Genomic DNA, 57671 nt, shown 5'->3' with positions numbered 1-57671 from the left:
ACCGCCGACGGCGAGGACGCGGCGCTCGCCGACGAGGTCGCCGAGTCGGTCGTCGAGTACGAGCTCGTCGAGAGCGCCGAGCTGGAGGACATCTCGGCGTTCACCGGTCCGCAGCTCAGCTTCGAGTTCGCGGTCCCCCAGGCCGTCGAGGACGCCGTCGCGGGCCACATCACGACCACCGGCGTCCCGTGGGAGCAGCCGCGCTACGAGAACCCTGCGCTCGACGTCACCGCCGGGAACCACCGCTCCGAACTGGCGGCCCGGTACGACGCGATCGCCGACGACCCCTCGTTCGGCGACGACGCGGCCGGGGCGCTCGACGGCGTCGTCGCGCGCGTCACGCGGGCGACGGAGACCGACGAGGCGCCCAACGGCGAGGGGCTGACGACGACCGACGCGGGCGTCGAGTCGTTCGTCCTGATCGAGAGCGACCCCGAGGCGGTCCCGACGTTCGCCGGCGGCGTCGCCGTCGCGAACGGTGTCCCCGAGGGCGACCACCGGCTCACGGTGAACGGCGCCGGGCGGACGCCCCACAGCGAGACCCTGACCGTCTCGGCGGACGAGCCGGTGACGAGGGCGGGCGCCGACGGCGAGATCCCGCTCGTCGCCCGCGAGGACGCGCGGAAGGTGGAACTCGACGACGCGGAGAGCGACGCCGACCTGACCCGGACCGCGGTCGAGGACGACTTCGCGGGCCGGATCTACGACTCCGCGATCGACGGGAGCGACGCGGTCTACGTCCACGCCGGCGGCGCGTACACGACCGAGGTCCGCGACGCCGACGACGAGGTCGGCGCGTACCGAGTTAACCCCGCCGCGGACGAGGCCGCGGCCGAGGAACCGATCCGGATCGAGCGCCCGGAGACGGGGGCTGCCCCGCTCGCCGGCTACGTCGCGGACGTGGCCGAGGAGACGCGCGCCGCGGTCGCGGCCGCGGCGGCCGAGAGCGACGACGGCGACGATGACGACGGCTCGGGCGGCGGAGGCGACGGCGGCGGTCCGTCGAACGCGGTCAACGGGCTCGAAAAGGCACTCGCGGCCGCGGTCGAGGCCGCGGAGCGGGCCGAGGAGCGCGCCCGCGAGGGCGACCGCGAGGGGACGAACCGCCAGCTGGAGAACGTCGTCGACCGGATCGCCCGGATCGAAGAGCGGCTCGCCGCCGCGCGCGAGGGGCTCCCGCCGGGGCTGGCGANGCCATCAGAGATGTGTATAAGAGACAGCCGAGAAGCTGTAGGACGGTCCGCGCCCAGCGCCAGTCCGTGTCACCGCGCACCAACGGATGGAAAGCTATACGACGCCGACCCGACCACGAGTATATAAGCAGATGTCTCAGGAGGGATACGACCACGCGACGGTCGAGGAACGCTGGCAGGAGGCGTGGGACGACGCCGCCGTCTACCACGTCCCGGACGAGGCCTCGGACCCGACGTACGTCCTCGGGATGTACCCGTACCCGTCCGGGAAGCTCCACATGGGCCACGTCCGCAACTACACCATCACGGACGCGTACGCCCGCTACCGACGGATGCGGGGCGACGACGTGCTCCACCCGATGGGGTGGGACGCCTTCGGGCTGCCGGCCGAGAACGCCGCCAAGGAGCGCGACACCAACCCCCGCGACTGGACGTTCGACTGCATCGACACGATGCGAGGCCAGATGAAGTCGATGGGGTTCGGCTACGACTGGGACCGCGAGGTCACCACCTGTACCCCCGAGTACTACCGGTGGAACCAGTGGCTGTTCCGCCGCTTCCACGAGGCCGGCCTCGTGGAGCGCCGCGACGCCGAGGTGAACTGGTGTCCCTCCTGTGAGACCGTCCTCGCCGACGAGCAGGTCGAGGGCGACGCGGAGCTGTGCTGGCGCTGTGACACCCCCGTCGAGACCCGCGAGCTCGACCAGTGGTTCCTGAAGATAACCGAGTACGCCGACGATCTGCTGGAGGCGATAGACGAGCTTGAGGGGTGGCCGAACTCGGTCCGACAGATGCAGCGCAACTGGATCGGGCGGCAGTACGGGACGACGCTGGACTTTCACGTCGACGGTCACGGCCCCGTCGAGGCGTTCACGACCCGCGTCGACACGATCCACGGGGCGACGTTCTTCGCGGTCGCGCCGGACCACCCGATCAGCGAGGAACTGGCCGAGGAGGACGACGACGTCCGGCGGTTCATCGAGGAGGAGGCAGACCCCGACGGCGACGAGCCGAACGGCGTCGCCACCGGACTCTCCGCCACCAACCCCGCCACCGGCGAGGAGATTCCCGTCTTCGTCGCCGACTTCGTCCTCTCGGACGTGGGGACGGGCGCGCTGATGGCCGTTCCCGGCCACGACGAGCGCGACCACGCGTTCGCGGAGAAGATGGGCGTCGAGATCCGGCCCGTCGTCGCACCGGAGCCGGACGGGTGGGACGGCGAGACCGTCCCGGAGGCCCCGGACGTGAGCGAGGCGGCGTTCACCGACGACGGCGTCCTCATCAACTCCGGCGAGTACAGCGGGCTCGACAGCGAGACGGCCCGCGAACGGCTCACCGAAGCGATCGACAGCGCCGCGGAGAGCACCCAGTACCAGCTGCGCGACTGGGGGATCTCCCGCCAGCGCTACTGGGGGACGCCGATCCCGATGGTGCACTGCGACGACTGCGGCGCCGTGCCGGTGCCCGACGAGGACCTGCCGGTCGAGCTGCCGGAGTTCATCAACACGACCGGGAACCCGCTGGACGCCGCCGACGAGTGGCAGGAGACGACCTGTCCGGAGTGCGGCGGGGCCGCGACCCGCGAGACCGACACGATGGACACGTTCGTCGACTCCTCGTGGTACTTCCTGCGGTACGTCTCGCCGGACCTGGAGGACGCCCCCTTCGACCTCGACCGCGCGAACGACTGGATGCCGGTCGACCAGTACGTCGGCGGCATCGAACACGCCGTGATGCACCTGCTGTACTCGCGGTTCTTCACGAAGGTGCTGGCCGACGAGGAGGGGCTGGAGCACCGCGAGCCGTTCACGAACCTGCTGGCGCAGGGGATGGTCCAGCTGGAGGGCGAGAAGATGTCGAAGTCGAAAGGGAACGTCGTCTCGCCCCAGCGCATCGTCGACGAGTACGGCGCCGACACGGCGCGGCTGTTCATGATGCAGGCCGCCCAGCCCGAGCGCGACTTCGACTGGTCCGAGGAGGGCGTCAAGTCCACCCACCGCTTTTTGACCCGACTGAACGACCTCGTCGAGGCGTACGCCGCGGGCGACGTGGCGACCGCCGGCGACGGCGACGCCGAGGCCGCCGACCGCGACGAGATCGACGACTACGTCGCCGACGAGACGGACGCCGCGGTCGCCATCGCGGGCGCGGAGTACGACGATCTCACCTTCAACGTCGCGCTCCGCGAGGCGCAGGACCTCGTGGGGACGCTCCGGAGCTACCGCGAACACGCCGACCCGCACCCCGACGTCTTCGAGCGCGGCGTCGACGTCGCGGTCCGCCTGCTCGCGCCGGTCGCGCCCCACCTCGCCGAGGAGCTGTGGGAGACGCTCGGCCGCGACGGCTTCGTCGCCGAGGCCGAGTGGCCGACCGCGAGCGTCGACCGCGACACCGTCGAGCGCCGGCGCCGGCTGGTCGCCAACACCCGCGAGGACGTGCGCGACATCGTCGAGGTCGCGGGCATCGACGACCCCGAGCGGATCGACGTCGTCGTCGCGCCCGACTGGAAGTACGACGCGCTGGAGATCGCGATCGACAGCGACGCCGACAACCTCATCTCGGAGCTGATGGGCGAGAGCCACATCCGCGAGCAGGGGGACGCCGCCGCCTCGTACGGGCAGGACCTCCAGGCGAACCGCGAGGCGCTCCGCGAGACGCTCGACGGCGACGCCGAGTACGACGCCTTACGCGCGGCCGCGTGGCTGATCGAGCGGGAGTTCGACGCGCCGGTCCGCGTCGAGCGCGCCGCGGACGCCGACGAGAGCGTGGTCAGCAAGGCCGAGCCCGGCCGCCCCGCCATCGACATCGTCGAGTAGCGCTCGGTCGGCCCTTTTAAACCGCCGCCCGGCCCCGGAAACGCTTAGTCGCCGGCGCGGCGCCCTCGTGTATGGACGACCCGTACGCCCCCGCGCGAGACGCGCTCGCGGGCGAGGGGCTCGGCTCCGCGGACGACGCCGACCCCGTCGTGCTCGCCGCGCGCCTCGACGATAACGACCCGCTCGCCTCGTTCGCAGACCGGTACCGGATCCCGGACGACCTGCTCTACATGGACGGCAACTCGCTCGGCCCCGCGAGCGACGCCGCCCTCGCGAGCCTCGACCGCGTCGTCGACGAGTGGCGCTGTCTCTTATACACATCTCTNCGCCATCAGAGATGTGTATAAGAGACAGCCGCTGGTGGGCGCGGAGCCCGAGGAGGTGGTCGTCGGCAACTCGATCACGGTGAACATTCACACGCTCGTCGGCACCTTCCTCGACGAACTGCTGGCCGGGAACGGCCCCGATCGCGAGGGCGTCCCGGCCGCCGACGGAGAGTGGACGCCGGACGGGGACCCCGAGGCCGACCCCGCGGTCCTCGTCAACGAGCTCGACTTCCCCTCCGACCACTACGCGATCCGGGCGCAGCTCCGGCAGCGCGGGATCGACCCCGACGAGAAGCTCCGGGTCGTTCCGAGCCGGGACGGGCGCACGATCGACCCGCGGGACATCGAGGCCGCCCTGGCCGAACACGACGACGTCGGGATCGTCTTCATGCCGACCGCGCTGTACCGCTCGGGACAGCTGTTCGACGTGCCGCGGATCGCCAAGGCGGCCCACGAGGCGGGCGCGTACGCCGGCTTCGACGCGGCCCACTCCGCGGGCGCCGTCCCCCACGAGTTCGACGAGGCGGGCGTCGACTTCGCGGTCTGGTGCACCTACAAGTACCTCAACGCCGGGCCGGGGTCGATCGGCGCGCTGTTCGTCGCGGAGCGCCACCACGGGCTCGCGCCCGCGCTGGCCGGGTGGTGGGGTCACGAGAAGGCGACGCAGTTCGAGATGAACATGACCTACACCCCGGCCGACTCCGCGGGCGCGTGGCAGATCGGCACGCCGCCGCTGCTGTCGGCCGCGCCGCTGGAGGGCGCCGCGGAACTCCTCCGGGAGGCCGGGATCCGGCGCGTTCGGAAGAAGTCGCTCGCCCTGACCGACTTCCTGATCGCGCTCGTCGACGAGCGACTCCCGGCGGTGTCGGTCGGCACGCCCCGCGGTCACGCGTCCCGCGGCGGTCACGTCGCCTTAGAGCATCCCGAGGCCGAGCGGCTGAGCGAGGCCCTGAGGGACCGCGGCGTCGTCGTCGACTTCCGGCCGCCGAACGTGGTTCGCGTCTGTCCGGCCGCACCGTACACCTCCTTCGCCGACGTGCTGGAAGTCGTCGACGAGATCGAAGCGATCCTCGACAGCGGCGCGCACGAGGCGTACGCGACGAGCGAGGGCGGGGTGACCTAGCGGGCGCGGAACGTGGGAGTCCGCGGCCGGGGTCGACCGACGAGATGGTTCTGCCGTTGACATCCGCAGTATTATCAGTCGAGGTGGCGTAGATAGCATAAGAGAACCAATGGGAAAGGAGTCACACGCAACCGACGGAGCCGGTCGGTCCGGGACGGACGGTGACCGGGTGACCAACGCCTACGAGGCGATGTTCCGAGCGGCGGACGACGCGATATTTCTCGTTGACGTGGTGCGAAGGGACGGCGAATACGAGTTCACGTTCAAGCAGAACAACACCGCGTACCAGCAGCAGACCGGGCTGACCGAGGACGCGATGTTCGGGCAGACGCCGCGGGAGCTCCTCGGGGACGAACAGGGGATCGCGGTCGAAGCGAACTACCGCCGGTGCGTCGAGGAGGGGACGACGATCGAGTACGAAGAGCGGCTCGATTTCCCGGCCGGGACAACGGACTGGCAGACGAAGCTGACGCCGGTCACGGAGGACGGAACGGTGACGCAGATCATCGGCATCGCTCGCGACATCACGGAGCAGAAGGAACGCGAGCGGGAACTCCGGCAGACGTACCGCCGGTTCCAGACCGTGTTGGAGACGATGTCCGCGGCGGTGTTCCTGAAAGACACCGACGGGCGGTACCTCCTCATGAACCAGGCGTGCCGCGACGTGTTCGACATCGACGAGGACCCCGTCGGAATGACCGACGAGGACCTCTTCCCGGAGGCCGTCGCGGCGCAGGCCCAAGCGGACGACCGCAGAGTGATCGAGGGCGGCGAGTCGATCGAGATCGAGGAGACGGTTCCGACCCCTGCCGGAGAGAGCATTCGACTGACGCGGAAGTCTCCCGTATACGACGAGCAGGGATCGATCCGCGGAGTGTGTGGGGTTTCGACCGATATCACCGAGCAGAGAGAGCGGGAGCGAACCCTCCAGCAGATCAAAGACCGGCTCGAGCTCGCGGTCGAGGGCGCGCAGATCGGCGTCTGGGACTGGGACATGACCACCGACGAGGTCGAGTTCAACGATCAGTGGGCCGAGATGCTTGGCCACTCGCCCGACGAGATCGAACCGCGGCTCGACGCGTGGGAGCGGCGCGTCCACCCCGACGACCTCGCGGCGGTCGAAGACGCCCTGTCGGAACACATGGCGGGCGAGACGGAGTACTACGACGCGGAACACCGGATGCGAACCGCGGCGGGCGAGTGGAAGTGGATCCGCGACGTCGGAAGGGTCGTCGAGCGCGACGACGACGGGGAGCCGGTCCGAGCCGTCGGAATCCACCTCGACATCGACGACCGGAAGCGCCGAGAGGCGGAGCTGGAGCGGACGCGAACCCTCATCGAGCGGACCCAAGAGAGCGCGTCGATCGGCTGGTGGGAGGTCGACCTGGTCGACGAGTCGCTCACGTGGAGCGACGAGGTGTACCGGATCCACGAGGTGCCGGCCGACGAGACGGTCGAGCTGGAAGACGGAATAGAGTTCTATCACCCGGACGACCGGGACGCGATCGAACGGGCGTTCGAGCGGCTGACGGAGGAGGGCGAGTCGTACGACCTCGAACTGCGGATCGTCACGGCGACCGGACGAACCCGGTGGGTCAGGGCGATCGGCGATCCGCAGTTCGACGGCGCGGGGGAGGTCGTCGGGGCGCTCGGACTGTTTCAAGACATCACCGAGCGGAAGCGGTACGAGATGGCCCTCGAGTCGACGCGCGAGGAGCTGCGGACGGTCATCGACCTCGTGCCGGACCTCGTGTTCGTGAAGAACCGCGAGGGCGAGTACCTCCTGGCCAACGAGGCGACCGCAGCGGCGTACGGGCTGTCGCCCGAGGAGGTCGAGGGGCGGTCGGAGGGCGATATCATCCCGGACGTCGACGACTCCGACGAGTTCCGACAGGACGACCTAGAGGTGATCGAGTCCGGGGAACCGAAGAACGTCGGCGAGGAGACGTTGACGACGGCGGCCGGCGAAACGCGCATCCTCCAGACGGTGAAGATCCCCTACAAGGTTCCGGAAACGGGTGAAGACGCCGTTCTGGGATACGCCCGCGACGTCACCGACCTCAAGCGGTACGAGCAGACGCTCGAAGAGCAGCGGGACACCCTCATGCTGCTCAACCAAGTCGTGCGCCACGACATCCGGAATCAGCTGATGGTCGTCAAGTCGTACACCGAACTGCTCGAGGACTCGCTGCCGGACGACCAGAGCCGGACGTACGCGCGGACGGTCATCGGGGCGGCGAAGCAGGCGGCCGACATCACGGAGACCGCCAGGGACGTCACCGACGTGTTGCTACAGGTCGGAACCGACCAAGAGCCGGTCGATCTCCGCGCCGAACTCAACCAGCAGATCGAACGGATCCGGTCCGAGAAAGACCGCGCGACGGTCACGGTGAACGGAGCGATCCCGGACGTGACGGTGTTGGCCGACGGCCTGCTGGAGGCGGTGTTCCGGAACCTGCTGACGAACGCGGTCGTCCACAACGACAAGCAGGTGGCCGAGATCACGGTCTCGACCAGCGTGTCGGAGGACGCGGTGTGCGTCTCGATCGCAGACAACGGGCCCGGAATCCCGGACGATCACAAAGAGCAGATCTTTCAGGAGGGCGAGAAGGGACTGGAGAGCGGCGGAACCGGGATCGGCCTGTACCTCGTCAAGACGCTCATCAACAGGTACGACGGCGACGTGTGGATCGAGGACAACGAGCCGACGGGGAGCGTGTTCGTCGTCGAGCTGCCGCTCGCCGAGTGATCGGCGCGCGGCCCCTCCGGCGACGGCAGCGCTCGGCCGCGCGGTCGGCCGTCCGAACTTCCCGGGGCGACGGGCTTAATCGCCCGAGCGCCCAACCATAGACGATCACAGCATGGCGGAACCCTCGGGGATGGACGCGTTCGCGAACCTCGGGAGCGAGATCCGCGAGGCGCTCTCGGACCGGGGGTTCACCACGCCCACCGAACCCCAACGCGAAGCCATTCCGCCGCTCGCCGAGGGGAAGAACGCCCTCGTCCTCGCGCCGACGGGCACCGGGAAGACGGAGACCGCGATGCTCCCCGTCTTCGACGCGATCGTGGCCGCCCGGAGTTCGCCCGGCGACCAGCCCCGAGAGGGGATCTCCGCCCTCTACATCACTCCCCTCCGCGCGCTCAACCGCGACATGATGGACCGGCTGGAGTGGTGGGGCGAGACGCTCGGCGTCGAGGTCGCGGTGCGCCACGGCGACACCACCCAGTACGAGCGGAGCAAGCAGGCCGACGACCCGCCCGACGTGCTCATCACGACGCCGGAGAGCCTCCAAGCAATCTTGACCGGCTCGAAGATGCGGGTCGCCCTCGAAGACGTCGCACACGTCGTGATCGACGAGGTCCACGAACTCGCGTCGGCGAAGCGCGGCGCGCAGCTCACGATAGGGCTCGAACGCCTCCGCCGCGTCGCGGGGCCGTTCCAGCGGGTCGGCCTCTCCGCGACGGTGGGGGACCCGGAGGAGGTCGGCCGGTTCCTCGTCGGGACGGGGAAACGCGACCCGGACCGCCCCGGCGACCGCGAGTTCGAGACGGTCGAGGTCGCGGCCGGGACCCGGACCGACGTGCGCGTTCTCGACCCCGAGATAACCGACCGCGACACGGGACTCGCGGGCGAACTCGCGGTCGACGAGACGACCGCGAGCCACGTGCGGACGATCCGGGAGATCGTCGCGAACCACGAGTCGACGCTGATCTTCGTCAACACGCGACAGACCGCGGAGGCGCTGGGCTCGCGGTTCAAGACGCTCGCGGAGAACGAGCAAGACAAGGGAACCGAGAATCCCACCGAGATCGAGCTCCACCACGGCTCGCTGTCGAAGGAGGTGCGGATCGACGTGGAAGACCGGTTCAAGTCCGGCGACCTCGACGGGCTCGTCTGCACCTCCTCGATGGAGCTCGGGATCGACGTGGGGCGCGTCGACCACGTCGTCCAGTACGGGAGCCCCCGCGAGGTCGCCCGCCTGCTCCAGCGCGTCGGGCGCGCGGGCCACCGCCGCGACCTCGTCTCCGAGGGGACCGTCGTGACGCAGGGCGGCGACGACACGCTCGAAGCCCTCGCCATCGCGCGCCGAGCGGGCGAGGAGCTCGTCGAGCCCGCGAACATCCACCACGGCAGCCTCGACACGGTCGCGAACCAGATCGTCGGGGTCGTGATGGACGAGGGGGAGGTCCACGCCCGCGAGGCGTACGAGACGGTCACGAACGCCTACCCGTTCGCCGACCTCTCGGAGCCGCAGTTCCAGGAGGTGGTCCGCGAGCTCGACGGGAACCGCCTCCTGTGGCTCGACGAGGAGACGGACACGCTCGAGAAGTCGGGCGGCACCTGGCAGTACTTCTACGCGAACCTCTCGATGATCCCCGACGAGGCCACCTACGAGGTGTACGACATGTCCTCCAGACGCGGCATCGGCACCCTCGACGAGCAGTTCGTCGTCAACTTCGCCGGCCCGGGCGAGACGTTCGTCCAGCGCGGCGAGATGTGGCGGATTACGGAGATCGACGAGGAGGAGGAGCGCGTGAACGTGACGCCGATCCCCGACCCGACCGGCGAGGTGCCCTCGTGGGTGGGCCAGGAGATCCCGGTCCCCAAGCCCGTCGCCGAGGAGGTCGGCCGGATCCGCGGCGAGGCCGCGACCGCGCTGGCGGCCGGGTCGACGCCCGAAGCCGTCGCCGCCGACCTCGCGGAACGGTACCCGACCGGCGAGGAGACGGTCGCGGCCGCACTGAAGCCGGTCGTCGACCACGTCAAAGCCGGCCACCCCGTCCCGACCGGCGAGCGGATCGTTATCGAGGGGAGCGCGCGCACCGTCGCCGTCAACGCCGCCTTCGGCCACGAGGTCAACGAGACCCTCGCGCGCCTGCTCGCGGCGCTGGTCGGCCAGCGCGCCGGCTCCTCGGTCGGGATGGACGTCGACCCGTACCGGATCGAGTTCGAGGTGCCTCACGGGATCGATCCCGGAACGTTCCGCGAGGTGCTGGAGACGACTGACCCCGACCGGCTGGAGGCGTACCTCGAGCTCGCGGTGAAGAAGTCGGACGCGCTGAAGTTCACGCTCGCGCAGGTCGCCGCGAAGTTCGGCGCCGTCAAGCGGTACAAGGAGGGGCGAGGGAAGTTCGGCGGCGACCGCTTACTCGCCGCCCTCGAAGACACCCCCGTCTACGACGAGGCGCTCCGCGAGGTGTTCCACGCCGACCTCGCGGTGCCGGAGACCGCCGACCTGCTCGCCGGGATCCAGTCGGGAGACGGCGGCCGCGACGGCTCGCTCGACCTGGCGATCGCCCGCGAGCGCACCCCCCTGGGCACCGCGGGCCGCTCCGCCGGCACGGAGTTCCTCGTACCCGACAACGCCGACGCTGACGTGATCGAGACGGTCAGAGAGCGGATTCGGGACGACCGCGTCATCCTCTTTTGCCTCCACTGTACGGACTGGAAACACACGACGAAGGTCCGGCGCGTCCGCGACCAGCCCGAGTGCCCCGACTGCGGCTCCACCCGGATCGCGGCGCTGAACCCGTGGGACGAGGAGACGGTCGAGGCAGTGCGCGCGCGCGAGAAGGACGACGAGCAGGAGCGCCGCACCGAGCGCGCCCACCGCGCCGCGAGCCTCGTCCAGACGCACGGGAAGCGGGCGGTGATCGCCCTCGCCGCGCGCGGCGTCGGCCCGCACAACGCCGCGCGGATCATCAACAAGCTCCGCGAGGACGAAGACGAGTTCTACCGCGACGTGCTCCGGCAGGAGCGCGAGTACGCCCGCACGCAGTCGTTCTGGGACTGACTCGCGGCCGAGCAGCCGCCGACCCCACGACACGACCGTTTTTAAGTATCGGACGGCCGATCGGGTGACATGGACCTCTCCGCCGCCGTCACGGCAACGACAGCGACCCTCCGCCGACGCCCCGCCGACGTCCTCCCATTCTACCTCCTCGGCACCGCGGTGCCGGTGATCGCCCGCCTCGGCACGTTCGCCGCGCTCGCGGGGATCTATCTCCACCTCGAACTCACCGGGAGACTCGCGGCCGTCGGCGACGCGCTCGCCGGGGTCGAGTCGCCCCCGGACCCGCAGGACGCCGAGGCGTTTCAGGCGTGGGCCGAGGGGGTGACGCCCGCGTTCGAACCCCTGCTCACGCCGACTGCCGGGATCCTCTTCGCCGCCGGCGTGCTCGCCACGTTCGTCCTCGCTGTCGTCGCGTACGCCGTCGTCTCGGCCGGCCAGCTCTCCGCGGTCATCGCGAGCCTCCGCGACGAGCGGGGGCTCGTCGGGGGAGTCGCTGGCGCCCGATCGCGTTGGCTCACGTTCCTCGGCCTCTACGTCGCCGAGCTGCTCCTCTGGATCGCCGTCGTCGCGCTCGGGTCGATCGCGGTCGGCGCGGCGTTCCTCGCGAACCCGTTCCTCGGCGCGGCGGTCGCGGTCGCCGCCCTCCTCGTCGGCCTCGTCGCCCTCGCGCTCGTCCGGATCCTCTTCGCGTTCGCGCCGGTGGCCGTCGTCGTCGACGACGCCGGCGTGGTCGGGGGGATCGAGGGGGCCGGCGGCTTCGTGCGCTCGAACCCCGTCGACGCCGCCGCCTACCTCGTGGTCGCGATCGGCGCGCTGGTCGCCGTCGCGTCGGTCGCCTCGGGGGTCGCGTTCCTCGGGGGCGGCCCCGTCGTCGCGCTCGCCAGCGCGGTCGTCGTCGCGCCCGCGCTCGACCTGTTGAAGACCGTCCTCTACGGCGACTACCGCGGGACGGTCGACCCCGTCTCGCCGCCCGAGGCCGGCGTCAGGGCGCAGTTCGTCGGCGGCCTCCGCCGCGGGTGGCGAGAGCTGGCCGGGTTCGTCCGGTCGACGCCGGGCAGTCACGCCCTCGCGCTCGCGGTGGCGGTCGGGTTCGGCGCGGTCGGGTGGTACGCCGCCGCGCCGTTCGCCGAGGCGGTCCCGACCTCGATCGAGGGGCGGATCGCCGGACAGATCCCGCCCGTGGCGACGCTGACGTACTTCGGGAACAACTGGGGGGTCGCGATCGCGACCGCCTTCTCCGGGGCGGGGTTCGTCCTCCCGGCGCTCTCGTCGCTCGCGTTCAACGGCCTCGCGCTCGGCGCCACCGCCGCCCTGGAGGAGAACCTCCTCGCGCTCGTCGCGTTCGTGGTCCCGCACGGGATCTTCGAGATCCCCGCGCTCGTCGTCTCGGGCGCGCTCGGCGTCCACCTCGGGGCGGTCTCGTGGCGGACGTTCCGCGGCCGCGCGAGCCGCGAGCGGCTCGCCGACGCCTTGCGTACCGCGTTCTGGGTGACCGTCGGGCTCGGAATCCTGTTCGCCGTCGCCGCCGTCATCGAGGGGTTCGTCAGCCCGTACTACTGGCGGCCGTTCCTCTAGGCCCCGACGGAGCGCGGCCTCGCCCGCAGCCTTATTAGGACGCACCCGAAGCCTCGGTATGCAGCCGCTCGTCGCCGTCATCCTCGTCGGCGTCCCGCTCGCGTGGCTCGTCGGCTTCGCCGCCTACGCGTACGTCGACGCGCCCAAGTACGGAATGAACCCGCGCAAGTGGGCGCTCATCTCGTTCGCCGTCCCGCTGTTCGGCTTCCTCGCGTACATTTTCGAACGCGACGAACTCGACTACGACCCCGAGGAGGACCCGTACGCCGGCGGCGACGACGGCCGGACCGGCGGCTTCGCGGTCCACGAGTCGCGCCAAGGCGAGAAACGCCTCGGCCCGGCGGGGACGGAGGCGGACGACGACGACGCGGACAACGGCGACGACGAGTGGAACGACCCGGACGGCGTCGACCTCTGACGGAACGACTGGACGGATCCCGGTCAGCACGGAGACGCCGACGAGCGATGCGATATTTAAATCCCGGAGAGCGAGAGGGGTCGATATTTATAAATAGCGATGCGGTGGCGCGTGCCTGCGAGCGGCCGCCCCCGGCGGCCGCGAGACAGCACGCGCGAGGGAGTCGCGAACGCCCGTAGGGCGTGAGCGACGAGGCTGGGGAGGCGTGAGGTGCGGTCCCGCGAGCGACCGGAGGGAGCGAGCGGGAGTACGGAAGTCGCAGCCCGCGCAGCGACCGAAGGGAGCGAGCAGGACCGTCTTCCGGTGGTGCGGTCGCTGTCGGGTGGGGCTCAAAGGGGCAGTCGCGAGGACGCCGTAGGCGACGTAAGCACCGCAAGGAGCGAGTGAAACGAGCGACCGAGGAGCGCAGCGAGCGTACGGCGTCCTCGCGACTGGGGCTTTGGAGGTGTTCCCCGTCGATCCGCAATCGATTATTTATAAACGAGCGGCTGGGGCTTTGGAGGTGTTCCCCGTCGATCCGCAATCAATTATTTATAAACGAGCGACTGGGGCTTTGGAGGTGTTCCCCGTCGATCCGCAATCGATTATTTATAAACTACCGCCGTCAACGTCGAGTTTCAACGAAATCTATCAGTCCTAAATCTCGTCGCGGAGCGCCGCTCGCCGCCTCTCTAAGTCGAACGCGGCCTCGGGCGCGTCGAGCCGGTCGAAGAAGGCGAACGCGTCGGCGCCAGCCCTCTCCGCGTGGTCGATCAGCGCCTCGATCGACGCGCGGTTGAGCGCGAACGAGTCCAGCTTCCCGCAGCAGAGCGCCAGCGCGACGCCGGCCTCGCCGGACGGGAACGCGGGGTCCACCTCAGAGAAGTCGGGATCGTCGGACACTCCACCCACGACCCCCGCCTCGTCCGCGGCGACGACCCGCAGACACCGGGTGCAGATCGCGGCCGCGTCGGCCGGGGCGTGCTCGCGGAGCGCGGGCGGCACGGCGAACGCGACGACGTCGGCGTCGCAGTGTGGACAGGGCACGCTCGTCGGTACGGACGGACTCAATTAAAAGTCGACGGCAGAGAGAGAGAGAAACGGCGACCGACGCGGAAGCGGTGATGGCAGTTCGGAACCCGGCGCCGCGACGGGGCGTCAGTCGGCGGGTTCGGGCTCTTCGGTCTCCGCGGCCGCGACCGCCGCGGCCGCCTCCTCGGCCTCCGCCTTCTCCTCTTCCTCCTTTTTCGCCTTGATCTTCTTCATGCGGAAGATCTCCTCGCGCTCCTGCTCTTCGAGCTTCTGCTCGATGTACTCCTGGTTCTCGTAGAGGGTCGGGAGCAGGGTGAACTCCAGGGCGTTGACGCGGCGCTTGGTCGTCTCGATCTCCGTGAGCATCTTCTTCATCGCCGTCTCGACCTCGGCGGCGAGGATGACCTTCTCTAAGAGCTCCTCGTAGGCGTCGGCCGCCTCGTCGATGCGCGCCGAGGAGCCGAGCAGGCCGTAGCCGCGCTCGTCGAGGCTCTTCTTCACCTTCGAGGACTCGATCTGCGGGACCACGACGCCCATGATGTTCTTCGACTGGGTCGTGATCTCGGGGTGCTCTTTCAGCGCCGCAGCCGCGCCGCGGACGGCGACGTCGCCCTCCATCGCCCGGGCCATGTCGATCTTGCGCTGGGCCGTCTCGTAGTTCTCGGAGACCTCCGACCGGACGTCCTGCGCCTGGTCGAGGATGTCCATGAACTCCATGATGAGCCCGTCGCGCTTCTGTTCGAGCGTGTCGTGACCGCGCTCGGAGAGCTCGATGCGGTCCTCGATCGCCATCAGGTTCTTCCGCGTCGGTTTGACGTCCTTGGCCATCTTGAGGGAAGGTTCCGCTCCGAGGCGGATAATTCTTTTCAGACGCGTCGGTTCGGCGGGCCGGCGAGCGGGGGTCGATCCGACCCCGTCGACGGCCGACTTCCGGCGGCGCCGTCGCTGTCCGGCGAGCGTGCGACGGGCGGCAAAAAGTGAGTCGCGGCGTCAGTCGGCCGCTTCGAGGACTTCGCGCTCGGAGTCGTCCTCGCGGTAGTGCTCCTCGATGAACTCCTCGTCGATCCGGTTGAGGGCGTCCTTCGGCAGCATCGAGAGGAGGTCCCAACCGATAGAGAGCGTCTCGTCGATGTCGCGGTTCGTCTCGAAGCCCTGGTCGATGAACTCCGACTCGAACGCGTCCGCGAAGTCGAGGTACTTGTTGTCGAGCTCCGACAGCGCCTCGCGACCGACGATGTTCACGAGGTCGCGGAGGTCCTCGCCCTCCGCGTACGCCGCGAACATCTGGTCTTTCACGTCGGCGTGGTCGGCGCGGGTGAGCCCCTCGCCGATCCCGTCGTCCATCAGCCGCGACAGGCTGGGGAGGACGTTGATCGGCGGCTGCAGGCCCTGGCTGTTCAGGTCGGGGTCGACGTAGATCTGTCCCTCCGTGATGTACCCGGTCAGGTCCGGGATCGGGTGGGTGTCGTCGTCGCCAGGCATCGTGAGGATCGGGATCTGCGTGACCGACCCCTCACGCCCTTTGATCCGGCCGGCGCGCTCGTACAGCTGCGCCAGGTCGGTGTACATGTACCCGGGGTACCCGCGTCGGCCGGGCACCTCCTCGCGGGCCGCCCCGATCTCGCGGAGCGCCTCGCAGTAGTTGGTCATGTCCGTCAGGATGACGAGGACGTGGTAGTCCTTCTCGAAGGCGAGGTACTCGGCGGTCGTCAGGACCATCCGTGGCGTGACCGTCCGCTCGACCGCGGGGTCGTCCGCGAGGTTCATGAAGACGACCGAGCGCTCCAAGGCGCCGGTGCGCTCGAAGTCCTCCATGAACTCGTTGGCCTCCTCCTGGGTGATCCCCATCGCGCCGAAGATGACGGCGAACTCGGAGCCCTCCTCGTCGTCGCCGCCCTCCTCCTCTTCCGGCACGCTGGCCTGCCGCGCGATCTGCATCGCGAGCTCGCTGTGCGGCTGGCCGGAGCTGGAGAAGATCGGGAGCTTCTGGCCGCGCACTAGGGTGTTCATGCCGTCGATAGCGGAGACGCCCGTCTCGATGAACTCCTCGGGGTACTCCCGGGAGTACGGGTTGATCGCCGCGCCGACGATGTCCTGGCGCTCCTCGGGAACGATCTCCGGGCCGTCGTCGATCGGGCGGCCGGAGCCGTCCAGCACCCGACCGAGGAGGTCCTCGGTGACGGGCATCTTCATCGTCTCGCCCAGGAAGCGGACGGACGCGTCTCTGTCGATACCGGAGGTGCCCTCGAAGACCTGGATCGCGACCACGTCCTCCGAGGATTCGAGCACCTGTCCGCGCAGCGTCTCGCCCTGTGCCGTCTCGATCTCGACGATCTCGTCGTAGCCGATCGCCTCGTCGACCTCGGCGTACACGAGGGGGCCGCTGATCTCGGTGATGGTTTGATACTCTTTCATGGTCAGTAGAGGCTCCGGAGCTCCTCGGTGATCTCGGCTTTGAGATCCTCGACGTACTCCTCGTAGTCCTCTTGGACGCCGATGCGGTTAATCCGCGGGGCGGCTTCGGTGTCGACGATCTCCTCGACGGGGACGCCCGCGTCGAGGGCGTCGAACGCCTCGTCGTTGAACTTCTGGATCGTCGTCAGCATGAGGTACGTCTTCTCCGGCGGACAGAAGGTGTCGACCGGGTGGAACGCGTTCTGCTGGAGGTACGCCTCGCGCAGGTAGCGCGCGACCTCCAGGGTGAGCTGCTGGTCGTCGGGCAGGGCGTCCTTCCCGACGAGCTGGACGATCTCCTGCAGCTCCGTCTCCTCGTCGAGCACGTCGACCGCCCACTGGCGCCGCTCCGCCCAGTCGTCGGCGACCTCGTCTTCGAACCAGGGGTCCAGCTGGTCCTTGTACAGCGAGTAGGACTCGTTCCAGTTGATCGACGGGAAGTGGCGGCGCTCCGCCAGGTCCGCGTCGAGCGCCCAGAACGTCTTCACGATCCGCAGCGTGTTCTGGGTGACCGGCTCGGAGAAGTCGCCGCCGGGCGGCGACACCGCGCCGATCGCCGAGACGGAGCCCTCCGTCCCGTTGATGTTCTCGAAGTAGCCGGCGCGCTCGTAGAACTGCGCGAGCCGGGCGGCGAGGTACGCGGGGTACCCCTCTTCGCCGGGCATCTCCTCCAGCCGGGAGGAGATCTCGCGCATCGCCTCCGCCCACCGCGAGGTGGAGTCGGCCATCAGCGCCACGTCGTACCCCATGTCGCGGTAGTACTCGGCGATCGTGATCCCGGTGTAGATACAGGACTCACGCGCCGCGACGGGCATGTTCGACGTGTTCGCGATGAGCGAGGTGCGGGCCATCAGCGGGTTGCCGTTGGCCGGGTCCTCCAGCTCGGGGAAGTCCTCGATGACCTCGGTCATCTCGTTGCCGCGCTCGCCGCAGCCGACGTAGACGATGATGTCCGCGTCGGCGTACTTCGCGAGCTGGTGCTGGGTGACCGTCTTCCCGGAGCCGAAGGGGCCGGGAATCGCGGCCGTCCCGCCCTTCGCGATGGGGAACAGGCCGTCGAGGATGCGCTGGCCGGACACCAGCGGCGTCCGGGGCGTCTTCTTGTCGTTGGCGGGGCGGGCCTCGCGCACCGGCCACTCCTGGTGCATCGAGACCTCCTCGCCGTTGTCGAGCTCGACGACCGTCTCGGTGACGTCGAAGCTGCCGGCCTCGGCGGCGACGACCTCGCCGCCCTCGTAGTCCGGCGGCACCATGACCTTGTGGTCGATGGTGACCGTCTCCTCGACGACGCCGACGATGTCGCCGGGCTCGACGACGTCGCCTTCCTCGACCTCGGGCTCGAACTCCCACTTCTCCTCGAGGTCGATGCCGGGCGCGTCGACCCCGCGGTCGAGGTACGGACTGCCCATCTTGCCCTCCAGCACGTCCAGGGGGCGCTGAACGCCGTCGTAGATGGCGTCCAGCATCCCCGGGCCGAGGTCGACCGACAGCGGCTCGCCCGTGTTCTCGACGGGTTCGCCGGGGCCGACGCCGGAGGTTTCCTCGTACACCTGAACGGTCGTGAGGTCGCCCTCGATCTCGATCACTTCCCCCATGAGCCCTTCGTCGCCGACGTAGACGACGTCGTTCATGCGGGCGTTGAGATCGCGGGCGGTCACGACCGGACCGCTCACGCTCTGAATGACGCCGTTGTCCGTCTCGGCGTCGGTTGTGTCTGCTTTGCTCATATTAGTCGTCTTCCTCCATCAGGTCGATGCCGATGGCGCGTTTGATCTGGTCGCGCAGCCCGCCGCTGCCGGCGCCGGAGCCGCCGAGCGTCACGAGGACCGGCTCGATGCTCCCCTCGACCGCCTCGCGGGTCCCCCGCGAGAGGTGGTCGAGGTCGTCGTCGTGCATCACGATGATGCCGACGCCCTCGTCGTCGAGCGTCCGCTCGACGGCGTCGTCGAGCTTCTCCTCCTTCTCGTCGTCCGGGACGTTCTCGAACGCCCGGACGCCGGCGAGGCGGAATCCGGTCGTGAACTCCGGGCTGCCGACGACCGCTATCTCCTGGCTCATGTTATCACCAGCTCCGATTCGATCTCGTCGGGCGAGAGGCCGGCCTCCTTCCCGCGAGCGATCGCCCGGATGTTCTCCGTCTCGCGCTCCTTCGCGAGGATGTACGAGATAACCGGGGTGACCGACACCGGGTGGATCGTGCCGAGCCGGTCGCCGTACGCGAGCAGGGCGCCGTCGATCGCGTGTTCGAACGCGATGAGGCTGTCCGCCTCCTCGAGCTCGCGCAGCGCGGGCCCGAGCTCGTCGCCGTACTGGCTGTCGCCGATGAACTCGACGAGCTCGTCGAGGTTCTGCGCCAGCCGCGCGAGCGACGACCGGGTGAACAGGTCGCCCCCCTCGATGAAGTACGCCGCGGGGTCGATGTCCGCGCCCGAACGGGCGAGCCGAAGCGCGTTCGTCGCGTTCCGGAAGTCGACCTCCGCTTTGAGGAACGTCTCGTACTGCCGGGTCGGCTCGTCGCCGCCGAGCCCGGAGAGGAGCCGCTCGTAGAACGCGCGGTCGACCGCGTTCTCCAAGGGCACCAGCACGTCCGTCTCCTCGTACTCCGCGTACGCCTCACGCAGCGGCTCCCCGTAGATCGTGTCTTCGAGGACCTCGATCACGGCGTCGATCGAGTCCGCCTCCAGCAGGCGGCGGATCCGGCGGTCGTCGAACTCGCCGGCGCGGATCAGGTCGACCTCGACGGCCGACTGGTCCGCGTCGGTGTAGGCGCCGCGGATGACCGTCTTCACGTTCCAGGCGTCGAACTTCCGGAGGTACCGGGCGATCAGGTCGTACAGCGACCCCTCGCTCCAGTCGAGGATGGCGTCGAACTGCTCGGCGAGGTTCCGGTTCAACGCGTACTCGATCAGGTCCACGCCGCCGTGGCGGCTGCCGAGCGCGTTGATCTCGGCGCCGTACGTCGACTCCTCCATGAACCGAGCGATCTCGGCCGGCCCCATCCGGGTGAGCTTGCGGTACTCCTCGTCCCCGTAGAGGCTGCCGCGGCGGGCACGAACCCGCGCGACGACGTACTCGGGGTTCGAGCTACCGGCGGCGCTCATTGGTCGAACAGCCGCTCCGAGATGTTCTTCAACTCGTCGTCCCAGACGGACTCCAGGACCGAGTCGAACGTGTTGTTCACGCGAACGCGGGAGGTGTCGCTCTCGGCGACGACGCCGCCGAGGCAGTCGACTTCCCCGTCGACCTCGGCGTTGCGGTCCGCGACGAGCTCCTCGAGCAGCTCGACGTCCTCGGCGCGGGTGTAGACGGCGACGTCCTCATCGTCGTCGAACTCCGCGAGGCTCGCGTCGAGTAGGGCCTCGGTGAGCTCGCGGCGGTCGTCACCGTCGAGGCCGGCGATCGCCGCCTCGACGTCGTCGCGGACGTCCTCCAAGACGTCGCGGCGGGCGCCCAGCCGCTCCTGTTTGGCCTCGAGCTTCGCCGAGGAGAGCGTCTGCTCGCGCTCCTGGTCGATCTGGCTCTCGGCCTCGGTGAGCCGCTCCTCGCGGATGCGCTCCGCGTCGGCCTCGGCGTCGGCGACGATCTCGTCGGCCTCCGCCTCGGCCTGTTCGCGGATCTCCTCCGCACGCGCGCGGGCCTCATCTTCAACGTCCTCAACGACGGTTTCCAAACTCATTGGTTGAAAAACGCTGGAGAGTTACCCGACGATGAAGACGACGACGAGCGCGAGGATGACGATCGTCTCGGGAAGGACCGTCAGGATGAGCCCGTTGACGAAGAGGTCGTCGTCCTCGGCCATCGCGCCGACGGCGGCCGACCCGATACCGCGCTCGGCGTAGCCTGCGCCCAGCGCCGCGAGCCCGACGGCGAGCGCCGCCGCGGCGTTGGGGTCAGTCAGCGTTCCACCGGTCGACAGTACGAGGTTCCCGAGTTCGTTGGTAGCTTCAAACATTGGTAGTAGTTGCTGTTGCTCGTCTCCGAACGGTTGCTATTTGCCCCTACTGGAGTCATAAAGCTTCCCAAAACGACCGAACAGAATCCGGGAGAACAGCGGGAAAGCGGGTGCTATTCGCGTCAAAACCCGACGGGATTGCCGGGTTCGACCGCACGCGAGGCGACGAGACCGACCGTCGGCCGGAGACCGATCCGGCCGTCAGTCGTCGCGGGTGTACTTCCGGTCGCGACCGAACGGGAGATACGCGCGACCGCCGCCCTCGTAGAAGTTCCCGAAGAACTCCACGTACTCGAGGCGGACCGCCTGAATGCCGGCGGAGGTGACCCCGAGCAGGAGGACGACGATGTGGCCGACGACGGCCACGACGATGCCGCCCACGAGGGCGACGACCCCGACGAGACCGATCGAGGCGGGGTCGAACGCCGTGGTGATCCCCGCGAAGACGAGCTCGTAGTCCTCCGGGTGGCTCTGGACGTACGAGAGGTAGTCCGCGCTGAAGATGAAGTGGAAGCTCCCGTCGCCGCCGTCGTCGATGTACGCGCCGAACGCGAGCAGGTTCACCGCGAGCGCCATCCCGCCCTTCGCGAGCAGGACGGCCATGAGCCGGGCGTACGAGATGACGTTGACGACGGGCGAGAGGAACTCGGCCAGCTCCGGCGGCTCGCCGATCCCGAGCAGGACGAGCCCGAGCACCGCGGCGGCCGCGCCGGCCCAACCGATCAGCACCGGGAACCCGCCGAACGAGACGGCGCCGAACGTCAGGACCGAGACGGCCTCGAACAGGAAGTCGGGCTTCGCGTTGGGGAACACCCGGCTGAAGATCCAGATCCACGCGCCGTTGAGGATCAGCAGCCACGAGCCGGCCTCGTAGACGGCGTGTTTCAGGTCGTGCTGCTGGGCGGTGCTCACGAACGAGAGCACGTGGCCGACGTTCAGGTGAAGGATCCCGAACACGACGCTCACGACGAGGAAAGACAGGCCCCAGTCGAGGTCGGCGGGCGAGAGCCCCTTGCCTTCGACCGGCCAGTGGATCCCGAGCAGCTGGTAGGCGTGGTAGCCGAACAGGTCGATACCGTAGTAGATGCCGAACAGTATCGTGAAGCCGCCGGCCCACATCGCGACGGAGCCCAGTTCGCGGAAGGCGCCGTCGAACTTGGAGTACATGAAGAACCCGATGGCGGCGTAGAGGACGCCGTACCCCACGTCGCCGATCATGAACCCGAACATCGCCGGGAACGTGAGGAAGACGAGGAGCGTCGGGTCGAACTCCGAGTACTTCGGGCGACCGAACGCCTGAACGAGCAGTTCGAACGGCCCGGCCGCGCTGCCGTTATCCTGGACGACCGGCGGGTCGTCGGTGCCGTGGGCCGCGTGGCCGCCGTCGGTGGCGACCGCCGTTTCCGTCTCGCGGTCCGCGGACGCGGCGCTCTCCGCCGCGGATCCGCCACTCTCGTCGTCGACCGACTCGGTGTGGTGGTCGCCGTCGGGGGTGAACGAGGCGCGTTCGAGCTCCTCGACCTCGACGTGGTCGCCGACCGCGTCGACGATCGCCGCCTCGAAGTCGGGGTACGACTCGGTCGGCACCCACCCTTCCGCGACGAAGGCGTTCTCGGTGGTCGCGAAGGAGAGCGGCGCCTCCTTCTTCTCGGCCTCGATGGTGAGCTCCTCCTCGGCGCGAAGCAGGAAGCCCGCAGCCTCCTCCTTCACCGATTCGAGCTCGCGCTCGACGGCGTCGAGCTCGTCGCGGAGGTCGGCCTGCTCGGCCTCCAGCTCCGCGACGTACTCCTCGGGGCTCGCGTCCGCGTCGGGGACGTCGAGCAGCGCGATGTCGACGCCGACGAGCGCGTCCTGAACGACGCCCTCGGCGTCCGGGTCGGTCGGCCGCGCGACGATGGCGACCACGTCGCCGCCGACGAACACGTCGAAGACGTCGATCGAGTCGGCGTCTCCGAGCGCGGCCTCGACGGCCGCGGGCTTGGCCTCGCCGACGACGACCTCGACCGAGTCGTAGCCGCGCAGGTACTCGAGGTCGATCCCGAGCTCGGCGAACGGCTCCAGCCGGTCGATCTCCTCCTGCCGGTCGCGGATCGCGGCCTGGAGCTCGTCGCGCTCGTCGTTGAGCTCGTTGACCCGCTCGCGGACGCGTTCGAGCTCGTCGACGAGCTCGTCGTCGTCCAGCGACCGGGCGACGTCGGCGTCGTCCTCGTCGACGTCGAGGATGCTCTCAAGCGACCGGACGGTCACGAGGCGCTCGTTAACCGTCTCGGCGCCCTCGAGCGACGTTCCGGGGTCGAACCCCTCGTACCGGTCGTCGTAGTCCGTGACGTGCAGGGAGTGGTGGGCGTACGCCGCCTCGATGACGTCGTCGATGACGCGCTTCGAGCCCGTCACCGACACCCGGCTCATCTGCTCAGGCCTGAGCATCCACCGCCTCCTCGGCCTGGTCGTGAACCGCCGCCTCGAACTGCTCGACGGCGTAGTCGACGGCCGATTCCACCCGGTCGCGGGCCTCGCGTTCGAGCTCGTCGCGGTCGTCGCGCCCCGATTCGAGGATCTCCTCGCGCCGCTCCGCTATCTCCTCGCGGGCCGCTTCGAGCCGCTCTTGGGCCTCCGCTTCCGCCTCCTCCTCGGCCTCGGCGCGGATCTCGTCCGCGCGCTTTCGAGCTTCGGCGAGGCGCTCCTCGGCGTCCGACTCCGCGTCCGCGATGATCTCGTCCGCCTCCCGTTCGGCCTCCTTGATCGAGTTGAGCACCTCTGGTCTCGCCATGCTACTAATCGCCTGAAACTCTACAAGCGACGTATAAGGTGTTTGCGAAAGTGCGCGGGGGGTTCGGCCCGTTTCTCGCCGATATAGACCGGTCGCGGACCGAACCCGGCCGGCAACGCCGGTCGCCGCCGCCTACATTTAAGTAGCAGTCGCCGGACCCTCACCGTATGGCAACGGTGTATGCGGTCGCGTCGGCAAAGGGTGGCGTCGGGAAGACCACCACGACCGCCGCGCTGGCGACGATCCTGGCGGACTCGGGCGCCGACGTCGTCGCGATCGACGCCGACCTCGGCATGGCGAACCTCGCGGGCGCCGTCGGGGTGACCCCGGGCGAGACCACCCTCCACGACGTCCTCGCCGGCGAGGCGGACCCGGAGGCGGCGGTCCGCGAGGGGCCGTCGGGGCTCCGGGTCGTCCCGGGGGCGACCGACCTCGACGCGTACGCGGCCGCTGATCCGTCGGAGCTCCGCCGGGTCGTCGAGGCGTTCGACGACGCGGACTACGTGTTCGTCGACGCGGGCGCCGGCCTGTCGCACGACTCGACGCTCCCGCTCGCGATCGCCGACGAGACGCTGCTCGTCTCCACCCCGGAGCGGAGCGCCCTCGGCGACACCGAGAAGACGCGACAGCTGACCGAGCGCCTCGGCGGGACGGTTGCGGGCGCCGCGATCACCCGCGTGACCGACGACACCGACGAGGTCGTCACGGCCCTGCTCGACGCGGCAGTCCTCGGACGAGTCCCGGACGACGAGGCCGTGGCCCGGGCCGCGGCGGCGAACCGCCCGCTGCTCTCCGCCGCGCCCGACGCGCCGGCGACGCGGGCGTACCGCGACTTGGCACGAGCGCTGACCGGCGCGGACGTGGAGGGGCCCGGGCTCGACGAGCCCGCGGCCGCGGTCGCAGCGGGCGGGGACGACGCGCACGGCGACGACGAGGCCGAACCGGACGCGGCGGACGACGACGCGGTGATCGTCGACGACGGACCGGCGGCCGATGATGACGAGCCGGCGAGCGACGACTCGGACGATGGCAACTCGGACGATGACGACATTGGTCCGGAGGACGAGGGAGGAACCGACGAGGACGAGCACATCATCGTCGCGGACCCCGACGCCGCCGGAGTGGCGGAGCCGGGCGACGGCGAGGACATCATCGTCGCGAGCGAGAGCGAAGCGGCGGGGGACGTCGCGGACGACGACACCGACGAAGACGGCGACGACACGGGTGACGGCAGGAGCGAGGCCTCCGACGATGACGGAGGCGAGACGACCGACGAGGGAACACCCGACGACGGCGACGAGCCGGAGGAGTCCGTCGACGAGGGCGACGGGGCGGCTCGCGAGGGCATCGACGCCGATCAAGAGGCGACCGAAAGCGACGAGGCCGGCAGACCCGACGCCGGTGACGAGTCCGTGAGCGGCGGGAGAGCGGCTGCCGAACTCGAGGCCACCGGCCCCGAGGCCGCGACGGACGAGGAGTCGGACACGATCCCCGACGCGGACGAGACGGCACGCGAGTCGGCCGCCGAGCACGACGGAGACGAGAAGCGAGCGGGCGACGAGCCGACGGCGGCGGACGACGACATCGACGACGAGCTCGCCGGCAGCATCCCGTTCCGCGACGACGACACCGGGACGATGAACACCGTGCTGTCGGAGGAGGACGGCGAGAGCGAGGCGGGCGCGGACGACGAGCAGGCGGACGCGGGCGACGAGACGGCGGCGGACGACGAGCGGGCGGAAGACGGCAACGGGGAGGGGTCGGGTGCGGACGACGACGAGGGGCCGGAGAAGGACGGCGGGTTCTTCAGCCGGCTCCTCGGTCGGTGAGGCCGGCCGACGAGGGAGGCTTTTCAGCCGTAAAGGTGGAGCGCGAAAACTGGTCGAACGGCCGTGACGCCGTCAGGCCTCCGAGGGGGCGCGGGCGCGGTCGCGGATCAGCTCGCGGATCTCCTCGGGGTCGGTGACCGCGGCGAGCTCTTCGCAGGAGACCAGAGCGGTGCCGTCGACGGACTCGCGCTTCTCGTCCTCCTCGGTGAAGTACACCGACCGGGTCTGTGCCACCTCGCCGATGGAGGACATGATCCGGGCGCGCTTCTCGGCCGCGGCGGTGAACGCCGAGTGGCCGGTGAGCACGCGCGTCGCCGGGCTGTCCTCGTCCTCCGAGACGGCCTTGAACGGGGCGCGGGCGGTCGGGTGGACGGTGAAGCCGGCGCTCGTAAGCACGCCGAGGACGTGCTCGTCGTCGGGGTCCGCCTCGGGCGCCGAGGGCGTCGGCTCGGAGTCGCGGACCTCGTCGGCGCCGTCGAGCACGTCGACGGGGCTGGAGAACGGCTGGTCGAACAGCTCCTCCAGCTGGATCGCCACCTCGATGGAGGCGTTCATCCCGTCCTCGTACTTCGAGACGGTGCGCCGGGAGACGCCCAGCTCGTTCGCGAGGCGGCCGAGCGACCAGCCGCGCTCCTCGCGCTCGTCGGCGAGCAGGTCGCCGTCGAGGCTGACGTACAGCCCGCCGGGGGCCGCGTAGATGAGCGGCGGCATCCCCTCGACGAACAGGTCGTAGGCGGTGTCGGGGTTGATCACCGGCACGCCGTGTCGGAAGTAAACGACGCCGGGCTTCAGCTCCTCGTCGCGGGTGCGGATCCCGATCACCATCGGCGTCCCCCTGAGGTACTCGCCGAGCCGGCGCATCTCCGCGCCGGTCTCCGCGTCGAGGGCGTCGACGTTGCCGAGGATCTTTAAGAGGAGGAGGTCCTCGTCGCGGCGGGCCGCCACGTCGAAGCTCTTGGGCCGGACCGCACACCGGTCGCTGACGAGGAACCCTGCGTCCTCCAGCATCGCGGTGACGTTCCCGATGAGCGCAGTCCGGGACATAGCCGGAACAAGCGGCTCGGCGTATATATGCGTTGTGTCGTCGCGCTCCCGACGAAACTGCCGCCCGCCTGCGATTTTCCGCGTTTAGCACGGGAAACGGTTAAATACTCGACCGGCACCGCGAGCGGGTCGGCTGCCTCCGGAGCCATCCGACCGCCCTCGAAAGGGGCTTGTCGCGCCGTCACGAACCCCGTCGCATGCCGATCGTCGCCGTCGACGACACCGACTCCCGCGAGCGCGGGATGTGTACGACGTACGTGGCGACGCGGATCGCGGAGCGGCTCGCGGACGACGGTGGCCGGATCCGGCGGCGGCTGCTCGTCCGCCTGAATCCGGCGGTGAAACACAAGACGCGCGGGAACGCCGCGGTCGCGCTCCACGTCTCCGGCCTCGACGCCGACCGGGCCGCGACCGTCGCCGTCGAGACGGTCGCGGAGTTCGCCGCGGCCGCCGACCCGCGGACCTCGCCTGGCGTCGTCGTCGCCGACCGCGACGTCGACGGCGACCCCTTCGACCCGACCGGGGCGCCGATCCCCGACGCGGTCGCCGCGTTCGCGCGACGCGCGCTCCGCGAGCGGCTCTCCGTCGCGGAGGCGGTCGAGCTGGCCGAGGAGCACGGGTTCCGACACGCCGCGGTGGGCTCGGCGGGCGGGGCGAACGGAGCAGGCGGAGCGGAGGGCGCCGGCGGGGCGAACGGAGCGGGCGGAGCGGAGGGCGCCGGCGGGGCGAACGGAGCGGGCGGAGCGGTGGGGGCGGACGACGCCGACGCCGTCGCGGGACGGGGGCGGATCGGCGCGCTCGCGGCGGTGGGCGCGCCGGCCGCGTTCGGCGACTGGACCTTCGAGCGCATTTCCTACCGCGAGCTCGACCGCTGCGGGACGCCCCGCGAGGTCGACGCCGAGAGCGTCTTCGCCGCCGCCGACGCGGGGTACCCGACCGTCTGGGACACCGTCGACCGCGAGACGGGCGCCGCGGTCTGCGTGCCCAACGCACCGGGCCCGATCCTCCACGGGATCCGGGGCGACGACCCGGCCGCGTGCCGGGCGGTCGCGGCCGACATCGAGGGCGAGCGGGTAGACCGCGCGGCGACGTTCCTGACGAACCAAGGCACCGACGCCCACCTCGCGCCGGGGCGGATCGGCGAGCTACGCGACGGCGCCGGCTACCGGGTCGCCGGGAAGGTGGCGAGCGCGCCGGAGACGAAACAGGGGGGCCACGTCCACGTCGACGTCGCGGGCGACCGCGACACGCTGGATTCCGGTGACTCCCTCCGCGTCGGTTCCGGTGGCTCCCTCCGCGCCGTCGCGTTCGCGCCTACGGGCCGGTTCCGCGACCGGGTCCGTGCGCTCCGACCGGGCGACCGGGTCACGCTCTGCGGGGAACACGAAGTGCGGAACGACGCGGACAGCCCCGAGAGCACCCTGAAGCTTGAGAAGTTCGCCGTTCGCGACCTCGTTCGGACCGCGCCCGCGGTCCCGACCTGCCCGGACTGCGGGCGCTCGATGTCGTCGGCGGGGAAGGGGCAGGGGTACCGGTGTCGCGACTGCGGGACGAGCGCGCCGGGGAAGGTCGCGGAGCCGATCGATCGCGACCTCGAAGCCGGGTGGTACGAGGTGCCGCCGAGCGCGCGCCGCCACGTCGCGAAGCCCCTCGTCCGCGGCGGGTTCGACGCGCCGACGCATCCGGAGCGATAACCAGCCGTCTGGTGTGACAACGGGCCTCCGGTGCGATGAAGTGATCGCCGCGCGAGCGGACGGACGTGACCGGAATCGTCTTCCACGCGACGGAGCGGCGCGACGCGGTCGTCGAGTTCTACCGCGAGCGGCTGGACGCGACCGTGCGCCTCGAACAGCCCGACTGTACGATCCTGGAGTTCGACGGGTTCCTGTTCGGGTTCTGCGAGCGCGACGCGGCCGACGACTGCGGCATCCTCACGTTCGTCTACCCGGACCGTGAGGGGGTCGACGCGGCCGCGGACGCCCTCGGCGACGCGGTCGTGAAAGAGCCGCGAGCGAACGAGACGTACGACATCTACCAGTGTTTCGCCGAGGATCCCGAGGGCCGGACCGTGGAGTGCCAGGTCTTCCTCGACGACGCGGTCGACATCGAGTAGTCCGCGCTACTCGTCGAGGCCGCGGGCGTCGCGCCACTCGGTCGCTCGCGCTTCGGCGGCCTCGCGGTCGTCGAACCGGACCCGCTCGTAGGCCGACTCGTCGGCCGCCTGCTCCATCACGTCGAGGCGGACGACGAAGCCGCCCGCCGCGCGCTCGCGGAGCCTGACGGTCGCGTACCCGTCCGACCGCTCCCATTCGGAGATCGTACCGTCGTCGCGCTCCAGCGACCAGCTCATACCCGGCCGGACGCGCCCCGCGGCTAAAGCGGTGCGGTTCCGAGGCCGCGGCGCGGCGCCGCGTTCGGCAAGGCGCTCCGGGACCGAGTCAGTCCCCCGTGCTCGGCGACCCATCGGCGCTCGGCGACCGCTCCGGATCCGGCGTGGCGGCGTATCCGCACACCGGGCAGACGACGTAGCCGAGCGAGTCGTACGGCACCGACGTCGAGGGGGCGGACACGTCGCACTCCGGGCAGTCGAACGTCGCGGCGTTCTCGGTTGACATGCTATCGCGTAGCGGCCGATCCGGCGTAGTTATGCGCCGCTTGCTGCCCGGTCAACGCCACCCTACTTATATACCGAGTCCGAATTCCGGCGCGTGACCGACGACGCACACGCGGGCCTGTCGGCGGAGGAGTCGACGAGACCGCACGATCGACGACGCGAGCGGGCCGCGAGCCGGCTCGACGAGGTGGACGCGGCGGGGCTGGTCGCGTTCCCGAGCCGCAACCTCCAGTACCTCACCGGCTTCGCCGAGGAGCCCGGCGAGCGCCACTTCTTCCTCGTCGTGCCGGCGGCGAGCGCGGCCGACCCGGAGCCGGCGCTGCTCGCGCCGGCGCTGTACGAGACGCAGGTCCGGGAGGCGACGAGCGTCGCGGAGATACGGACGTGGAGCGACGGCGACGACCCCGTCGCGGCGACGCGGGAGCTGCTCGCGGACAGGGGGCTCGACGCGGGGCGGCTCCTCGTCGACGACACGATGTGGGCGCGGTTCACGCAGGACCTCCGCGCGGCGGCGCCCGACGCGACGTGGGGGCTGGCGAGCGAGGCGCTCGCGGACCTCCGGGTCCGGAAGGACGAGGCCGAGCTGGCGGCGCTCCGCGAGGCGGCCGGCGTCGCGGACGCGGTCGTCGGCGACCTCCGCGAGCTGGGGGACGACGCGGTCGGCATGACCGAGGCCGCCCTCGCCGACCGGATCGCGGACCGGCTAGCCGAGCGCGGGGGCCGCGGCGTCAGCTTCGAGACGGTCGTCGCGGCGGGCGAGAACGGCGCGAAGCCCCACCACGGCCACGGCGACCGCGAGATCCGGGCGGGCGAGCCGGTCGTCCTCGACTTCGGGACGCGCGTCGACGGCTACCCGTCCGACCAGACGCGGACGCTCGTCTTCGGCGGCGAGCCGAGCGAGGCGTACGCCGAGGTCCACGAGGTCGTGCGCGAGGCGCAGGCGGCCGGCGTGGAGGCGGTCGAACCGGGCGTCCCCGCGTCGGCCGTCGACCGCGCCGCGCGCGACGTGATCGAGGCGGCGGGGTACGGCGACGCGTTCGTCCACCGGACCGGCCACGGCGTCGGCCTGGACGTCCACGAGGAGCCGTACCTCGTCGCGGGCAACGACCGCCCGCTGGAGCCGGGGATGGTCTGCTCCGTCGAGCCCGGGGTCTACCTCGACGGGCGGTTCGGCTGCCGGATAGAGGACCTCGTGGTCGTCACCGAGGACGGCTGCGAGCGGCTGAACGAGACCGACCGCGGTTGGGCGTGACGAGCGGTGCGAGAGGAAAACGCGGAGACCGGCGTGTCGGCGCTCGACACGCGAATACGGGAGTCGTGTGCCGTGCCCCCAACCGGAAATTACGGCCGGATAATATAACAGTATTACCGAATTATTTCGGGTGTATTCGCAGAGTCGGACCGAGCCGACGGCGGCCTCGCGGCTGCGTCCCCGCACCCCCGAGCGGCATCGAAACCATTAGTGTCGCCCGAGCGGAACCGCGGGGCATGAGCGACACAGACGCGGACGAGGGAGACGAGGAGGCGGAAGCGGAGCCGGCGGTCGAGCTCGGCGACGGGCCAGACGTGGCCGGCGAGCCGGTCGCCCGCGTCGCGTCGCGGCTCACCTGGCCCGCGAAGAACAGCGACGTCCGCGAGCAGGAGGGCGACGCCGAGATCCGGACGCCCGACGGCCCGCAGACGCTCGACGACGTGCTCGCGGAGTCCGAGGTCCCCCTCTTCGAGAGCCGGAGCGACTTCGTCCAGGCGGTCGAAGAGGTCGTCGGCCGCGGCCCGGTCGCGACCGAGTAACCGCCGAACGCGAGGGTTCTATTTATAAACAGCCGCCGAGACGACGAGAGGCATTTATAAATTGGCGGTCGGCGCGTGCCTCCGAGTGGCCGCCGAAGGCGGCCGCGAGGAGCACGCGCGAGGGAGTCGGGCGCGCCGAGGGCGACCGGAGGGAGCCCGACGGACGCGCCCGACGAGGCTGGGGAGGCGTGAGGTGCTGTGCGGAGCGGTGCGGGTGGGACTCAAAGGGGCAGTCGCCGGCGGCTCCGCCGCCCGCTGGGGATTTGACAGTGTTCGCCGCCGACCAGCTGACGACTATTTATAAATAAACGCCCGCCGCACCGACGTTTTCACCCACTCGCCCCGCTGCCGTCCGCGCCACCACGGTCCAGCCACGAGGTCGCGATCGACTCGAACGGCGCGGAGTACCCCATCAGCGTCGTCCCCAGCACCGCCATCACGAGGACGTAGCCGACCGCGAACGCGTTGATCGTCCCCGCCAATGCCGGGTCGAACGAGCCGGCGTTCGCGCCGGTGACCGCGACGGTCGCGATGATCAGCGAGAACTCGCCGCGGGTGGTCATCCCGAGGCCGACCCGGGTCGACCGGCGGACGTCGAGGTCGAAGGCGCGCCCCGCGAGGTAGCCGGTGACGACCTTCGTCGGCGTGGTGACGACGACGGCGAGCGCGACGAGCGCGGCGACGTCCGCGAACAGCGCGGGGTCGGTGACGAGCCCGATCCAGAAGAAGAACACCGCGGCGAACAGGTCCCGGACCGGCTCCAGGATCGTCTCGATCGTGTGCGCCTGCTCGGTCGGGGCGAACGCCATGCCGACGAAGAACGCCGCGACCGCCTCGCTGACGCCGAGCGCGAGCGCCGCGCCGGCGAGGAACACGACCGCGGCCACCGCGCGCAGCGCCACGAACTCCCGGTTGTCCGTCGCGACGAGCCGGTCGAACAGCGGGGTGCCGAACCGGACGACCGCGAACAGCGCGGCGATGAACCCCAAGGCGATCCCCACGTCGACCGCGGCCGCGGCGACGTCGCCGCCGCCGAGGACCAGGGCGGACGCGACCGAGAGGTAGACGGCGATGAACAGGTCCTCGTACACCAGGGTGCCGAGCATCGGCTCCGCCTCGTCGTTGGCGATCCAGCCGAGGTCGATGAGCGACTTCGTGATCACCGCCGACGAGGAGATGTAGACGATCCCGGCGATCAGAAACGCCGGGAGGAACGCGCCGAAGACGAGCCAGCCCAGGACGAGCCCGACCCCGAAGTTCGCGAGGTCGATCGTCCCCGCCGTCCCGATCGGTCCCCGCCGGGCGAGCAGCCGGTCGAGGTTGAACTCCAGGCCGAGGAAGAAGAGGAGGAAGACGATCCCCAGCTCCGCGCCGAGCGAGATGAACTCCGTCTCGGGGACGTAGGCGGTCCCGATCACCGGGAGCGCGAGTCGGCCGAGGACGTACTCCCCGAGCAGCATCCCGACGAGGATGTACGCGGGGATCACCGACTGCCCGAGGCGGTTCGCGAGCGCGCCGGCGGCCGCGACCGCGACGAACATGACGCCGACGTCGAGCAGCGCCACTACCGGTCACCCCCAGGCGCGCGGATCGTACCGCCGCGCCCCGACGCGCCGAAGCCGGCGGCGCCGTCCCGACCGCTCATCCGGTGAGGATCTCCTCGAACGCCGCGCAGTTCTCGCGGGTACCCACCCCGATCAGGGTGTCGCCCTCGCGGAGGGTGGTGCCCGCGTCCGGGCTTTCGAGCACCTCGTCGCCGCGCTGGATGGCGACGACGGCGAGCCCCGTCCGGTTACCGATGTCTGCGCTCTCCAGCGTCTCGCCGACCAGCGGCGACCCGGGCGGGAGCTCGTACCACTCCAAGAGGATGCCGCCCGGCAGCGTCGTCTCCTGCGTGTCGGGCTCGACCGGCTGGAAGTACGCCCCCTCGATGATCGAGCCGATCGTCCGCGCGAGGTCGTCGGAGAACTCGAACGCCTTCTCGGAGTCGGCGTCCGGGTCGCGCCGCCGGAACACCTCGCGTTTCCCGGTGTTGTGGATGACGACGATCATCTCCTCGCCGCCGTCGAGCTCGATCTCGAACTTCTTGCCGACCCCCGGGAGGTCGGACTCGGTGATCGTCATACGGGCTCCAGCGCGCCCACCGTAATATGTCTGTACGTCGGTCCCCGGGGGCCGCGGGAGGCGGCCGTTCAGAATCCCCGTCCGACGGGCGTCTGCCGCGCACCAAACGCTAAGTGGGGCGGGACCGAGGGGAGTCGTATGTGGCGCTCCCGAGGGAGTCGGGACCGGCGGACGGTGGTGTGCATCGCGTGCGGGGACTCGGTGTTGCGGGAGGACGCCCGCGAGTACGACAAGGAGGGCGACCGCTGGAACCGGCGCGACAAGGAGTTCGAGTACCTCTGTGCCGACTGCGACGACGAGATCTCCCACCAGCCGCGCGACGGCCTCGAATCGCTGATCCTCTCGATCGAGTCGGACGGCCTCTCCACCGAGGAGTTCCTCGACCGCTACGCCGAGGCGGTCGCTGACGACGCCGACGACCGGACCGGCGAGGGCGGCGCGGGGAGCCGCTCGGACCGCGGCCCCTCGGACCGCACGCGCTCCGACCGCGACCGCGACCGATAATCCTACACCTCGCGGCCCGGTACCGCGACCGTACGCATGCGCGCCCTCCACGTGGCAGCCGCCGCTTTCGACCCTGTTTCGATCGCAATTGACGCCGCCGACCCAGTCCCGACCGCCATCGGCGTCGCCGCACTGGCCCTCGGCGTCGCGTTCCTCGCGCGCGGCGCGAGCGGCACCGTCGACGCGGTCCGGCTCCTCCGAACGACGGCGACGAGTCCGGCCGGGCTCGATGGCGCGGAGCGGCGGATACGGGTCACGGGCCGCGTCGCCGCGGTCGACGACGAGACCCTCCCCGCGCCGTTCGGCGGCGACCCGTGCTGCTGCGTCGAGTACGACGTCTCCGAGCTCCGCAGCCAAGGGAAAGGGCAGTCGTGGGTCACGATCGACGGGGGCGAGGCCGGCGTCCCCTTCCGCGTCGACGACGGCGGGACCGGCGTCCGGGTCGACCCCGCGGCGGCGGCGTTCTCGCTCGCCGTCGACGAGAAGGTCAAGCTCGACGCCGGCGAGGAGTCGCCCGAGCGCGTCCGGGGGTTCATCGGCGCGGTCGACGAGGTCGACGACACGGAGACGGGGTACGAGGTCGGGCCGCTCACGATCGGCGACGACCCGCGGCGCCGCTACGTCCAGCGGACGCTCCGCCCGGGCGACGAGGTGACGGTCGTCGGCGACAGCGAGGCGTTCCCGGACGCGCCAGTCGGCGAGGTGAAATCCCGGATCGCGGACGGCTCGCCGTTCGTCGTCTCCGACGCGAGCGCGCGGCGGACCGCGCTCCGAATGGTCGGGGGGTCGGCGGTCCCGATCCTCCTCGGCGCCGTCGCGTTCGGCGTCGCGGCCCTGCTGCTGTCGCCGATCGTCACGGCGCTCGTCTGAGGCCGCCCTCGCGTCCGCGACCGCGCGTCCCGGCCGCGCGTCCCGACCGCACGCGGAGCGCTCGCCGCTCGCGCCGCCAGCGCCGCGCTCCCCCGCCCGACAGGCCTTTCTAACGGACCCGCGTTGGTGGAGGTATGTCAGACGACGAGCCGAAGCAAGGGTCCGCCGAGGACCAGGGCCCCGTGACGATCACGCCGGCGCTCGCGGACCGCCTCGCGGAGAAGCGCGAGGAGCTGTTCGAGGAGTTCGAGATCCGCGACGAGTTCCCGAGCGAGGTCCTCCGCGAGGCCGAGGCCCGGACCGAGGGCGTCTACGAGGAGATCGAAGCCGAGGTCGACGAGCGCGAGGACCTCCGCGACCTCACCACGTGGACCACCGACCCGGTCGACGCGCAGGACTTCGACGACGCCATCTCCATCCAGCGCGAGGAGGGCGCCTACCGCCTGTGGGTCCACATCGCCGACGTGACCCACTACGTCACGCCCGACACCGCGATGTGGGAGGAGGCCGTCGAGCGCGCCAACACGGTCTACCTGCCGGACTACACGATCCACATGCTCCCGCCGGTGCTGGCGGAGACCGTCTGCTCGCTCGTCCCGAACGAGGACCGGCTCGCGCACACCGTCGAGATGGAGATCGACGACGAGACGCTATCCTTCGAGGACATCGACATCTACAAGTCCGTCATCAACTCCGACGAGCGGCTCACCTACAAGGAGTGCGAGAACCGGCTGGAGGACCCCGACCTGCCCCTGAGCGAGGAGAACCAGCTCGCCTTCGAGCTCGCGGACCGGATGCACGAGCAGCGCAAGGCGGACGGCTCGCTCGTGTTGAATCCCCGGCGCGACCGCGCGCACACCATCATCGAGGAGTCGATGCTGAAGGCGAACAAGGCGGTGACGCACACGCTGATGTGGGACCGCGGCGTCGAGGCGATGTACCGCGTCCACCCGCAGCCGACCCCCGACCAGTGGAACGAGGCCTTAAAAGAGATCCAGGAGCTCGACGGCGTCTCCATCCCCGGCGACGCGTGGGGCGACGACCCCCGGAAGGCGGTCAACGCCGCCCTCGAAGAGTCCCCCGAGCGCCAGCTCAACAAGATACAGCGCGCCGTGCTGAAGGTGATGCCCCGCGCGAAGTACATGAACGACCCGTTCGGGGGCCACCACGCGCTCAACTTCGACATCTACGGCCACTTCACCTCGCCGATCCGCCGCCTGTCGGACACGATCAACCACTGGATCGTCCACGAGAACGACGTGCCCGAGACCCTCGTCGAACTGTGCGACCACGCCAGCGACAAGCAGAAGGACGGCGAGACCGCCGAGCGGCTCTACAAGCAGTTCCTCCAAGAGCAGGGGCTCGACCCGTACGCGGTCAACAACCGCGGCGTCGAGGTCGTCGAGGACCCCGAGGAAGCGAAGCACACGGCCTGACTCGAGCGCGGGTCCCTCGAACCGTGACTGCCGCGGAGCGAACCTTGATTGCCGGCGGCGACGACCCGCCGACATGGTAACTGACCGCATCGTCGACCACTGCCTGTCGGTCGACGCCGACCGACCGGACCTCCCGGCGCACCTCCTCGACTGGTTCGCGGTCGCGATCGGCGGCGCGACCCACGCGGACTCCACGCCGGCGATCCTGGAGGGCGTCCGGTCAATCGCGGGACCGACGCCCGACCCGGCGACCGACGAGACCGCGACGCTCCTCCCGAGCGGCGAGCGGCTGACGCCGGCCGACGCCGCGCTCGCGAACGGGGCGCTCGCGCACAGCCTCGACTTCGACGACACCCACCTCGCCTCCTCGCTCCACCCGGGCGCGCCCGTGGTCGCGGCCGCGCTCGCGGCGGCCGAGGGCGAGGCGACGGGGGACGAGGAGATTCCCGCGGACCGGTTCCGCGCGGGCGTCGCGGCCGGCTACGACGTCGCCTGTACGGTCGGGGAGGCGGTGGGGCCCGACGCCCACTACGACCGCGGGTTCCACGTCACCGCGACCTGCGGGACCTTCGGGGCCGTCGCGGCCGCGGGCGTGGTCCGCGGCCTCGACGCCGACGAGCTCCGGGACGCGTTCGGGATCGCGGGGAGCCAGGCGGCCGGCTCGCTCCAGTTCCTCGCGAACGGCGCGTGGAACAAGCGGCTCCACCCCGGGCTGGCGGCGCGCCGCGGGATCGAGGCGACCGACCTCGCCGCCGCCGGATTCGTCGGCGCGGCCGAGCCCCTGGCGGGCGAGCACGGCTTCTTCGCCGGCTACTCCGACGAGCCGAACCCCGCCGCCGTCGATCGGATCGGCGAGCGCGACGCGGTCGCGGAGACGGGTCTGAAACCCTACCCGTGCTGCCGGTACCTCCACTCGGCGATCGACGCGCTCCGGGAGATCGCCCCCGAGGTCGACCCCGACGCGGTCGAGAGCGTCGAGGTCGCGATTCCGAGCGCGGGCGTCCGGCTCACCGGCGAGCCGATCGACGCGAAGCGCCGGCCCGACGGGTTCGTCGACTGTCAGTTCTCCGCGCCGTTCGCGGCCGCCCTGACGCTCACCGAGGGGACCGCCGACGCCGAGGCGTTCCTGCGAGCCGTCGGCCGACTCGACGAGCCGCCGCGGTGGGACGACCCCGAGATCCGCCGGCTGATGGACGCGACGAGCGTCGGAACCGACCCGGAGATCGAAGCGCGGTTCCCCGAGGAGTGGGGCGCTCGGGTGACCGTCACCGCCGGCGGCGCGACGCGCAAGGCGTCGGTGAGCGTACCGCTCGGCGAGCCTGAGCGGCCGATGCCGGCCGCGGAAACGGAAGAGAAGGCGGCCGGGCTGCTCGCGGGCAGCGGCGTCGACGCCGACCGCCTCGCGAGCACCGTCGAGTCGCTCGGCGGACGGTCCGTGGCGGAGCTCGTCGACGCGGCGACCGCGGAATAAGGACGCAGAGTGAGGAGACAGAGTGAGGACGCAGAGTGAGGAGACAGAGTGAGGACGCAGAGTGAGGAGACAGAGTGAGGACGCAGAGNGGACGCAGAGTGAGGAGACAGAGTGAGGACGCAGAGTGAGGAGACAGAGTGAGGACGCAGAGTGAGGAGACAGAGTGAGGACGCAGAGTGAGCGGGCGAGCCGCTCAGTCGTCGGAGGGCTTTCCGACGATCACCGGGCGGTCGGCGTTGAGGATGACCGACTGGCTGACGCTGCCGAACAGCGCCTTTCCGACCGGCGAACGCTTGCGCATCCCGAGCACGATCGCGTCGACGTCGCGGTCGCCGCCGACCGCGAGGATCGCGTCCGCGGCGTCGCCGACGTGGAGCTCGCGGGCGTGGGCGATCCCGAGCTCGTCGAGCCGCGCCTCCACGGCCTCCAGCGAGTCGGGGATCCCGCGGAGGTCCTCGATCGACTCGTTGATGTCGTCGATCACGGACGAGCCCGCCTCGTCGGCGGGCGCGTCGACGGACTCGTACACGTGCAGGAGCGTGACCTCGATCTCGGCCGCGTCGGCCGGGAGCGATTCGAGGATGTCGACCTGCGAGAGCGCGCGGTCCGTCTCGATGTCGACCGGCAACAGGACGTTGTACATGCGACGGGGTTGAACGCCGCCCCTCTTAAATATCCCCGCCGGATCCGAGCGGCCGCGAACGCCGCGCGGTCGGCGAGTCGTGCGCGGAGGGGCTGCCCGGCAGAGCGACCGGCGGGCCGGGGTCAGTCCCGACGCGTCGCGAACCGCGCGACCGCGGTCGCCGACAGCGCGCCGAGCGCCGCGATGCCGGCTAAGACGACGAACAGCTCCCGGGGGCCGGCGCGGGTGAGGACCGTCCCGGCCAGCGTGGAGCCGAGCGCGCCGATCCCGAAGATCCCGACGTACGTGTAGCCGAACGAGAGGCCGCGCGCCTCGCTCGGCGAGTACGCCGCGACCGTCGCCTGCGAGAGCGGCTGGACCGTGAACAGCGCGACGCCGAGCGCGAGCGACACCGCGAGGAACGTGGCGACCCCGCCGGTCGCCGGGACGAAGAGCAGCGCGAGCGCGGACAGGACGCCCATCACCGCGACCAGGCCTCGCTCCGGCGGGACGCGGTCGGCGATCCGCCCGCCGAGGTACTGGCCGAAGACGCCGACGGTGAGGACCGCGACGTAGAGGTACCGGCCCACGTCGAACTGGTCGGCGTACGGGCTCGACGGGTCGACGAGCTGGACGTCGACGAGGCCGCCGAGCACGTCTCCGAGGAGGTCAGGCAGGAACGTGAGGAACGTCCGGTAGTAGAGCCCGCTGAACGTGACGAACGCGAACACGACGAGGAAGCCGCCGGCGATCAGGACGCGCGTGTCCGTCGCGATCGACGACAGCGAGACCTCGCCCTTCGTCCCGCCGGACGAGTCGTCGGCCGAACCCGCCTCATCGACCTCGCCCGACGAAAGCGCCGCGTCCACGTCCACGGTGACGCCGTACGCGGCGACGACGACCGCCGGGAACGCGAGCGCCGCCGTCACCAGCCGCCAGTCGAACGCTAAGAGCAGCAGCGCGGTCGCCAGGGGGCCGAGCGCGATGCCGAGGTTGCCGCCGATCCCGTGGTAGCCGAGCGCGGTCCCGCGCCGGTCGATCGACTTCGAGAGCAGCGACAGCCCCGCCGGGTGATAGACGCTGGCGGTGAGCCCCCATATCGCGATCGCCGCGGCGAGGACGGGGAGCGTCGGCGCGACGCTCACGAGGAGGAACGAGCCCGCCATCCCCGCGAGGCAGGCGAGGATGAGCGGCTTCGACCCGAAGCGGTCGACGAGGACCCCGCCCGGCAGCGCGCCGACGCCGAACAGCCCGTAGCCGAGCGTGACGACGACGCCGAGCGCGGCGGCGGTCGTCGAGAACTCCCCGACCCACACCGTCAACAGGATCGGGATCGACAGCTCGTAGGTGTGGACGAGCCCGTGCGACCCCGCGGTGAATTTGACGATCCGGCGCTCGGCGGCGTCCATGTGGGTCCGGGGTTCGTCGGGTCGGCTGATAACGTCGGGGGTAGCCGCCGCGGTTGCCGAGAGTCGGGGGCGGCGGCTCGGCCGGTCGCTCAGAGGCGGCGCCGCGCCGACCGGCGCAGCGGCCGGGTTACTCGGCCATCGCCGTCTCGCCGACCGGCGGCTCGGCGCGGATGACGGCGACGACGATGACGGCGGCGACGAGACAGATCCCCGCGAGCAGCGTCCAGCTCGCGCGGTAAGTCGCCGTGTCCGCGAGGTAGCCGAACGCGGGCGGGGCGAACAGCGCCCCGGAGGTCAGGGCGACCTGACAGCCGGCGGTCGCGCTCCCCATCTGGTCGGCCGGGACGAGCGTCGCCATGACGGAGTAGTAGACGCCCGTGAAGCCGAGGACGAAGAAGCCGAGCGCGGCGAACGCGACCGCGGCGGTCGCCGCCGTTGAGGTCCGCGCGACCACGAGGAACAGACCCGCGCTCGCGACGGTCTGGACGAGGAGGATGGCGCCGATCCGGGTCTGGGGCTCGCCGGGGAGGTGGTCGGAGAGCCACCCGCCGAGGAGCCGGCCGCCGCTGCCGAACAGCTGGACGATCGCCAGCACGGTGCCGGCGAACGCGACCGACGCGCCGACGGACTCCTCGACGTAGAGCACGGTGTAGCCGGTAGTTGTGAAAAGCGCCGCGCCGAGGAACAGCCCGGCGACGACGAGCAGCACGTACGGCCGGTTGCCCGCCAGCCCGCGGAGGTCCGGCCGGCTCGCGGACCCGCCGCCGGCGCCGCGGTAGAAGACGCCGAAGACGACCGCGACGACGAGGCCGAACCCCGCGGCGATCAGGAAGCCGGCCTGCCAGAAGAGGTAGCCCGCGAGCCCGGTGACGAGCAGGGCGCTGATCCCGCTGCCGCCGGTGACGCCGACCTGTTTGATCCCCATCGCGGTGTTCTGTCGGCCGGGCTGGACGCTGTCGTACACCGCCTTGTTCGTCCCCGGCATCGCGGTGCTGTAGACGGAGCCGAGCAGGAAGACGGCGACGAGGAGGAGCGCGTAGGAGGGCGCGCCGGCGACCAGCACCATCCCCGCGGCGAGGCCGACGAGGCCCAAAGAGAGGGTCCTGCGCTCGCCGACGCGGTCGGTTATCGCTCCCACCGGCAGCAGGAACAGGGCGTAGCCGAGGGTGAGCGTCGTGACGACGAGCCCGACCTGAAACCGAGAGAGGCCGAACTCGTCGCGGAAGAACGTCGTCGCTGCGAAGACGGTGTAGTAACAGATGCTCGCGGACACCTGCCAGAGCGTCACCAGCGAGACGGTGCGCCAGTAGGAGCGGTCCATCCACCAGCAGCCACCACGTCCCCGTTCATAAGCGGTGCCGTCGCGGCAACCGGGCCGGCGCCGTCCCGGTAATCGAGCCGGTCGCATCCCGGCAATCGAGCCGGACACGGCCGCGGAAGGAGGGCGGCCCGGTTGCCCGCTCACGAATCCTTATGAGCCGCGACCGGGAGGGGGAAACCATGACACAGGACTGGCGGGACTCCGTCGAGCTCACCCAACAGCAGTCGCTCGTGCGGCGCAGCATCCGCGATCTGTGCGCCGACTTCGGCGACGAGTACTGGCGCGAGCGCGATCGGACGGCGACGTACCCGACGGAGTTCGTCGACGCGCTCGCCGAGGACGGCTGGCTCGGCATGCTCGTGCCCGAGGAGTACGGCGGCGTGGGGATGTCGACGAGCGAGGCCGTGGTGATGATGGAGGAGATCGCCGCGAGCGGCGGCGGCTTCGCCGGCCCGCAGTCGATCCACGGCGGGATCTACAACTCCGTCCCGATCGTGAAGTACGCCGACGAGGAGCTGAAGGAGGACCTGTTGCCGCGGGTCGCCGACGGCGACGCCCGCATCCAGGCGTTCGGCCTCACCGAGCCGAACGCCGGGTCGGACTCGACGGCGATGGAGACGTCGGCGGAGCGCGAGGCGCCACGCGCCTCGGACCGGAGCGGCACCGCCGCGGAGCGCGACGGCGACGAGTACGTGGTCAACGGCGAGAAGGTGTGGATCTCCCGCGTCGAGGACAGCGACTACCTCCTCCTGATGGCGCGGACCACCCCCCGCGAGGAGGTCGAGAAGCGCACCCGCGGCATCTCGATGATCCTCGTCGACCTCGAGGACGCCTACGGGAACGGCCTGGAGATCGAGCGCATCCCGAAGACCGCGAGCCGCGCGGTCCACTCCTACCAGCTGTACTTCGACGACCTCCGGGTCCCCGCGCGCAACCTGATCGGCGAGGAGGGGCGCGGCTTCTACCAGGTCCTCGACGGGCTCAACGAGGAGCGGCTGGTGATCGCCGCCGAGTGCCTCGGGCTCGGCGAGGTCGCCCTGGAGCGCGGCATCGAGTACGCGAACGAGCGCGAGGTGTTCGGCGGCCCCATCGGCGCCAACCAGGCGGTCCAGCACCCGCTCGCGGAGGCGTACGCCGACCTGCTCGCGGCCAAGAAGGTGATCTACAGCGCGGCCGACCGCCTCGACGACCTCGAGCGCACCGAGGCCGGCGCGGAGGCGAACGTCGCGAAGTACCTCGCCGCGGAGGCCGCGTTCGAGGCGGCCGACGCCGCGGTCCAGACCCACGGCGGCTTCGGCGTCGCCCGCGAGTACGACGTCGAGCGCTACTTCCGCGAGGCCCGCCTGACGCGGCTCGTCCCCGTCACCCAGCAGCTCGCCCTGAACTACCTCGGCGAGCGCGTCCTCGACCTCCCGCGATCGTACTGACCGAGCCCGAGGCGAGCCCCGGAGGCGACCGATACCGGTGACGTACGGTTTTAAATGACAGCCGGTGGAGAGCGACTGCCATTTATAAATAGCGTGCCGTGGCGCGTGCCTGCGAGGCCGCACCGCGGCCGAGCAGCACGGCGCGAGGGAGTCGCGAACGAAGTGAGCGACGAGGCTGGGGAGGTGTGAGGCTGCGGTGCTGTGCGTTCCCGCGAGCGAAGCGAGCGGGAGCACGGAAGTCGCAGCCCGCGCAGCGAAGCGAGCAGGAACGTCTTCCGGAGGGGCGGGACNGTGCGTTCCCGCGAGCGAAGCGAGCGGGAGCACGGAAGTCGCAGCCCGCGCAGCGAAGCGAGCAGGAACGTCTTCCGGAGGGGCGGGACGCAAAGGGGCAGCCGCGAGGACGGCGCAGACGACGTAAGCACCGCAGGAACGAGCGCAGCGAGTAACGAGGAGCGCAACGAGTGTGCGCCGTCCTCGTGGCTGGGGCTTTGACGGTGTTCTCCGCCGATCGTGATCAACTGTTTATAAATAACCGACTGGAGCTTTGGCGGTGTCTCCCGGCAATCCGAGTCGTTGATTCATAACGACGGAGTGAACGAAGTCGAGGTCGCCGCGTCAGCCGACCGAAAAAAATCCCCCGACGAATCGCGTCCCCTACCGCTTCCGACCGGACAGCGTCCCGGCCGCGCCGCGCAGCGTGCGGAGGGGGTTCGGCCGGCCGATCACCGTCTGGAGCACGTACAGCGCGAGGACGGCGGCCAGCGCCCCCACCTGAACGATCTGCATCGGATGGACCATCGCCACCACGCCGGCGACGAAGAAGGCGATCCGCAGCCCGAAGGTCTGTCCGCGGCCGAACACGAACTGGTAGTTGATCCCGTGGATGATCGCGATCGAACCGAGCATCGCGAGCGCGCCGGCCGACAGCGACGCGTAGTTGAACGTCCCGGAGACGAGTTCGGGGTGGTAGGCGAACGCGAAGGGGAGGACGAACAGCGGCGCGGAGATGCGCAGCGCCTCCTTACAGCTCCCCCAGAACCCGCCGCCGGAGATGCCGCAGGTGACCGCGACGCAGGTCGCGATCGGCGGCGTCAGCCCCGCCAGGATGGCGGCGTAGAACACGAAGAAGTGCGCCGCGAACTCGGGCACCGCGAACTGGCTGATCAGCGTCGGCGCGACGAGCAGCGCCACGACCGTGTAGGCGGCCGTCGTCGGCATGCCGAGGCCGAGGATGATACAGATGATCATCGCCAGCACGAACGCGACGATGGCGATGCCGCCCGAGAGGTCGAGCAGCGTGAGCGAGATGGCGGTCGGGACGCCCGTCGCCATCAGGATGTCGACGACGCCGTTGATCGCCGCGAGGATGATCGTCACCGGCGCGACGACGATCACGCCCTCGCGGAAGCCGTCGACCGTCTGTTCGAGCGTGTCGACGAGCGCCTCGCGGTTGCTCTCGCCGTCGAGGGCCGCCTGGATCTGCGGGATGCCGATCCCGAAGACGATCATCGAGAGCGCGGTGTACAGCGCCGCCGTCATCACCGTGTACTGGAGCACGCCCAGCACGTAGATTAAGATTAGAAGCGGGATGCCGTACTTCACCGACTCCAGGACCATCGTCCGGCGGTCCATGCTCTCGTTGATGAGGCCGTCCATCTCGGGGTCGTCGATCTGCGGCGCCGCCACGTAGTGGACGGCCATCGCGATCGAGACGACGAGTACTGCGGCCGGGATCAGCCCGGCGATGATGACGTCCACGTAGGTGACGCCGGTGATGAGCGACGCCATGATGAACGCCCCCGCGCCCATCACGGGCGGTAGCACCTGTCCGGCGGTCGACGCGACCGCCTCGATCCCGCCGGCGGTCTCCGGTTTGATCCCGTTCTCTTTCATCAGCGGGATGGTGAACGAGCCGGTCATCCCGGCGTTGGCGGTCTGGCTCCCGTTGACGGAGCCGATGACCGCGCTCGCGATGACCGCGGTCTGGGCGATCCCCGAGTCGACGTACTTCGCCGAGCGGACCGCCAGCCGGAGGATGAGGTCGAACGCGCCGTACGCTTTCAACAGCCCCGCGTACAGCAGGAATAAGGCGATCCACGCGGCCACCAACCGAGTGAGGAAGCCGTAGAACCCGTCGACGCTCACCACGAGGATCCGGAGGATACGCGAGGGGCTCAGGCCGCCGTGACTCAGGGCACCGGGCATGTACGGCCCCGTCAGCCCGTAGCCGATACCGATGAGCACGACCGCGAGGAAGGTGATCCCGAACGAGCGCCACGTGAGGTAGATCATCGCGAGCGTGAACGCGAACGCCATCGCGATCTGCGCCTCCGTCGCGCGCCCGACCGTGTCGATCGCGACCTGCTGGTAGTTCAGGAAGAGGTAGCCGCTCGTGCCGAGCGTGATCAGCCCGGAGACGACGAGCAGCCCCGTCTCGAACCAGTTGCCCTCGATCAGCGGCTCGTCGAGCTCGGAGATCACGTACAGCGCGAGGATGCCGCCGAGGAACGCGACCGCGTACTGCCCGCGGGGCATCTGCTGGGTGTACGAGTACCACATGACGATCATCCAGAACGGGATCGAGTAGGAGATGAGCGCCATGCGGAGCCGCTCTTCGATGCCGGAGCCGAGCCAGAGGATCAGCCCGGCGATCCCGGCGACACCGATCACGCCGACGACGCCGACGATCGTCGCCGAGCCGTCGATTTCGGCGCCGAGAAGCGCGGGCGCGACGACGGTGGGACCGAAGACGACGAGCACCCAAAACGGCAGCGAGAGGAGGTACAGCCAGAGCTGTTTGCTCCCGCGGTCGCCGTCGGCGAGGTCGAGGGGCTCCTCGTCGCCGAGCAGGCTGTCCTCGGGTACCGGGTCGTCTGGCGGATCGGTCGGATCGGTCGGTGTGTCTGGGTTAGTGGCCATCCGTCGGAAGGGTGGGGCGTGTGTTACGGGTGAAAGTGGCGGTTTCCGCGCGGTGCCGCTCGTCGGTCAGGGGGTTACTCGTCGCCGCGGCTCCAGGAGTCGTCCCAGACGTCGTTGTCCTCGAAGAAGTTCGCCACACCGGCGTGGATGTCGATGTCGGGGATAACCGTCTGGGTCATCGCTTCGGGCGAGTACTCCAGGGTCGTCGGGTCGGACTCGCGGAGCGTCTCCTCGTGTTCGATGGCGAGACGGCAGATCTCCTCGGTCGCGCGGGCCGGGATGTCGGGGCTGAACGCCCACTGGCCGGCGAGCGACCAAGTCGTCATCGTGTCGGTGTAGGCGGTGACCTCCTGCTCGTAGCCGTACGGGTCGATCTCCTCGAGGATCGCGCCGGGGTGATCTTCGATGACCGAGCGGAACTCGTCGTCGACCTCCAGCAGGTTCAGGCCGCCGCCGCTGCGCACGTCGACCTCCTGGCACCAACCCGAGAGGTTGACGCCGTTGGCGCCGTACAGGCAGAGCGCGTCGACGCGCCCCTCCTCGACGGCGCCCGGGATGTCGCCGGTGTCAACGTTGAGGATCTCGTTCGGCTCCCACATGCCGGCCTCATTGAGGATCTCCTCGGTGAGCAGCCGCGTCCCGAAGCCGGGCTGGATCGGGTAGATCGTGTACCCTCCCTCGCGGAGGTCCGCGACGGACTCGACGTCGCTGCTCTCCAAGCCGACCCAGTGGATCTGCAGCGAGGTGAACAGGAACCCCTGGTCGGGGAGCGTGTCGACCGGGTCGTCGGCGAACGGGCCCTCCTCGTTGAGCGCCTTCGACAGCGAGTTGTTGTCGACGCCCATCGCCGGGATGTCGCCGCTGTCGTACGCGTAGAGGTTCGCCGTCCAGCCCTGCGTCTCCTGGACGGAGATGTTGAGGAAGTCGCTGTGCTGGGAGGCGGCGCGGGCGAGCGCCTGCCCCGCCGCCTGCGTCGAACTGCCGGTCGACGTCCCGCCGATGGTGACCGTCACGTCGCCGCTGCCGTCGCCGCCGTCGCCGCCGTCGCCGCCGGAACAGCCGGCGAGTCCGACGGCGCCCATCGCGGCCGCGCCCTTCACAACGTCGCGTCGAGTCGTCTTGTCACTATCTACCATGTAGATTCAGCAATACTGTGAATTGGTAAAAGGGTATCGTCGCACCCGAGAATTGACGGAAAGCGAGGGGATCGGCCGGGAAACGATACTACGGAGCGAGTTACTTTCCGTGTTTTTTCACCGCTTACGAGTTGGAAAAACGGATCGCCCTCGATCACGTATCAGTCGAGTTCCATGAGAACGCCGAGGGGAGATGGTGCGGCGTGTTGCCGCCGCCGTCGTCCGCTCGCGCGCGGTACGCCTCGAGGTCCTCGCGGAACGAGGGGTCGGCCACCGCGATCAGCTCCTCCGCGCGCTCGCGAGGCGAGCGCCCCCGGAGGTCGGCGACGCCGTGTTCGGTGACGACCACGCTCGCGTCGTGCTCCGAGTGGTCGACGTGCGGCGTCAGCGGGACGACCCGCGAGACGTCGCCGCCGACCGCCGTCGAGGGGAGCGCGACGACGCCGAGCCGGCAGTTGCGCGCGAAGTCGCCGCCGCCGCCGATCCCGTTGACGACGCGGGTGCCGCCGATGTGGGTCGCGTTCACGTTGCCGTACAGGTCGACCTCGACGGCGCTGTTGACGCCGACGACGCCGAACCGGTCGATGAGCTCCGGCGCGTTCGAGACGTCCGCCGGCCGCAACACCACGTCCTCGGCGTAGCGCTCGACGTCCGCGAACAGGCGGTCTTGCCCTTCGCTCGACAGCGCCAGCGAGGTGGCGCTCGCGCCCCGGAGGTCGCCCGCGTCGAGCATGTCGAGGAGGCCGTCCTGAACGACCTCGCCCACGTACGCCACCTCGCGGTCGCCGAAGTCGACGTCCGCGAGCGCGCCCATCAGGGCGTTGCCCAGGCTGCCGACGCCGAACTGGAGGTTCACCGCGTCGGCGAGCAGGGGGTTGCGGTCGAGTTCCGCCTCCAGGAACTCGCCGAGGTTCGCCGCGATCGCCTCGTCGGTCGCGGAGACCTCGCGGAACTCGTAGGGGTCGTCCGGCCGGTCCGTCTCGACGACCGCGGCGAGCTTCTCGGGGTCGAACCGGACCGCCGGCCCGCCCGTCTCGCCGAGGGGGTCGTCGAGGGGGATCGGCGACCGGTTCGGCGGGTCGTCGCGGACGTGGACGTCGTGGACGCGGGCGAGGTCGAGCGGCTGCGCGCGGTTCACCTCCACCACGATCCGGTCGGCCGCGCCCACGTACGCGGGCGTGTGGCCGATGGACGTGGAGGGGACGAGCCAGTCGGGGCCGACCGCGACCGCCTCGACGACCGCTATCGTCTCGCCGCGCATCCCCGCGCGAAGCCCGCCGAACCGCACCTCGTCGGCGAGCCGCGAGATGTGACGGTCGTGGAAGGCGAGCCGGCCGTCGTTGGCCGCCCCGCGGGAGGTCTCGTTCGGGACAAACGGGTAGCGGCGGGCCATGTCGCCGGACTCGACGAGGTCGCGGTCGATCTCGTCGCCGACGCCGCCGCCGGAGACCACGGTGAGCTCGCGCTCCTCGTCGGCCGCGGCGATCGCTTCGGGGACGAGCTTCGGGTAGCCGACGCCGCCGAACCCGGAGACGAGCAGCGTGGCGGTGGCGGGGACGAGCGCGGCCGCCTCCTCGGGGGAGGCGAACGGCAGGTCGCCGCCGAGCCGCGTCGCCGGGACCGGATCCTCGAGCGTCGGCGCCGCGGGGCCGGACGGCGCGGGCGTCACTCCAGGTCCTCCGGCTGGGTGCCGATCCCCTCGGGCCAGCCAGTCGGCTGCGCGGCGCTCGGCTGCCCGTGCGAGCGCTTCAGCACCATCGGCGTGCGCTCCAGGGAGAGCACCAGCTCGTCGTTCTGGTTGTACGCGCGCAGCTCCGTGGTGACGATGCCGACGTGGTCCCGGGAGGAGGACTCCCGCTTCTCGATCACTTCGGACTCCGCGAACAGCGTGTCGCCGTGGAAGACCGGCGCGTGGTGGCGGATCTCGTCGTAGCCGAGGTTCGCGGTGGCGTTGGCGCTGACGTCGATGACGCTCATCCCGACCGCCAGCGCGATGACGAAGGTGCCGTCGACGAGCCGTTCGCCGAACTCCGTCTCGGCGGCGTACGCCTCGTTGAAGTGCATCGGGTTGAGGTTCATCGAGAGGTTTGTGAACCAGACGTTGTCCGTCTCGGTCACCGTCCGCCCGTAGGGGTGTTTGTACACGTCCCCCACCTCGAAGTCCTCGTAGTAGCGCCCCTCCCAGCCGCCGACGAGCCGGCGGTCCGTCTCTCCCGCGTCGCCGCCGTCCGCCTCGGCCCCGTCACCGTCGTGTGCGTCGCTGTCGCGTGCCATACCGACCCCGACAACGAACGACTAAAAGAGGGTTGCGCTCGCGGCCCCGTCCGCCGGATCGGTCGCTCGCGGCCGACGCCGTCGCCGGCGCTATATCGAGGAGGTGTACAGCAACATCCCGACTGCGGCGATCGAGACCAACAGGATCCACGCGACCATGATGACCCCCATCTGACGGTGCGTGAGGTTCGTGCCCTCGAGTATCTCGGAGACGCCCATACGCGGAGGGATTCGCCGAGAGTATTTAATCGCTTCCAACGGAGGAAGTGGACTCGCTGGATTTCGACCGGAACCAGACGTGCTCGCTCGCGACGTTGCTCGCGGCGCAAAATTATGGACTCGCGGGGNGCTTCCAACGGAGGAAGTGGACTCGCTGGATTTCGACCGGAACCAGACGTGCTCGCTCGCGACGTTGCTCGCGGCGCAAAATTATGGACTCGCGGGGGGTCCCGCGAGGGAACGACTAAGCGAACGAAGTGAGCGCAGGAGTGGACTCGCGGGGATTTGAACCAGAACCAGACGTGCTCGCTCGCTTCGCTCGCTGCGCGCGACTGGTAGGGTTCAAATCCGCGCTCGTTACAGANTGGACTCGCGGGGATTTGAACCAGAACCAGACGTGCTCGCTCGCTTCGCTCGCTGCGCGCGACTGGTAGGGTTCAAATCCGCGCTCGTTACAGATTTGCGCCGCTCGCGACATTGCTCGCGGCGCAAAATTATGGACTCGCGGGGGACTGATCGACCCGCGCGGTAGGACCCACCGACGGCACGGCCTTCATCTGCTCACCTCGCGGATTATACGACGACNATGGACTCGCGGGGGACTGATCGACCCGCGCGGTAGGACCCACCGACGGCACGGCCTTCATCTGCTCACCTCGCGGATTATACGACGACGGACTTGCATACGCTCGCGTTCCGACCGCTTGTCGTAGTGCTTCTCAAGCACCTCTTCCGTCACATCCATGCGGTCACTCACCACCTCGCGCGGGTACCCATCGTTCAGATCCCGTGAAATCGCTCCTTTCCGAAGCGGGTGCGGAGAGACCGAGGATGGACACTTACTCGCCGTCTTCTGGCCCGTCGCTTCGCACTCCGCAACGACGCGATCGTGCGGACACTCCCCCCAAACGCACGGGCGGCTCACTCGGTAGACCGTCTCGCGGATCGAAGTCTTCGACAGTCGACCGTACCTGGAAGTGAACATCGGTCGACGGCCGTCGTCGTCGAGCTGATCATCACGGGTCGTCGAGAGGGAATCCTCGATGACCGCCGCAACCTCCGGGCGTAGCCATACGTCTCGCTCGCCACGCTCGCCGTTCTTGAGCGGCGTCGACGGGGGACGATGACGGATCTGTATAGCCGGTTCGTCACGGTCGTAATCCTCCACGTCGAGCGCGTACGCCGCTCCGGCACGCATCCCCGTTTCCCACAGTAACAGGAAGATCACGTGGTCTCGGCTCGCGTACCGGAACGTATCGAGCGCGTCGAGAATCTCGCGCGCACGGTCAGCCCGAAGCACGTCGTCGTTGACCTCATCGCCGTCGCTAAGTTCCGGCATCGGGACCGACTCACGAAGTCCGTCGCTCACAGCATCGATGCTAGCCCAAAAATCGAGCGCGACCCGAAGCGTCGCGAGGTGATTCTTTAGAGTGACATTCTTGACCGACCCCTTCCGGCGGTTGAAGAACCGAAGAATCTCCCGCCCGGTCAGGTCGTTCAGATTGTCGACCTCCCGATCCTCACAGAACTCAACGAACGGTTTCAGCCGATACTTGTGGTTCTGCCGGGTGTGGTCCGCGAGTTCCTCACTCCGGCTTTCGAGATACATCTCAACGCCTTCCTGCGGCGAGAGGGGTTCGAGATCGTCGCTCACGCTGACCCCTCCGTGTTCTTGGAGACCATCGATTCCGACCGATGAGCGGGTGTTAAAAAGAGAAGATCCTGACGCGGGCAGTGAAACTGAAAGGGGTCGTGTCCGGCGATTGTGTTGCGGTTCCTCGGTCGATCGGGGATTTCATACCCCGGCGCGTGGTGGTCGGACATGGCTTTCGTGCTACTTCACGGAAGCCCACGCGGACCCGCTGTCCTAGCAGCGGGGTCCGCTTTTGCGAACGATTGGACCCATCGGAGTGGACGGGTCCGCGAGATTGCTTCCGTTAGTCGATCTTAATGGACCAGCGTAATAAGTTTGATTACGATATCGTAATATGAAATTGTTAAATAGTATTCTAAGGGCTGGACTGATAATTGACCCCTCCGCATATTCAACTCATTGTGCCTATTAGAAATCGGCCGAGTTGGATGACTCGATCTGATTATTACATCCTGGAAGCTATGGCTGACCCGGAAATTCTTCATGTACAATCTCCAACAATATTGGCATATAATCTAGATATATCTCGACCGTATGTGTCAAATCGGCTTGGAGAGCTAGTAGAAAGGGGTTTTGTGGAAAAAGTAGAAGATGGAAAGTACAGAATTACTGAAGAAGGTAGACAAATACTATCGCAAGAATGATTGAATATCTTTAGATTTCTAAATAAATCGGGAGACTACTCACAACTGAGCAGGTAGTTTAGACAATGCTCAATATATTTTAGCCGAAGGGTCTATTAGTTAATCGAATCCTTAGACACAGATAGATGACATATGGACCCTTCTAAAGTCGATGAGAACCTGGATGTCGAACAAATCCCTTGGGAACATGATGACGTTACCTCATATATTGATGATCTGACCGGGGGCAAACAACCTGAGGATATCCTAGACGAGCAGATTGAATTAATTGAGGATCTTGATGGAGAAGCTGCCCTCGAAAGGCTAGTAATAGCTGATATAGCAAATTCGATAATATCGAGCGCGGATGTTCCAGATGACGGAGCTGGTCTTCCACCTGCACTACATAAATATCTGATTGTCCTAATTTTAGCGCACAGTTCAACATCTGGAAAGAGAGATGTTAATTATACAGACTTGGCAGGGCCGATCTTAGATCTGTCTTTGAAATACCTACACGATACAGATATTAATGCTGAATCACCACCAGATGAGAAGCTAAAATCGAGAGTCGAACATTCACTTAAAGAACAGGTATTCTTAGCTGGTAAGTGGAAGTTCTCTAAGCAACCGATTGAGGCATCAAAAAGGGCCTATAGTCCCCACAACGAGCAGCTTAAGAAGGAATTGGGATTCACTATCGAGGAAGCTCTCAGGTGCGCAGATTACATTGAAGAAAAAACAATTGAGAGGAGAGAAGAAATAATAGACGATGAATTTAGTCAATTAGTCCAGAGGATGGCTCAGTCCGGACATACTATTGATGTTTTAAATCAGCAATATGACGAAAAAGGAGACATAGACAATACATCTGGAGGAGAGGATTTCAAATCTGACTCCAAATTTTTAGATCAGCTGTATACAAAATACTGCGATTCGGGTGGGTCCTTTTTCGTAGATTATGATAACATGATTAGCGATCGTCCGGGAGATATCAAAAAAGACGTACTACAAGATTTTGTTGATAGAATGTCTGATAATTTGGGTGATGTCGATTCCAATCGGAATTTTAGATGGCCGTATCAATTCAATCCACTTTCTGAAACACCGATTGTCCAAGTAGAGGATCGGTTACTCGTTCCTTCTGGTGATGCTCTTCGATCTGCCCTAGAAAGCACATTCTATTATGATTTAATTAGTCTAGAAGATTACGGCAGTTCTGATGGTACCCATGGTGGTGAATTTGGTCGTATATTTGGTGATTACGTGGAAGATTGGGCTTATGATTGCCTCATGAAATTATATCCTGAAGAAGATGTATATAAAAACCCACTTCGGCCAGGTTCATATGAAGAAGCCTGTGACATTCTTGTGGAGGGGAGAGATACGTTATATGTAATTGAGTGTAAGACAGGGAAGATTCCAATTCATCTCAGAAATAGTGACTTCGATGCTATACAAGAAGAACTGAATTCAAAGGTTGGCGAAGGATACACAGATCAGGCGCTACCTCTTGTTCAGGAACTTCGAGATGGCACTATTGACGAACTGGTTTACGATGGTAAACTAGTCGAGATTAGTGACTACAACAAGTATCAACCGATAATCCTGATTGGCGAGTCCTATGATTCGGTTGCGACATATCTTATTGACGTAATCGTAAATAGCGAAAGCGTACCACCATATGTTATTGACATTTATTGTTTTCAAGTGATTACCGAATTTTTTGAAAGTCGAGCAAGATTTGAATCATACATTAGGAAGCGACTTCGGTTATTTAATGATAAGTCCATCATCAGCGGCGACGAAATAGATTACTTGGGATTATACTATCTGAACGACTACTCTTTCCCAGAGATGGAAAAGAATAATTTTGTGATAATGGAGGACATGGGGAGGGAGATCGCTGAAGAGATTGGATACAAGTTCGGTCACTAAATCAACCACGTGCGTGTAGCCTCAACCCCGACATCCGTCAGAAATGAGTGTCAGGTCCGCTGATTGTAATCTCGCTCCCCTTCTCGGGCTGACACTTCCGTCTATCAGTGAGATTGAGGTCGGTGCGACCGTTCATTCATAACCTTCGATATACATGGGGGTCGCGACTCCGTCGGTTTTGACTGGCTGACTCGACTTTGTTTTTATACCCCTCCGTCGTCAACAGTCGACAGCGTCGATCGGATTGAAATCACGCTCTGTTTGATGCACTTTCAACGCCTCTGGGGCAAGGCGAAGTACATAGATCGCGGATTATGAATACATCTACGTCAGATCCCACGGGGTCGTGTCGAGAACCAGCTTCCAGCGGGTTTCACGCTCTCCCAACGAGTTCGTTGAGCGATTGTNCCTTCTGGGAACCGAACGAGGTACGATCCATGGCCAACGCGCTGAACGTGCGCCTCGGCTTCTTTGATCGATCCATCCTCGGCGACAAGCCCGTCGAGCTTGAGGTGCTGCTTGTCGATCGTCACGGTTCCGCTCCCGTCGCGGTCAACGAGACTTTTGAAGCCCATCGACCCTCGCAGGCACGGTGGTTCACTTAAAGATATCTCTGAGTGATACTCGGGGACCAAAGCACGGTATCAGAGAGACTGTTTCAGACTGAATTAGTGAATATGAGGNGGTTCACTTAAAGATATCTCTGAGTGATACTCGGGGACCAAAGCACGGTATCAGAGAGACTGTTTCAGACTGAATTAGTGAATATGAGGCTCTGTTGAAACCCCATTATTCAGGCAAATGATTGTCTGAAACAGCCGGTCACTGAAGAGTGCGTATGTGTTATATTAAGCAGTACATTTTCACGTGGTCCGGCTCACGAATCACAATCCGAGGAGTACAAATCTAATACCATAGAACACGATAACAACCCCCGCGATCCGGCCAACAGTAATCGACAGTTGAGTCATTTCGATATCAGCCGCAGTTTGTTTTGTCCCCCATGATTGCGCGATGCGATAGTATTTATTCATAATAGGAGGATGTACTGCGAACATCCCGCCTATAAATATAGATATAATTCCAAATCCTATCAGCGGAAGACTGATCATAAGATATTGTGGCAGGGACCCAAGCAAATGTCTTGTCCCTCCTGTTCGGTCATAGGTTCATTTTGATAGGCACTTGTCCTGTATTGACCACAACCGGAGCGGAATATATCACCGATTGAGGATTCACCAGAGCTGAATATAGAAGCCGAAATGTCGAGCTTCCCTGAATGAACCGAACGGTTGAATAGACAGACTCCGATACGATTCGCTGATTCATTCACCTGCCCGCCCCGGCGCATACCTCTGTTTATACGCGTGCGATCTGGGTGGGAAGTCCGAATCTTTGGGGGATCGTGTGGCCGAGGTTTGATCAGAGATCTTCACGAACATCTACCGGCGTGATATCCAACCGCAACCCAAACAGAGGTTATCACCTATTTTTGATGGACAGAATCCATGCTAGTCTTCTGGCTAATATTATTTATTACATCTTCACATAGGTTCGAAGCAATTTCTAGATGAATCCGAACACCAATTGATAGGCTCTCATCCCAGTCTTTAGACAACATATTCGACTCAATTTGGCGCTCAACTGTTCGACGATTGTTGCTTGGTAACTCCTCCATACTCTCGATCAAATTCTCAATCGAATCTGCTTGCGTATATTCTTCTCCGAACTGTTCTCCAAAATTCTGAGTGTCGATATTAGTATTCTCAAATATTTGATTAAGAGTGCCGGAGTTGTCAAGAGACTTGTCAATAACATCGCCCATATCAACATCATCCATATTGCTCTGTTCTCTTTGACCCATCTCAAACAGTTCATTAACCGACTCTTCTGCTGGTTGTTCTTCAGTCGCTTCAGTGACAGCAGATAGCTTCCGGAATACCGTCGCTAAGTTGTAAACTAGTTCTGCAGTCTTTGAATCGACATCTTTGGGGTACGGGTTTGCTTTTTCATTGAGGCGTTGAGAGATCTCGTAGGCCTCTGTTGAGATATTCCCGTAGTTTAGATTTGATCTGGTCTGCGCGCTCATACAGAGACCATATCCGTGACTAACTAGCGAGAGTGATTCCTCATACCACTCGTCGATTGTTTGTTGTCGTTTTGACCTGCGCTGTATACCATATCTAATCCCCTCGGCTCCAATTGCTCCCGCCAACGCGGCTGCTATCTGATCTAGCATTTACACTGATCCTTGTTCGAAGTTTAATAATTCCTCTGCCGTGATATGATATTCTTAGAGCGATCAATGTCCCGTTGCGGAGACGGTGTGGTACCTTAGCTGTGTGGCCTTAGCCACACCCCTAACCGCCAACCGACCCCCCGGCGTCGGTTCGGCGTCGACGAGCAGCTTGTCGAGCCTGGATCCGCGCTTGTGTTGCGGTCGAGATCGTCGCGAACCTACCAGTCGAGAGGGTCGGTCGAGGCGAAAACGGCCGCGAAAAGAGGATCTGGATAGTGTTGCCACTCACGAGGGGCCGCGCTACCGGAGCGTCTGGCCTTTCCCCCACGCGCTCCGCACCGGGCGGATCTTCGGACCCGACGCGTCCCGGTAGTGCGACACCGCTTCTTTCAGCCGCTCCGGATCGCGACCCGCACCGACCCAGTACCGCTTGAGTCGCGTCACCAACTCCGACCAGGACTCGTCGGCGAGGTTCCCCATCCGCACGCGGAGGTGTGCTTCACGCTCATCGATGTGGATCCCGTTCGCTTGGCAGAACGCGATCAGTTCGTCCGTCCGCTCGTCGAGGGACGCACGCTCGGCGTTCTGGACCGCGTTCGCCGCGGTCCCCATCGCCTTCCGCACGCCCTCACGTGCCGCGTCGAGCGCCTCAACAACCTGCTCCGCAACGTGGTGAGACCGCAACGCCACCGATCCCTGCTCGCGAACGACCATCTCCTCGATCCTTCGGAGGCCACGCCGGACACTGTCCGGATGCCAATCGTGTTCGTCCGCGATCTCCGCCGGCGACACGTCGCCGCCGTCCGCGACGAGCGTCTTGAGCGAATCCCACTCGACCGGCGAGAGTCCGTCTGCGAGCTGACGCACGACCACGTTCCGCTGATCGCTCTCGACGCGTTCGAGGTTCAGCGGCAGCACACGCGAACGGTCGACGGTCTCCGCCTCGAAGTACGCGTCGTCGACGAACGTGCGACCACTACCCGGTCCGTCGTCGTCAAGCGGCTGTGTGGGGAGCCCCGACTCGTTCAGCGTCGCGAGGATCGCCTCTTCGAGTTCGTCGGTGATCTCCGCGTGATCGACAGGCCGGAGCGTCTCATCCCACCGGCTCGACTGATACGACGCCTCGACCTTCGGGTGCGCGAGCGGGTGATCGTCCGGGAGAGACTCGGCGTTTCGCGCGTAGTAGTGCTTGAACTCCTTCGGAACCCGGTGATCGGGAAACGCCTCGCGGACCCGCTTGGGCCCGAGCGTCACCGTGTGGTAGTAGCCGGCGCGCTCCGTGTCGTCCTGTACGAGCTTCCGGTATCCAGACCGGTCGCTTTCGAGTAGGTGACCCATCCGCGCGAGCGGCCCCTCGCGAGAGTGGATCGCACCGGATACGTCCCGATCAAGGCGAACGTACCGCGCCGCGTCGATCACGACGCTATACTCCTCACGACGGTCTGTGAAGTACATCGGATCGAGNGATACGTCCCGATCAAGGCGAACGTACCGCGCCGCGTCGATCACGACGCTATACTCCTCACGACGGTCTGTGAAGTACATCGGATCGAGTGTCCCCGCGCCCGCCGCCCGATGAATCACCGTCTCGATCTCGTCGAACTCGACGTTCGACGCGTTTACCCGGACGTTCACCGCATCACCGAGATCCCACAGCGGCCGCGCGACCGAATTCCCTTCTTTTGATTCGAGTCCGCGCCACCGCGGCTGGATGAGCGCCTTCCCCTTCCGCTCACCAACTTCGTCGTTCGCGACTGCGTTCAACCGGAACTCGCGCAGTGTGTCGAAATCGACACGCGTTCCGTCTGGTGTCTCGCCACCGTCCGGCGGCGCGAGCCCGGACTCCTGATACGAGAGGGTGACCCGCCACTCTTCGCCGTCAAGCGTGAAGCCCCCGCGCCGGCTCCCGGTCGCGTCGACGAGCCGGGCGGCACCGAACCAGGCCCCAAGTCCGGAGTACACGTAATTCGCCATGTACTCGTGCGGGGCCGTCTCGACGGCTTTCATCGCGAGCGCCCCTCGTGGTTGAGGTAGCAGCCGGCACATTCGACGCGACCTTCGCGAACACGAACCGAGGGGCGCTCGCGGCCACACGTCTCACAGGCGCGCCTCACGCGAACACCACCACCAGATTCACCGCGGCGACGGTGGCGCCGATCGTCGCGATCCCAAGCCCAACCCACCCGGGCGCCTCCAGGGCGTCGGCGGCCGTCGGCCACGCACCGCAACACAAGCCGACGACTGCGAGCATCGCGACCACCGTGGGCAACTCGCCCATTGCGAGCAACTCGCGGACGATCGGGTTCGCCTCGGCGCTCGGACCGACCTCTCGGGCCGCGAGGATCGTCGTCGTTGCGTCGAGAACGCCGTGCGACGTGAAGATCGCAGCGGCCTCACCGTGCCGGTCCCGGGTCACGCGGACCGCCCCCGTTCGGCGTCGCGCTCCCAGCGGAGTCGGGCGGCGTCACGGACGTGCTGCCGTGGACCGCGAGCCGGGTCGTACAGACGACTCGCGCGGACGAACGGGCTCATCCAGACAGCCCTCCGTCCCACGGCTCGCCGGCGTTGCGTGCGGGGCTCGTTTGCGGGTCCGGCGTGTCAACATCTTTCCCGGCCGCGCTTCCCTCGCAGATCCGCACCCACGAGTCGCACTCAGGGCACCGGTGCGCGAGATCCTCCCCGTCACCGTGGACCCGACCGAAGTTCGCCGGAAGGTGCGCACCACAGTGCAGACAGGTACTCCGGCCACCGTCGGGGTCGAGTCGGTTCACCGC

General features: G+C 67.7%; 48 protein-coding genes and 1 pseudogene (1 of these 49 running past the window's edge). 21 read left to right on the top strand and 28 right to left on the bottom strand.

What is annotated here, in order from left to right; translation table 11 throughout:
• The 8 genes and pseudogenes from C466_RS15320 to C466_RS15290 all read left to right on the top strand — a co-directional run.
• A protein-coding gene (locus C466_RS15320) for a hypothetical protein (protein ID WP_004599876.1) crosses the window boundary here: on the top strand, nt 1–1320 show its 3' portion. The gene continues 1005 nt to the left of window position 1, outside the view; only the last 1320 of its 2325 coding nucleotides appear in the window; the start codon falls outside the window, past its left edge; it ends in the stop codon at nt 1318–1320.
• 4 nt (nt 1321–1324) lie between these two features.
• Entirely contained in the window at nt 1325–4009 is a 2685-nt protein-coding gene (gene leuS, locus C466_RS15315) for a leucine--tRNA ligase (protein WP_004598781.1), read from the top strand.
• A 71-nt stretch (nt 4010–4080) separates the two neighbouring features.
• Nucleotides 4081–4323, top strand: a pseudogene (locus C466_RS17610) (kynureninase); the annotation flags it as partial.
• A 25-nt stretch (nt 4324–4348) separates the two neighbouring features.
• Nucleotides 4349–5458 (top strand): kynureninase, encoded by a 1110-nt coding sequence (gene kynU / locus C466_RS15310; protein ID WP_394295026.1) that lies wholly within the window; start codon nt 4349–4351, stop codon nt 5456–5458.
• 109 nt (nt 5459–5567) lie between these two features.
• On the top strand, nt 5568–8207 hold the full coding sequence (locus C466_RS15305) for a PAS domain-containing protein (RefSeq protein ID WP_004599875.1): 2640 nt from the start codon (nt 5568–5570) through the stop codon (nt 8205–8207).
• A 112-nt stretch (nt 8208–8319) separates the two neighbouring features.
• Entirely contained in the window at nt 8320–11253 is a 2934-nt protein-coding gene (locus C466_RS15300) for a DEAD/DEAH box helicase (RefSeq protein ID WP_004598776.1), read from the top strand.
• A gap of 69 nt (nt 11254–11322) precedes the next feature.
• Complete coding sequence (locus C466_RS15295) at nt 11323–12828, top strand: stage II sporulation protein M (protein ID WP_004598775.1); 1506 nt, start codon at nt 11323–11325, stop codon at nt 12826–12828.
• A gap of 58 nt (nt 12829–12886) precedes the next feature.
• Nucleotides 12887–13246 (top strand): hypothetical protein, encoded by a 360-nt coding sequence (locus C466_RS15290; protein WP_004598774.1) that lies wholly within the window; start codon nt 12887–12889, stop codon nt 13244–13246.
• Between the two features lie 636 nt (nt 13247–13882).
• Here the strand turns inward: C466_RS15290 and C466_RS15285 are convergent.
• The 10 genes from C466_RS15285 to ahaH form a co-directional block, all read right to left on the bottom strand.
• A complete protein-coding gene (locus tag C466_RS15285) occupies nt 13883–14272 on the bottom strand; it encodes a DUF6276 family protein (protein WP_004598773.1) in 390 nt (129 codons plus the stop codon).
• Between the two features lie 111 nt (nt 14273–14383).
• Nucleotides 14384–15085, bottom strand: coding sequence for a V-type ATP synthase subunit D (locus tag C466_RS15280; RefSeq protein WP_004598772.1), 702 nt, complete (start codon nt 15083–15085; stop codon nt 14384–14386).
• A gap of 162 nt (nt 15086–15247) precedes the next feature.
• Complete coding sequence (locus tag C466_RS15275) at nt 15248–16672, bottom strand: V-type ATP synthase subunit B (RefSeq protein ID WP_004598771.1); 1425 nt, start codon at nt 16670–16672, stop codon at nt 15248–15250.
• Nucleotides 16673–16674: 2 nt separating this feature from the next.
• Nucleotides 16675–18438, bottom strand: coding sequence for an ATP synthase subunit A (locus C466_RS15270; RefSeq protein WP_004598770.1), 1764 nt, complete (start codon nt 18436–18438; stop codon nt 16675–16677).
• A gap of 1 nt (nt 18439) precedes the next feature.
• Nucleotides 18440–18769 (bottom strand): V-type ATP synthase subunit F, encoded by a 330-nt coding sequence (locus C466_RS15265; RefSeq protein ID WP_004598769.1) that lies wholly within the window; start codon nt 18767–18769, stop codon nt 18440–18442.
• Nucleotides 18766–19812: a V-type ATP synthase subunit C gene (locus tag C466_RS15260; protein ID WP_004598768.1), complete on the bottom strand. Its 1047-nt coding sequence runs from the start codon at nt 19810–19812 to the stop codon at nt 18766–18768. The genes C466_RS15265 and C466_RS15260 overlap by 4 nt, the downstream gene beginning before the upstream one ends.
• Nucleotides 19809–20387, bottom strand: coding sequence for a V-type ATP synthase subunit E (locus C466_RS15255; RefSeq protein WP_004598767.1), 579 nt, complete (start codon nt 20385–20387; stop codon nt 19809–19811). The genes C466_RS15260 and C466_RS15255 overlap by 4 nt, the downstream gene beginning before the upstream one ends.
• Nucleotides 20388–20408: 21 nt before the next feature.
• Nucleotides 20409–20663, bottom strand: a complete 255-nt coding sequence (locus C466_RS15250; protein ID WP_004598766.1) for a hypothetical protein — start codon at nt 20661–20663, stop codon at nt 20409–20411.
• Nucleotides 20664–20864: 201 nt separating this feature from the next.
• Entirely contained in the window at nt 20865–23072 is a 2208-nt protein-coding gene (locus C466_RS15245) for a V-type ATP synthase subunit I (protein ID WP_004598765.1), read from the bottom strand.
• A gap of 4 nt (nt 23073–23076) precedes the next feature.
• Nucleotides 23077–23433 (bottom strand): ATP synthase archaeal subunit H, encoded by a 357-nt coding sequence (gene ahaH / locus C466_RS15240; protein WP_007995154.1) that lies wholly within the window; start codon nt 23431–23433, stop codon nt 23077–23079.
• Nucleotides 23434–23600: 167 nt separating this feature from the next.
• Here ahaH and minD point away from each other — a divergent pair, with 167 nt between their 5' ends.
• Nucleotides 23601–25262 carry a cell division ATPase MinD gene (gene minD / locus C466_RS15235; protein WP_004598763.1) on the top strand — a complete coding sequence of 554 codons (1662 nt, stop codon included), beginning with the start codon at nt 23601–23603 and terminating at the stop codon, nt 25260–25262.
• Between the two features lie 72 nt (nt 25263–25334).
• Here the strand turns inward: minD and C466_RS15230 are convergent, their stop codons facing one another.
• Nucleotides 25335–26306, bottom strand: a complete 972-nt coding sequence (locus C466_RS15230) for a transcriptional regulator (protein ID WP_004598762.1) — start codon at nt 26304–26306, stop codon at nt 25335–25337.
• Between the two features lie 197 nt (nt 26307–26503).
• On the opposite strand from C466_RS15230, the gene C466_RS15225 reads away from it, so the two are divergent.
• Nucleotides 26504–28000: a tRNA(Ile)(2)-agmatinylcytidine synthase gene (locus C466_RS15225; RefSeq protein ID WP_004598761.1), complete on the top strand. Its 1497-nt coding sequence runs from the start codon at nt 26504–26506 to the stop codon at nt 27998–28000.
• Nucleotides 28001–28065: 65 nt separating this feature from the next.
• Nucleotides 28066–28419, top strand: coding sequence for a hypothetical protein (locus tag C466_RS15220; protein ID WP_004598760.1), 354 nt, complete (start codon nt 28066–28068; stop codon nt 28417–28419).
• 6 nt (nt 28420–28425) lie between these two features.
• Here the strand turns inward: C466_RS15220 and C466_RS15215 are convergent, their stop codons facing one another.
• Nucleotides 28426–28656: a DUF7543 family protein gene (locus tag C466_RS15215; protein WP_004598759.1), complete on the bottom strand. Its 231-nt coding sequence runs from the start codon at nt 28654–28656 to the stop codon at nt 28426–28428.
• Between the two features lie 88 nt (nt 28657–28744).
• Nucleotides 28745–28921 (bottom strand): hypothetical protein, encoded by a 177-nt coding sequence (locus tag C466_RS17080; RefSeq protein ID WP_004598758.1) that lies wholly within the window; start codon nt 28919–28921, stop codon nt 28745–28747.
• A gap of 93 nt (nt 28922–29014) precedes the next feature.
• Between C466_RS17080 and C466_RS15210 the strand changes: the two genes are divergently transcribed.
• A complete protein-coding gene (locus tag C466_RS15210) occupies nt 29015–30172 on the top strand; it encodes an aminopeptidase P family protein (RefSeq protein ID WP_004598757.1) in 1158 nt (385 codons plus the stop codon).
• A 236-nt stretch (nt 30173–30408) separates the two neighbouring features.
• Nucleotides 30409–30711 carry a DUF5789 family protein gene (locus C466_RS15205; RefSeq protein ID WP_004598756.1) on the top strand — a complete coding sequence of 101 codons (303 nt, stop codon included), beginning with the start codon at nt 30409–30411 and terminating at the stop codon, nt 30709–30711.
• A gap of 329 nt (nt 30712–31040) precedes the next feature.
• On the opposite strand, the gene C466_RS15200 is transcribed toward C466_RS15205, so the two are convergent.
• The gene (locus C466_RS15200; RefSeq protein ID WP_004598755.1) at nt 31041–32276 is read right to left on the bottom strand and encodes a cation:proton antiporter; all 1236 of its coding nucleotides are present in this window, start codon (nt 32274–32276) and stop codon (nt 31041–31043) included.
• A gap of 76 nt (nt 32277–32352) precedes the next feature.
• Nucleotides 32353–32835 carry a cation:proton antiporter regulatory subunit gene (locus tag C466_RS15195; protein WP_004598754.1) on the bottom strand — a complete coding sequence of 161 codons (483 nt, stop codon included), beginning with the start codon at nt 32833–32835 and terminating at the stop codon, nt 32353–32355.
• Between the two features lie 138 nt (nt 32836–32973).
• On the opposite strand from C466_RS15195, the gene C466_RS15190 reads away from it, so the two are divergent.
• From C466_RS15190 to C466_RS15175, 4 genes are all read left to right on the top strand, one after another.
• A complete protein-coding gene (locus tag C466_RS15190) occupies nt 32974–33339 on the top strand; it encodes a DUF7562 family protein (RefSeq protein WP_007345843.1) in 366 nt (121 codons plus the stop codon).
• Between the two features lie 36 nt (nt 33340–33375).
• A complete protein-coding gene (locus C466_RS15185) occupies nt 33376–34209 on the top strand; it encodes a GIDE domain-containing protein (RefSeq protein WP_004598752.1) in 834 nt (277 codons plus the stop codon).
• 134 nt (nt 34210–34343) lie between these two features.
• Nucleotides 34344–35645, top strand: coding sequence for an RNB domain-containing ribonuclease (locus C466_RS15180; protein WP_004598751.1), 1302 nt, complete (start codon nt 34344–34346; stop codon nt 35643–35645).
• A gap of 73 nt (nt 35646–35718) precedes the next feature.
• A complete protein-coding gene (locus C466_RS15175) occupies nt 35719–37116 on the top strand; it encodes an MmgE/PrpD family protein (protein ID WP_004598750.1) in 1398 nt (465 codons plus the stop codon).
• 193 nt (nt 37117–37309) lie between these two features.
• Here C466_RS15175 and C466_RS15170 read toward each other — a convergent pair whose 3' ends face one another.
• From C466_RS15170 to C466_RS15160, 3 genes are all read right to left on the bottom strand, one after another.
• Entirely contained in the window at nt 37310–37759 is a 450-nt protein-coding gene (locus C466_RS15170) for a universal stress protein (RefSeq protein WP_004598749.1), read from the bottom strand.
• 122 nt (nt 37760–37881) lie between these two features.
• Nucleotides 37882–39147 carry an MFS transporter gene (locus C466_RS15165; RefSeq protein WP_004598748.1) on the bottom strand — a complete coding sequence of 422 codons (1266 nt, stop codon included), beginning with the start codon at nt 39145–39147 and terminating at the stop codon, nt 37882–37884.
• Between the two features lie 127 nt (nt 39148–39274).
• Nucleotides 39275–40468 (bottom strand): MFS transporter, encoded by a 1194-nt coding sequence (locus C466_RS15160; protein ID WP_004598747.1) that lies wholly within the window; start codon nt 40466–40468, stop codon nt 39275–39277.
• A gap of 179 nt (nt 40469–40647) precedes the next feature.
• On the opposite strand from C466_RS15160, the gene C466_RS15155 reads away from it, so the two are divergent.
• Nucleotides 40648–41895, top strand: a complete 1248-nt coding sequence (locus C466_RS15155; protein ID WP_004598746.1) for an acyl-CoA dehydrogenase family protein — start codon at nt 40648–40650, stop codon at nt 41893–41895.
• A gap of 654 nt (nt 41896–42549) precedes the next feature.
• Here the strand turns inward: C466_RS15155 and C466_RS15150 are convergent.
• The 6 genes from C466_RS15150 to C466_RS15130 form a co-directional block, all read right to left on the bottom strand.
• A complete protein-coding gene (locus tag C466_RS15150; protein WP_004598745.1) occupies nt 42550–44814 on the bottom strand; it encodes a TRAP transporter permease in 2265 nt (754 codons plus the stop codon).
• Nucleotides 44815–44888: 74 nt separating this feature from the next.
• Entirely contained in the window at nt 44889–45914 is a 1026-nt protein-coding gene (locus C466_RS15145; RefSeq protein WP_004599872.1) for a TAXI family TRAP transporter solute-binding subunit, read from the bottom strand.
• Between the two features lie 190 nt (nt 45915–46104).
• Complete coding sequence (locus tag C466_RS15140; protein WP_004598743.1) at nt 46105–47619, bottom strand: acetyl-CoA hydrolase/transferase C-terminal domain-containing protein; 1515 nt, start codon at nt 47617–47619, stop codon at nt 46105–46107.
• Nucleotides 47616–48224, bottom strand: coding sequence for a MaoC family dehydratase (locus C466_RS15135; protein WP_004598742.1), 609 nt, complete (start codon nt 48222–48224; stop codon nt 47616–47618). The genes C466_RS15140 and C466_RS15135 overlap by 4 nt, the downstream gene beginning before the upstream one ends.
• Nucleotides 48225–48314: 90 nt before the next feature.
• A complete protein-coding gene (locus C466_RS17490) occupies nt 48315–48443 on the bottom strand; it encodes a hypothetical protein (RefSeq protein ID WP_004598741.1) in 129 nt (42 codons plus the stop codon).
• A 643-nt stretch (nt 48444–49086) separates the two neighbouring features.
• Entirely contained in the window at nt 49087–50097 is a 1011-nt protein-coding gene (locus C466_RS15130) for a tyrosine-type recombinase/integrase (RefSeq protein ID WP_004599871.1), read from the bottom strand.
• 428 nt (nt 50098–50525) lie between these two features.
• Here C466_RS15130 and C466_RS16240 point away from each other — a divergent pair, with 428 nt between their 5' ends.
• From C466_RS16240 to C466_RS17180, 3 genes are all read left to right on the top strand, one after another.
• The gene (locus C466_RS16240) at nt 50526–50741 is read left to right on the top strand and encodes a winged helix-turn-helix domain-containing protein (protein WP_004598739.1); all 216 of its coding nucleotides are present in this window, start codon (nt 50526–50528) and stop codon (nt 50739–50741) included.
• A gap of 132 nt (nt 50742–50873) precedes the next feature.
• Complete coding sequence (locus tag C466_RS16670) at nt 50874–52658, top strand: hypothetical protein (RefSeq protein ID WP_152420194.1); 1785 nt, start codon at nt 50874–50876, stop codon at nt 52656–52658.
• Between the two features lie 437 nt (nt 52659–53095).
• Nucleotides 53096–53263 (top strand): hypothetical protein, encoded by a 168-nt coding sequence (locus C466_RS17180; protein WP_193366057.1) that lies wholly within the window; start codon nt 53096–53098, stop codon nt 53261–53263.
• An 881-nt stretch (nt 53264–54144) separates the two neighbouring features.
• Here the strand turns inward: C466_RS17180 and C466_RS16665 are convergent.
• The 4 genes from C466_RS16665 to C466_RS17680 form a co-directional block, all read right to left on the bottom strand.
• Nucleotides 54145–54897 carry a hypothetical protein gene (locus C466_RS16665; RefSeq protein WP_152420193.1) on the bottom strand — a complete coding sequence of 251 codons (753 nt, stop codon included), beginning with the start codon at nt 54895–54897 and terminating at the stop codon, nt 54145–54147.
• A gap of 300 nt (nt 54898–55197) precedes the next feature.
• Nucleotides 55198–56904 carry a DUF7845 domain-containing protein gene (locus C466_RS15120; protein ID WP_004599870.1) on the bottom strand — a complete coding sequence of 569 codons (1707 nt, stop codon included), beginning with the start codon at nt 56902–56904 and terminating at the stop codon, nt 55198–55200.
• Nucleotides 56905–57007: 103 nt separating this feature from the next.
• The gene (locus C466_RS15115) at nt 57008–57313 is read right to left on the bottom strand and encodes a hypothetical protein (protein WP_004599869.1); all 306 of its coding nucleotides are present in this window, start codon (nt 57311–57313) and stop codon (nt 57008–57010) included.
• 112 nt (nt 57314–57425) lie between these two features.
• Nucleotides 57426–57668 carry a DUF7563 family protein gene (locus C466_RS17680; protein WP_080505986.1) on the bottom strand — a complete coding sequence of 81 codons (243 nt, stop codon included), beginning with the start codon at nt 57666–57668 and terminating at the stop codon, nt 57426–57428.
• Nucleotides 57669–57671: the final 3 nt, after the last annotated feature.

The sequence above is a fragment of the Halorubrum distributum JCM 10118 genome (assembly GCF_000337335.1).
GTDB classification, from domain to species: Archaea; Halobacteriota; Halobacteria; order Halobacteriales; family Haloferacaceae; genus Halorubrum; species Halorubrum distributum.
The sequence above is the reverse complement of the archived record's forward strand: the minus strand, read 5'-3'. Positions and strand labels throughout refer to the sequence as shown.

Coding starts and splice junctions, on each gene's coding strand:
- leuS (WP_004598781.1), top strand. CDS start 1,325: ATGTCTCAGGAGGGATACGACCACGCGACGGTCGAGGAACGCTGGCAG.
- C466_RS15305 (WP_004599875.1), top strand. CDS start 5,568: ATGGGAAAGGAGTCACACGCAACCGACGGAGCCGGTCGGTCCGGGACG.
- C466_RS15300 (WP_004598776.1), top strand. CDS start 8,320: ATGGCGGAACCCTCGGGGATGGACGCGTTCGCGAACCTCGGGAGCGAG.
- C466_RS15295 (WP_004598775.1), top strand. CDS start 11,323: ATGGACCTCTCCGCCGCCGTCACGGCAACGACAGCGACCCTCCGCCGA.
- C466_RS15290 (WP_004598774.1), top strand. CDS start 12,887: ATGCAGCCGCTCGTCGCCGTCATCCTCGTCGGCGTCCCGCTCGCGTGG.
- C466_RS15280 (WP_004598772.1), bottom strand. CDS start 15,085: ATGGCCAAGGACGTCAAACCGACGCGGAAGAACCTGATGGCGATCGAG.
- C466_RS15275 (WP_004598771.1), bottom strand. CDS start 16,672: ATGAAAGAGTATCAAACCATCACCGAGATCAGCGGCCCCCTCGTGTAC.
- C466_RS15270 (WP_004598770.1), bottom strand. CDS start 18,438: ATGAGCAAAGCAGACACAACCGACGCCGAGACGGACAACGGCGTCATT.
- C466_RS15265 (WP_004598769.1), bottom strand. CDS start 18,769: ATGAGCCAGGAGATAGCGGTCGTCGGCAGCCCGGAGTTCACGACCGGA.
- C466_RS15260 (WP_004598768.1), bottom strand. CDS start 19,812: ATGAGCGCCGCCGGTAGCTCGAACCCCGAGTACGTCGTCGCGCGGGTT.
- C466_RS15255 (WP_004598767.1), bottom strand. CDS start 20,387: ATGAGTTTGGAAACCGTCGTTGAGGACGTTGAAGATGAGGCCCGCGCG.
- C466_RS15250 (WP_004598766.1), bottom strand. CDS start 20,663: ATGTTTGAAGCTACCAACGAACTCGGGAACCTCGTACTGTCGACCGGT.
- C466_RS15245 (WP_004598765.1), bottom strand. CDS start 23,072: ATGAGCCGGGTGTCGGTGACGGGCTCGAAGCGCGTCATCGACGACGTC.
- ahaH (WP_007995154.1), bottom strand. CDS start 23,433: ATGGCGAGACCAGAGGTGCTCAACTCGATCAAGGAGGCCGAACGGGAG.
- minD (WP_004598763.1), top strand. CDS start 23,601: ATGGCAACGGTGTATGCGGTCGCGTCGGCAAAGGGTGGCGTCGGGAAG.
- C466_RS15230 (WP_004598762.1), bottom strand. CDS start 26,306: ATGTCCCGGACTGCGCTCATCGGGAACGTCACCGCGATGCTGGAGGAC.
- C466_RS15225 (WP_004598761.1), top strand. CDS start 26,504: ATGCCGATCGTCGCCGTCGACGACACCGACTCCCGCGAGCGCGGGATG.
- C466_RS15215 (WP_004598759.1), bottom strand. CDS start 28,656: ATGAGCTGGTCGCTGGAGCGCGACGACGGTACGATCTCCGAATGGGAG.
- C466_RS17080 (WP_004598758.1), bottom strand. CDS start 28,921: ATGTCAACCGAGAACGCCGCGACGTTCGACTGCCCGGAGTGCGACGTG.
- C466_RS15205 (WP_004598756.1), top strand. CDS start 30,409: ATGAGCGACACAGACGCGGACGAGGGAGACGAGGAGGCGGAAGCGGAG.
- C466_RS15195 (WP_004598754.1), bottom strand. CDS start 32,835: ATGACGATCACCGAGTCCGACCTCCCGGGGGTCGGCAAGAAGTTCGAG.
- C466_RS15190 (WP_007345843.1), top strand. CDS start 32,974: ATGTGGCGCTCCCGAGGGAGTCGGGACCGGCGGACGGTGGTGTGCATC.
- C466_RS15185 (WP_004598752.1), top strand. CDS start 33,376: ATGCGCGCCCTCCACGTGGCAGCCGCCGCTTTCGACCCTGTTTCGATC.
- C466_RS15180 (WP_004598751.1), top strand. CDS start 34,344: ATGTCAGACGACGAGCCGAAGCAAGGGTCCGCCGAGGACCAGGGCCCC.
- C466_RS15175 (WP_004598750.1), top strand. CDS start 35,719: ATGGTAACTGACCGCATCGTCGACCACTGCCTGTCGGTCGACGCCGAC.
- C466_RS15170 (WP_004598749.1), bottom strand. CDS start 37,759: ATGTACAACGTCCTGTTGCCGGTCGACATCGAGACGGACCGCGCGCTC.
- C466_RS15165 (WP_004598748.1), bottom strand. CDS start 39,147: ATGGACGCCGCCGAGCGCCGGATCGTCAAATTCACCGCGGGGTCGCAC.
- C466_RS15160 (WP_004598747.1), bottom strand. CDS start 40,468: ATGGACCGCTCCTACTGGCGCACCGTCTCGCTGGTGACGCTCTGGCAG.
- C466_RS15155 (WP_004598746.1), top strand. CDS start 40,648: ATGACACAGGACTGGCGGGACTCCGTCGAGCTCACCCAACAGCAGTCG.
- C466_RS15150 (WP_004598745.1), bottom strand. CDS start 44,814: ATGGCCACTAACCCAGACACACCGACCGATCCGACCGATCCGCCAGAC.
- C466_RS15135 (WP_004598742.1), bottom strand. CDS start 48,224: ATGGCACGCGACAGCGACGCACACGACGGTGACGGGGCCGAGGCGGAC.
- C466_RS17490 (WP_004598741.1), bottom strand. CDS start 48,443: ATGGGCGTCTCCGAGATACTCGAGGGCACGAACCTCACGCACCGTCAG.
- C466_RS16240 (WP_004598739.1), top strand. CDS start 50,526: ATGACTCGATCTGATTATTACATCCTGGAAGCTATGGCTGACCCGGAA.
- C466_RS16670 (WP_152420194.1), top strand. CDS start 50,874: ATGGACCCTTCTAAAGTCGATGAGAACCTGGATGTCGAACAAATCCCT.
- C466_RS17180 (WP_193366057.1), top strand. CDS start 53,096: ATGGCCAACGCGCTGAACGTGCGCCTCGGCTTCTTTGATCGATCCATC.
- C466_RS16665 (WP_152420193.1), bottom strand. CDS start 54,897: ATGCTAGATCAGATAGCAGCCGCGTTGGCGGGAGCAATTGGAGCCGAG.